Annotated in this window: 46 protein-coding genes and 1 tRNA gene (2 of these 47 cut by a window edge); 22 read left to right on the forward strand and 25 right to left on the reverse strand. The window is 74.1% G+C overall.

What is annotated here, in order from left to right:
* The 9 genes from Sru01_RS01170 to Sru01_RS01210 all read right to left on the reverse strand — a co-directional run.
* Window positions 1-766 carry the 5' portion of a GNAT family N-acetyltransferase gene (locus Sru01_RS01170; protein WP_239136699.1) on the reverse strand. Its footprint begins 107 nt before the window's first position, so only the first 766 of its 873 coding nucleotides appear in the window; the start codon lies at window positions 764-766; the stop codon falls past the left edge of the window.
* A gap of 32 nt (window positions 767-798) precedes the next feature.
* Window positions 799-1,929, reverse strand: a complete 1,131-nt coding sequence (locus Sru01_RS01175; protein ID WP_203981916.1) for a M20/M25/M40 family metallo-hydrolase — start codon at window positions 1,927-1,929, stop codon at window positions 799-801.
* Complete coding sequence (locus tag Sru01_RS01180) at window positions 1,926-5,231, reverse strand: serine hydrolase (protein WP_203981917.1); 3,306 nt, start codon at window positions 5,229-5,231, stop codon at window positions 1,926-1,928. The genes Sru01_RS01175 and Sru01_RS01180 overlap by 4 nt, the downstream gene beginning before the upstream one ends.
* The gene (locus tag Sru01_RS01185; protein WP_203981918.1) at window positions 5,228-5,974 is read right to left on the reverse strand and encodes an ABC transporter ATP-binding protein; all 747 of its coding nucleotides are present in this window, start codon (window positions 5,972-5,974) and stop codon (window positions 5,228-5,230) included. Before Sru01_RS01185 ends, Sru01_RS01180 begins: the two co-directional genes overlap by 4 nt.
* The gene (locus tag Sru01_RS01190) at window positions 5,971-7,914 is read right to left on the reverse strand and encodes a dipeptide/oligopeptide/nickel ABC transporter permease/ATP-binding protein (protein ID WP_203981919.1); all 1,944 of its coding nucleotides are present in this window, start codon (window positions 7,912-7,914) and stop codon (window positions 5,971-5,973) included. Before Sru01_RS01190 ends, Sru01_RS01185 begins: the two co-directional genes overlap by 4 nt.
* Window positions 7,915-7,917: 3 nt before the next feature.
* Entirely contained in the window at window positions 7,918-8,925 is a 1,008-nt protein-coding gene (locus tag Sru01_RS01195) for an ABC transporter permease (RefSeq protein ID WP_203981920.1), read from the reverse strand.
* A 17-nt stretch (window positions 8,926-8,942) separates the two neighbouring features.
* Window positions 8,943-10,547: an ABC transporter substrate-binding protein gene (locus Sru01_RS01200; RefSeq protein ID WP_203981921.1), complete on the reverse strand. Its 1,605-nt coding sequence runs from the start codon at window positions 10,545-10,547 to the stop codon at window positions 8,943-8,945.
* Window positions 10,548-10,591: 44 nt separating this feature from the next.
* Entirely contained in the window at window positions 10,592-11,980 is a 1,389-nt protein-coding gene (locus tag Sru01_RS01205; RefSeq protein WP_203981922.1) for a serine hydrolase domain-containing protein, read from the reverse strand.
* A 202-nt stretch (window positions 11,981-12,182) separates the two neighbouring features.
* Complete coding sequence (locus tag Sru01_RS01210; protein ID WP_203981923.1) at window positions 12,183-12,623, reverse strand: hypothetical protein; 441 nt, start codon at window positions 12,621-12,623, stop codon at window positions 12,183-12,185.
* Here Sru01_RS01210 and Sru01_RS01215 point away from each other — a divergent pair.
* Window positions 12,610-13,143 (forward strand): FG-GAP-like repeat-containing protein, encoded by a 534-nt coding sequence (locus tag Sru01_RS01215; RefSeq protein WP_203981924.1) that lies wholly within the window; start codon window positions 12,610-12,612, stop codon window positions 13,141-13,143. The genes Sru01_RS01210 and Sru01_RS01215 overlap by 14 nt on opposite strands.
* 179 nt (window positions 13,144-13,322) lie before the next feature.
* Here Sru01_RS01215 and Sru01_RS01220 read toward each other — a convergent pair.
* Together Sru01_RS01220 and Sru01_RS36095 are read right to left on the reverse strand one after the other, a co-directional pair.
* Window positions 13,323-13,394: transfer RNA gene (locus Sru01_RS01220), tRNA-Arg, on the reverse strand.
* A 195-nt stretch (window positions 13,395-13,589) separates the two neighbouring features.
* Window positions 13,590-14,543: a C40 family peptidase gene (locus Sru01_RS36095; protein ID WP_203981925.1), complete on the reverse strand. Its 954-nt coding sequence runs from the start codon at window positions 14,541-14,543 to the stop codon at window positions 13,590-13,592.
* A 410-nt stretch (window positions 14,544-14,953) separates the two neighbouring features.
* Between Sru01_RS36095 and Sru01_RS01230 the strand changes: the two genes are divergently transcribed.
* Together Sru01_RS01230 and Sru01_RS01235 are read left to right on the forward strand one after the other, a co-directional pair.
* Window positions 14,954-15,328 (forward strand): response regulator transcription factor, encoded by a 375-nt coding sequence (locus Sru01_RS01230; RefSeq protein WP_203982000.1) that lies wholly within the window; start codon window positions 14,954-14,956, stop codon window positions 15,326-15,328.
* Window positions 15,329-15,622: 294 nt separating this feature from the next.
* Window positions 15,623-16,249: a LysE family translocator gene (locus Sru01_RS01235; protein WP_203981926.1), complete on the forward strand. Its 627-nt coding sequence runs from the start codon at window positions 15,623-15,625 to the stop codon at window positions 16,247-16,249.
* Between the two features lie 158 nt (window positions 16,250-16,407).
* On the opposite strand, the gene Sru01_RS01240 is transcribed toward Sru01_RS01235, so the two are convergent.
* Entirely contained in the window at window positions 16,408-19,275 is a 2,868-nt protein-coding gene (locus Sru01_RS01240) for a glycosyl hydrolase (RefSeq protein ID WP_203981927.1), read from the reverse strand.
* Between the two features lie 446 nt (window positions 19,276-19,721).
* On the opposite strand from Sru01_RS01240, the gene Sru01_RS01245 reads away from it, so the two are divergent.
* The 5 genes from Sru01_RS01245 (at window position 19,722) to Sru01_RS01265 (ending at window position 25,437) form a co-directional block, all read left to right on the forward strand.
* Window positions 19,722-21,062, forward strand: coding sequence for an ABC transporter substrate-binding protein (locus Sru01_RS01245; RefSeq protein WP_239136703.1), 1,341 nt, complete (start codon window positions 19,722-19,724; stop codon window positions 21,060-21,062).
* Window positions 21,063-21,163: 101 nt separating this feature from the next.
* Window positions 21,164-22,210 (forward strand): carbohydrate ABC transporter permease, encoded by a 1,047-nt coding sequence (locus Sru01_RS01250; protein WP_203981928.1) that lies wholly within the window; start codon window positions 21,164-21,166, stop codon window positions 22,208-22,210.
* The gene (locus Sru01_RS01255) at window positions 22,207-23,046 is read left to right on the forward strand and encodes a carbohydrate ABC transporter permease (RefSeq protein ID WP_239136705.1); all 840 of its coding nucleotides are present in this window, start codon (window positions 22,207-22,209) and stop codon (window positions 23,044-23,046) included. The genes Sru01_RS01250 and Sru01_RS01255 overlap by 4 nt, the downstream gene beginning before the upstream one ends.
* Window positions 23,043-24,413 carry a GH1 family beta-glucosidase gene (locus tag Sru01_RS01260; RefSeq protein ID WP_203981929.1) on the forward strand — a complete coding sequence of 457 codons (1,371 nt, stop codon included), beginning with the start codon at window positions 23,043-23,045 and terminating at the stop codon, window positions 24,411-24,413. The genes Sru01_RS01255 and Sru01_RS01260 overlap by 4 nt, the downstream gene beginning before the upstream one ends.
* Before the next feature lie 28 nt (window positions 24,414-24,441).
* Window positions 24,442-25,437, forward strand: coding sequence for a LacI family DNA-binding transcriptional regulator (locus tag Sru01_RS01265; RefSeq protein ID WP_203981930.1), 996 nt, complete (start codon window positions 24,442-24,444; stop codon window positions 25,435-25,437).
* Here the strand turns inward: Sru01_RS01265 and Sru01_RS01270 are convergent.
* From Sru01_RS01270 to Sru01_RS01280, 3 genes are read right to left on the reverse strand one after another with little or no spacing between them, the layout of a single operon-like run.
* The gene (locus Sru01_RS01270; protein WP_203981931.1) at window positions 25,429-26,661 is read right to left on the reverse strand and encodes a hypothetical protein; all 1,233 of its coding nucleotides are present in this window, start codon (window positions 26,659-26,661) and stop codon (window positions 25,429-25,431) included. The genes Sru01_RS01265 and Sru01_RS01270 overlap by 9 nt on opposite strands.
* A 38-nt stretch (window positions 26,662-26,699) precedes the next feature.
* On the reverse strand, window positions 26,700-29,795 hold the full coding sequence (locus Sru01_RS36100; protein WP_203981932.1) for a DUF4153 domain-containing protein: 3,096 nt from the start codon (window positions 29,793-29,795) through the stop codon (window positions 26,700-26,702).
* Entirely contained in the window at window positions 29,792-30,475 is a 684-nt protein-coding gene (locus Sru01_RS01280) for a response regulator transcription factor (RefSeq protein WP_203981933.1), read from the reverse strand. The genes Sru01_RS36100 and Sru01_RS01280 overlap by 4 nt, the downstream gene beginning before the upstream one ends.
* 82 nt (window positions 30,476-30,557) lie before the next feature.
* Between Sru01_RS01280 and Sru01_RS01285 the strand changes: the two genes are divergently transcribed.
* Window positions 30,558-31,439: an arylamine N-acetyltransferase family protein gene (locus Sru01_RS01285; RefSeq protein WP_239136707.1), complete on the forward strand. Its 882-nt coding sequence runs from the start codon at window positions 30,558-30,560 to the stop codon at window positions 31,437-31,439.
* A 134-nt stretch (window positions 31,440-31,573) separates the two neighbouring features.
* Here Sru01_RS01285 and Sru01_RS36105 read toward each other — a convergent pair whose 3' ends face one another.
* The 3 genes from Sru01_RS36105 to Sru01_RS01300 form a co-directional block, all read right to left on the reverse strand.
* The gene (locus Sru01_RS36105; RefSeq protein WP_203981935.1) at window positions 31,574-32,827 is read right to left on the reverse strand and encodes a cellulose-binding domain-containing protein; all 1,254 of its coding nucleotides are present in this window, start codon (window positions 32,825-32,827) and stop codon (window positions 31,574-31,576) included.
* Between the two features lie 159 nt (window positions 32,828-32,986).
* Entirely contained in the window at window positions 32,987-34,666 is a 1,680-nt protein-coding gene (locus tag Sru01_RS01295; RefSeq protein WP_203981936.1) for a class I adenylate-forming enzyme family protein, read from the reverse strand.
* A gap of 53 nt (window positions 34,667-34,719) precedes the next feature.
* Window positions 34,720-35,673: a winged helix-turn-helix transcriptional regulator gene (locus Sru01_RS01300; protein WP_203981937.1), complete on the reverse strand. Its 954-nt coding sequence runs from the start codon at window positions 35,671-35,673 to the stop codon at window positions 34,720-34,722.
* A 119-nt stretch (window positions 35,674-35,792) separates the two neighbouring features.
* On the opposite strand from Sru01_RS01300, the gene Sru01_RS01305 reads away from it, so the two are divergent.
* The 3 genes from Sru01_RS01305 (at window position 35,793) to Sru01_RS01315 (ending at window position 38,533) form a co-directional block, all read left to right on the forward strand.
* The gene (locus Sru01_RS01305; protein WP_203981938.1) at window positions 35,793-37,262 is read left to right on the forward strand and encodes a carotenoid oxygenase family protein; all 1,470 of its coding nucleotides are present in this window, start codon (window positions 35,793-35,795) and stop codon (window positions 37,260-37,262) included.
* A 13-nt stretch (window positions 37,263-37,275) separates the two neighbouring features.
* A complete protein-coding gene (locus tag Sru01_RS01310; protein WP_203981939.1) occupies window positions 37,276-38,220 on the forward strand; it encodes an LLM class F420-dependent oxidoreductase in 945 nt (314 codons plus the stop codon).
* Between the two features lie 121 nt (window positions 38,221-38,341).
* Window positions 38,342-38,533 (forward strand): tail-anchor membrane protein, encoded by a 192-nt coding sequence (locus Sru01_RS01315; RefSeq protein WP_203981940.1) that lies wholly within the window; start codon window positions 38,342-38,344, stop codon window positions 38,531-38,533.
* Between the two features lie 18 nt (window positions 38,534-38,551).
* Here the strand turns inward: Sru01_RS01315 and Sru01_RS01320 are convergent, their stop codons facing one another.
* Window positions 38,552-38,887 carry a DUF3817 domain-containing protein gene (locus tag Sru01_RS01320; RefSeq protein WP_203981941.1) on the reverse strand — a complete coding sequence of 112 codons (336 nt, stop codon included), beginning with the start codon at window positions 38,885-38,887 and terminating at the stop codon, window positions 38,552-38,554.
* 58 nt (window positions 38,888-38,945) lie between these two features.
* Entirely contained in the window at window positions 38,946-39,746 is an 801-nt protein-coding gene (locus tag Sru01_RS01325) for an SURF1 family protein (RefSeq protein ID WP_239136708.1), read from the reverse strand.
* 167 nt (window positions 39,747-39,913) lie between these two features.
* Between Sru01_RS01325 and Sru01_RS01330 the strand changes: the two genes are divergently transcribed.
* Window positions 39,914-40,081 (forward strand): hypothetical protein, encoded by a 168-nt coding sequence (locus Sru01_RS01330; RefSeq protein WP_203981942.1) that lies wholly within the window; start codon window positions 39,914-39,916, stop codon window positions 40,079-40,081.
* 169 nt (window positions 40,082-40,250) lie between these two features.
* On the opposite strand, the gene ggt is transcribed toward Sru01_RS01330, so the two are convergent.
* On the reverse strand, window positions 40,251-42,077 hold the full coding sequence (gene ggt, locus Sru01_RS01335) for a gamma-glutamyltransferase (RefSeq protein ID WP_307811941.1): 1,827 nt from the start codon (window positions 42,075-42,077) through the stop codon (window positions 40,251-40,253).
* Between the two features lie 261 nt (window positions 42,078-42,338).
* Between ggt and Sru01_RS01340 the strand changes: the two genes are divergently transcribed.
* The 4 genes from Sru01_RS01340 to Sru01_RS01355 all read left to right on the forward strand — a co-directional run bounded on the left by Sru01_RS01340 (window position 42,339) and on the right by Sru01_RS01355 (window position 47,431).
* Window positions 42,339-43,550: a sensor histidine kinase gene (locus Sru01_RS01340; protein ID WP_239136710.1), complete on the forward strand. Its 1,212-nt coding sequence runs from the start codon at window positions 42,339-42,341 to the stop codon at window positions 43,548-43,550.
* Window positions 43,551-44,198, forward strand: a complete 648-nt coding sequence (locus Sru01_RS01345) for a response regulator (protein ID WP_203981945.1) — start codon at window positions 43,551-43,553, stop codon at window positions 44,196-44,198.
* Window positions 44,199-44,335: 137 nt separating this feature from the next.
* Window positions 44,336-45,805 carry a S8 family peptidase gene (locus Sru01_RS01350; protein WP_203981946.1) on the forward strand — a complete coding sequence of 490 codons (1,470 nt, stop codon included), beginning with the start codon at window positions 44,336-44,338 and terminating at the stop codon, window positions 45,803-45,805.
* A gap of 264 nt (window positions 45,806-46,069) precedes the next feature.
* Complete coding sequence (locus Sru01_RS01355) at window positions 46,070-47,431, forward strand: tetratricopeptide repeat protein (protein ID WP_239136741.1); 1,362 nt, start codon at window positions 46,070-46,072, stop codon at window positions 47,429-47,431.
* Window positions 47,432-47,539: 108 nt separating this feature from the next.
* Here Sru01_RS01355 and ald read toward each other — a convergent pair whose 3' ends face one another.
* Complete coding sequence (gene ald / locus Sru01_RS01360) at window positions 47,540-48,652, reverse strand: alanine dehydrogenase (RefSeq protein WP_203981948.1); 1,113 nt, start codon at window positions 48,650-48,652, stop codon at window positions 47,540-47,542.
* A gap of 79 nt (window positions 48,653-48,731) precedes the next feature.
* The gene (locus Sru01_RS01365; protein WP_203981949.1) at window positions 48,732-50,123 is read right to left on the reverse strand and encodes an aspartate aminotransferase family protein; all 1,392 of its coding nucleotides are present in this window, start codon (window positions 50,121-50,123) and stop codon (window positions 48,732-48,734) included.
* Between the two features lie 268 nt (window positions 50,124-50,391).
* Here Sru01_RS01365 and Sru01_RS01370 point away from each other — a divergent pair, with 268 nt between their 5' ends.
* Window positions 50,392-51,741 carry a M20/M25/M40 family metallo-hydrolase gene (locus Sru01_RS01370; RefSeq protein WP_203981950.1) on the forward strand — a complete coding sequence of 450 codons (1,350 nt, stop codon included), beginning with the start codon at window positions 50,392-50,394 and terminating at the stop codon, window positions 51,739-51,741.
* Window positions 51,742-51,850: 109 nt separating this feature from the next.
* Here the strand turns inward: Sru01_RS01370 and Sru01_RS01375 are convergent, their stop codons facing one another.
* Complete coding sequence (locus Sru01_RS01375) at window positions 51,851-52,795, reverse strand: pectate lyase family protein (RefSeq protein WP_239136712.1); 945 nt, start codon at window positions 52,793-52,795, stop codon at window positions 51,851-51,853.
* Window positions 52,796-53,283: 488 nt separating this feature from the next.
* Here Sru01_RS01375 and Sru01_RS01380 point away from each other — a divergent pair, with 488 nt between their 5' ends.
* The 3 genes from Sru01_RS01380 (at window position 53,284) to Sru01_RS01390 (ending at window position 54,929) form a co-directional block, all read left to right on the forward strand.
* Window positions 53,284-53,937, forward strand: a complete 654-nt coding sequence (locus Sru01_RS01380) for a TetR/AcrR family transcriptional regulator (protein ID WP_203981952.1) — start codon at window positions 53,284-53,286, stop codon at window positions 53,935-53,937.
* Window positions 53,925-54,266 (forward strand): DUF6204 family protein, encoded by a 342-nt coding sequence (locus tag Sru01_RS01385; RefSeq protein WP_203981953.1) that lies wholly within the window; start codon window positions 53,925-53,927, stop codon window positions 54,264-54,266. The genes Sru01_RS01380 and Sru01_RS01385 overlap by 13 nt, the downstream gene beginning before the upstream one ends.
* A 135-nt stretch (window positions 54,267-54,401) precedes the next feature.
* Complete coding sequence (locus Sru01_RS01390; RefSeq protein WP_203981954.1) at window positions 54,402-54,929, forward strand: DinB family protein; 528 nt, start codon at window positions 54,402-54,404, stop codon at window positions 54,927-54,929.
* Between the two features lie 223 nt (window positions 54,930-55,152).
* Here Sru01_RS01390 and Sru01_RS01395 read toward each other — a convergent pair whose 3' ends face one another.
* On the reverse strand, window positions 55,153-56,451 hold the full coding sequence (locus tag Sru01_RS01395; protein WP_239136714.1) for a pectate lyase: 1,299 nt from the start codon (window positions 56,449-56,451) through the stop codon (window positions 55,153-55,155).
* 329 nt (window positions 56,452-56,780) lie between these two features.
* Here Sru01_RS01395 and Sru01_RS01400 point away from each other — a divergent pair, with 329 nt between their 5' ends.
* On the forward strand, window positions 56,781-57,443 hold the 5' portion of the coding sequence (locus Sru01_RS01400; protein WP_203981955.1) for an ATP-binding cassette domain-containing protein. It continues 30 nt past the right edge of the window; the window shows 663 of its 693 coding nt (coding positions 1-663); its start codon is at window positions 56,781-56,783; its stop codon lies off the right edge, out of view.

Below are 57,443 nucleotides of genomic sequence, written 5' to 3' on the forward strand. Positions count from 1 at the left end.
GCCGGGCCAGCCCCGGGTCGGCGGTGCGCAGCGCCGCGATGTCCCGGGGCACCGCGACCAGCGAGGTGACGCCGTCCAGCCTGCCGGGGAGCGGGCCGCCGTCCTCGGCGATGCCCAGCGCGAGCACCGCGCCGGCCCGCCGCTCGTCTGCGGTGAGCCCGCCGGCGCCGCCGCCGAGGGCGGCGCGGCCCACCGCCTCGTCCCGCAGCCGCCAGCGCACCAGCAGCCGGTCGGACTCGGCGTCGCCGTTGATGGCGTCGGCCATCGGCCCGTAGAAGTCGGGCAGGTACTCGACCGGCCGGGCGGCGAGTTTCACCAGGTTGAAGTAGGCGTTCCGGGCCACCAGCGGGTCGAACGTCCAGTCGATCTCGCCGACGTCCCGCTGCAACGCCCACGCCCGCTGGTGCAGCTTGAGCGCGAACCCGACGCTGCGCCCGGCCGCGGCCGGGGCGACGCCGGCGATGTGGCTGTGCAGGGCGCCGCCCGCCGGGGCGAAGAAGCCCACGCACGCGCCGACCAGGCGGCCGCCGTCGAACGCGCCGGCCACGTAGTTGCCCGCCTTGGTGAAGGCACGCAGCAGCTCGACGGTCACCGGCGGGTTCGCCGCGCGGCCCCAGATGCCGGCGAACAGGCCGACCACACCGGTGAGCTCGGGAATGCCGGTGAGGTCGCGGACCGAGACGCCGGACGCCCGGGCGGCGGCCGCCGCGGCCCGCGCCGCGTGTTCCAGCACCGGTTCCGCGGGCGCCACGCTGATATCGGTCACGGCGTTCCTGCTCCTTGCCTCGTCCGGGGTGGTCACGGCCGGGTCCCGGCCGGTGTGGCGGGCGGGATCGGCGCGGCCGCGAGCAGTTCTTCGATCAGGGCGCGGGCCAGCGCGGTCCGCGCGGGCATCTCCTCGGCGAGCACGTGCTCGTCGGCGGCGTGCGCGCCGCCGCCGACCGCGCCGAGTCCGTCCAGGGTCGGGGTGCCGGCGCCGGCGGTGAGGTTGCCGTCGGAGGCGCCGCCGACCGCCGCCCGGGCCGGTCCGGCCAGGCCGCGGTCCGCGGCGATCCGGCACAGCGCCGCGTAGAGGGACGCCGAGGCGGCCGCCTCCAGCGGCGGCCGGCTCGGCCCGCCGATCGTCTCGACGCGCGCGCCGGGCAGCACGGGCCGCAGCGCGCGGATCGCCCGGTCGACCCGGTGCTGTTCCGCCACGGTCCAGGCCCGCACGTCGACGTCGAACGCCCCCGCGGCCGGCACGGTGTTGGCGGTGGTGCCGGCGCCGGCGGTGGTCGGGGTGACCGTGGTCCCGGCCCGCCGGTCGGCCAGCGCGGCGACGGCGAGCACCTGGTGGGCGAGCTCGGTGGTGGCGTTGACCCCGCGGTCGGGCTCCAGTCCGGCGTGCGCGGCCCGCCCGGTCACCCGGACCTCGTACCGCGCGGCGCCCTTGCGCTCGGTCTTCAGGGCGCCGCCGGGTGCCGACGCCTCGAACACCAGGGCGGCCGCCGCGGCCCGGGCCTCCCGCTCGATCAGTCCGGCGGAGCTGGGCGAGCCGATCTCCTCGTCCCCGGTCACCAGCAGGGTGACGCCGTCCAGGCCGGCGGCGGCGTGGAAGGCCATGACCAGGCCGGCCTTCATGTCGAAGCACCCGGGCCCGCGCAGCACCCCGTCCTCGACGGTGCACGGGTGGCTCGCCAGGGTGCCGAGCGGCCAGACGGTGTCGTGGTGGCCGACCAGCAGCACCCGGGACGGCGCGGTGCCGAGCCGCCAGCGCAGGTGGGTCCGGCCGTCCAGCACGATCTTCTCGGGTGCGGCGCCGAGCCGGGCGGCGCCGACCCGGGCCACGACCTTGGCCGAGCGGGCGACCGCGGCCAGGTCGGTGGACGGCGACTCGCACTCGATCAGGATCCGCGCGTCGGCGAGCAGGTCGCCGAGGGCCGGCGTCATCGGTCCACCTTCGGGGTGGCCCGCACACCGAAGTGCAGGTACCGCTCGCCGGCCGGCAGCTCGTAGAAGGTGACCGGCATCCAGGTCTCCGTCCCGGGCGGCCGGACGGCGAACACGCCCGGACCGGCCGCGACCAGCGGGTACTCGTCCACCGGGTCCGGGATCGCCGCGGCGATCGGGCCGGTCACGGTGGTGCGGAGCAGCGGTCCGGCCGGGCCGTCCTCGACCTCCATCCGCACCCCGGCCCGCTCGTAGCCGCCGGTGTAGGGCGTCACGTCGGCCGGCACCGGCTCGGCCGGCGGCGCGAAGGGCGGGGGCATCGTGACGCCGGCGACCTCGGCGAAGATCTCCCGGTACAGGTCCTGGTAGAGGTCGCGGGCGTGGCCGCCGTTGGTGAGCAGGGCGACGGCCAGGCCCTGCTCGGGGAGCACGCGCAGGAACGCCGACTGGCCGAGCGTGTTGCCGTCGTGGCCGATCAGGCGGTGCCCGTCCCAGCCGAACCGGATCCAGCCGAGCCCCCACGAGTCGCCGAGGACCTTGTCGTCGGGCAGGTCCGCCTGGTGGGCGGCCATGGCGGCGGCGCTCTCCTCGCCGAGAACCCGGGTGCCGCCGGCGGTGAGCCCGCCGGTCAGGTGCAGGCGCGCGAACGCCAGCACATCGGCGGCGGTCGAGGTGATCAGGCCGGCCGGGCCGATCGAGCGGGGCAGCGTCCAGGCGGACGCCGGCACCGGCTCGCCGTCGCGCAGGTCGTGGCCGACCGCGGCGGCGAACAGCAGGGCCTCCTCGGGCAGGGTCACCGTGTGCGTCAGCCCCAGCGGGACGCACAGCCGGTCGCGCAGCGCCTGGTCCCAGGTCTGCCCGGTGACCTTCTCGATCATGCGGCCGATCAGCGAGTACCCCGAGTTGCAGTAGGAGAAGGTGGCGCCCACCGGGTGGTTCTGGCCGGCCTCCCCCAGCAGCTCGACGTACTTCTCCAGGCAGTCGTCGCCGCGGCCGGTGTCGGTGAAGACGTCGCCGTCGATGCCGCTGGTGTGGTCGAGCAGGTGCCGGAGCGTGACCGACTTGGTGACCTCCGGACCGGCGAGCCGCAGCTCGGGCAGCACGTCCGCGACCGGGGCGTCCAGCGCGAGCAGTCCCTCGTCGACCAGGGCCATGGCCAGGGTCGCGGTCCAGACCTTGGTGATCGAGCCGATCTGGAACAGCGACCGGGTGCCGGCGGGCGCGCCGGTGCGCACGTTCAGGACGCCGTGCGCGGTCTCGACCAGCTCGTCGTCCAGGCCGCCGGCCCCGACACGCAGGATGCCGAGCTGCGCGCCGGGCACCTGGTGCCGCTCGGCGAGCCGGGCCAGCCGCCGCTGCCAGTGCGCGCCGTCGACGCGCGGCCGGCCGGCCCGGCGGGTGTGCTGTTCGAGCCAGTCCAGCACCCGGCGGTTGAAGTCGAGGCGCTCGGAGGGCCGGCCGAGCAGGATGAAGACGTGCGAGGCGCCGGGGTAGACCACCAGCCGGGCCGGCACGCCCCGCTCGCGCAGCGCGGTGTGCCACTGCTGGGCCTGCCCGAGCGGGCAGCGCAGGTCGGCGGCGCCGTGCAGCAGCAACGTCGGCGTCCGGACGCCGGCCACCCGGGTGAGCGGCGACATGGCGGCGTACCGCTCCGGCCGCTCCCACGGGGTGCCGCCGAGCTCGTAGCGGCTGAGGAAGTGGCAGTCGTCGCTGGAGCCGCCCATGCTGACCAGGTCGCTGACCGTGCCGCCCGCGACGGCCGCGGCGAACCGGTCGTCGTGCGCGGTCAGCCGGCAGGTCATGAAGCCGCCGTAGCTGTAGCCGGCCACCGCCAGCCGGCCGGGGTCGGCGAACCCCTCGGCTACCAGCCGGTCGAGCGGTTCGAGGAGGTCGGCGGTGTCCGCCACGCCCCAGGCGCCGCGTACGCCGTCGTAGAACGCCTCGCCGTACCCGTCGCTGCCGCGCGGATTCACCGTCAGCACCGCCCAGCCGCGCTCGACCAGTTCCTGGTGGTAGAGATGGATCTCGTCGGCGGCCGCGTTCCACGCGTTGTGCGGGCCGCCGTGCACGTCGAGCAGCACCGGCCGCGGCCCGCCGCCGCGCGCGGGATCGTGCATGAGCCAGGCCTGCACCTTCGTACCGTCGGAGATGGTGAACCAGCGCTCCTCGCGGGGGTACGGCTCCACCTCGGCGAGCGCAGCGCCATGATCGGTCAGCACCGTCTCGGCCCCGGTCGCCAGGTCCACCAGCGCGATCTCGCCGAACGACGTCGGGGTGGCCAGCGCGACCGCGGCACGGCCGGCACCGACCGACAGCCCGGAGACGACCCGGCCGGCCCCGGCCACCACCGGGCGCGGGTCGTCGCCGTCCGGGCCCACCGACCACAGGTGGGTGCAGCCGTGGTCACGCAGGCAGAACAGCACCCGGCCGGCGTGCTCGTGCGGCGGGCCGCCGGGATAGGCCGGCGCGCCGGGCATCACGTTGCGGTCGAGGGCGCCGGTGAGCTCGGTGACCTCGCCGTCGCCGGCGCCGACGCGGTACAGGCGGGTGTGCCCGACCGGGTCGCCGGACCAGCCGGTCACCAGCAGCGCCGATCCGCCGGCGGCCCAGTCCACGGTGGCGGCCACCCCGCCGGCGAAGGCGAGCACCCGCGGCCTGGCGTGCGGCGCGTCCACCTCCAGCAGGTGCACCGGAGTGCGGTGGCGCAGGTCGCCGTCCGGGCCGGCGCCGCGGGTGAAGGCGAGGACGGTGCCGTCCGGGGACCAGGCGGGAACACCGGCGCCGTGCGGCCCGTCGGTCAGCCGCCGCAGCCCGCGGCCGTCCAGGTCGAGGACGTGCAGTTGCGGACGCACCGAGCCGTGCATCCCCACCCCGTCGGCCTGGTAGTCGAGGCCGTCGGAGACCATCGGCCCCGGCGCGCCGCCCGCCGGATCGACCGGCGCGGTGAAGGCGAGCCGGCGGCCGTCCGGGCTCCAGCGCGGTGCCCCGGCGCCGAGCGGCAGATCGGTGACCCGCTCCGGCTCCCCGCCGCCGGCGTCGAGCACGGCGACCTGCCCGTCGCGCAGGAAGGCGAGACGGCGGCCGTCCGGCGACCAGGCGGGCGCGGTGTCGGCCGGGCCGGGGGTGAGGCGGCGGGGGGCGTCGCCGCCGGTGCCGGCCAGCCACAGCTCCTCGACGGCCCGGTCCCGGCCGGCGTCCATGGTCCGCAGCACGTAGGCGACCCGGCTCCCGTCCGGCGACAGCGCCGGTTGCGACGGCACCGCCAGGGCGGTCAGATCGTCGATGCGCGGTCGTCGGCTCATGGCCTGCTCCTTCGTGTCGTTCGCCCGGGTACGGCGGCGAGCAGTTCGCGGGTGTATTCGTGACCGGGTTCGGTGAGCACACGTGCGGCGGGTCCCTGCTCGACGAGCCGGCCGCGCCGCATGACCGCGACGTGCGAGGCGACGTAGCGGACGACCGCGAGGTTGTGCGAGATGAACAGCATCGACAGGCCCAGCTCGCGCTGGAGCTCGCGGACCAGGTTGAGCACCGCGCCCTGGACCGAGACGTCCAGCGCGGAGGTGATCTCGTCTGCGACGATCACCCGGGGGCGCGCCGCGAGCGCCCGCGCCAGCGCGACCCGCTGCCGCTGGCCGCCCGACAGCCGGGCCGGCACGGCGCCGGCACAGGCCGGGTTCAGGTGCACCAGCTCCAGCAGCCGCTCGACCTCGGCCCGCCGGTCGGCGCGGGACCCGCCCGGCGGCATCGCCTCGGCCACGCTCGCCCCGACCGTCATCCGCGGGTCCAGCGACGAATACGGGTCCTGGAAGACCATCTGCAGCGGGCGCGAGCGGCCCCGGGCCGGGACCGGCACGCCGCCGAGGGTGATCCGGCCGCCGGCGATCGGGGCCAGGCCGACGGCCGCCCGGGCCAGCGTGGACTTGCCCGAGCCGGACTCGCCGACCAGCCCGACCACCGCGCCCGGCGGCACCGCGAGGCTGACCCCGTCGACGGCGGCCGTCCGTCCGTAGCGGACCGTGACGTCGTCGAATCGCAGCTCGCTCATGGCGACTCCACCAGCTCGTCGTAGTCCCGGCCGGCCGGTGCCGGCAGCGGCTCGCCCGCGTGCCAGCACGCCACCCGGTGGCCTGGCGGACCGTCCGGCCCGGCCACCAGCGGCGGATCCTCGGCCCGGCAGCGGGCGCCGGCCAGCGGGCACCGATCGGCGTACGCGCAGCCGCGGGGCACGTCGGCCGGGTCGACCGGGCGCCCCGGGATCGTCGCGAGCGGCTCGGCCAGGTCGGTCGTCATGTCGGGCACCGCGTCGACCAGCGCCCGGGTGTAGGGGTGCCGGGCCGCGGTGACCAGGTCGGCGGCCGGCAGGTCCTCGACGATCCGGCCGGCGTACATCACCAGGATCCGGTCGCAGACCTCGCCGACCACCGTGACATCGTGGCTGATCAGGACGAGCGCGACGTCGTCGGCCCGGCGGATCGCGGTCAGCAGGTCCAGCACCTGCTGCTGCACGGTGACGTCCAGGGCGGTGGTCGGCTCGTCCGCGACGATCAGCGCCGGGGAGCCCATCAGGCCCATGCCGATCATCGCCCGCTGGCGCATCCCGCCGGAGAACTCGTGCGGGTACTGGCGTACCCGGGCGGGCGCGTCCGGGATCCGGACCGCGGCCAGCCGGTCGACCGCGCGGGCCGCCGCCGCCCGCCGGGTCATGCCCTGGTGATGGGTGGCGACCTCCGCGAGCTGCGCACCGATCCGGCGGGTCGGGTTGAAGGCGGTCATCGGGTCCTGGAAGACCATGGCCAGCGTGGTGCCCAGCGTCCGGCGCCGGACCGCGGTGTCCGGCGCGAGCAGGTCCTGCCCGAGGAACTCCAGGCGGGCGGCGTCGACGCGGCCGCGGCCGGCGAGCAGCCGGGTGATGGCCAGGGCGGTCATGGACTTGCCGGAGCCCGACTCGCCGACGATGCCGATCGCCTCGCCCCGGCGCACGTCGAAGGACACCCCGCGCACCGGCCGCACCGGCCCCGCCGGCCCGGGAACGGTGACCTCCAGGTCGCGGACGTCCAGCACCACGTCGGACGGCCGGTCCGCGGCCGCCGTACGCCCGGCCGGCGCCGGCGCGTCCACCGGCACCGCCCGGCGTCCGGGCACCACCGCGCCCAGGCCGATGCCGGCCGGGACGCCGAGCCCCTTGGCGACGGACTCGCCGAACAGGTTGAACGCCAGCCCGGCCAGCAGCACCGCCGCGCCGGGGACCAGCGCCGCGGCGGCGTTCACGTAGATCGTGGCGATGCCGTCGTAGAGCAGCCGGCCCCAGTCGTAGGAGGGCGACTGGACGCCGAGCCCGAGGAACGACAGCCCGGTGAAGGACAGCAGCGCGCTGCCGGCGCCGATGGTGGCGTTGACGACCAGCGGCTCGGCGATGTTGGGCAGCACGTGGCGGACCAAAATCCGCAGCCGGCCGATCCCCATCGCCTGCGCGGCCGCCACGTAGTCCCGGGCCACCACCCCGGCGACGAGCGTCTGGGTGAGGCGGGCGAACGCCGGCGCGCCCGCCAGCCCGATGGCCAGGACCGCGCCGGTGGCGCCGACGCCGAACACGACCGCGAAGAACAGCGCCAGCAGCAGCCCGGGGAACGCCACCGCGATGTTCACCCCCGCCGCCAGCAGCCGGCCGGACCGGCGGCCGAGCACGAACGGCGCCGAGCCGAGCACCAGCCCGCAGACCACCGCGATCGTGATGGCGAGCAGGGCGAGCACGATCGACAGCCGGGTCGCCACCAGCACCCGCAGCAGGATGTCCCGGCCGAGGTTGTCGGTTCCGGCCAGGTGCTCGGCCGACGGCGGGGCCAGGATGGCGTCGGTGTCGACGGCGCCGGCGCCCGATCCCCAGAGCACCGGGCCGAGGACGGCCAGCGCGACCACCGCCACCACGAGCACCGTCGCGGTGAGGCCCAGTGGCGTGCGGACGACCCGCGTCCAGCGTCCTTGCATCCGTCAGTCCTCCCGGATCTTCGAGCGCGGATCGAGCAGGGCGAGGGCGACGTCGACGGCCAGGTTGGTGATCAGCACGCCGACGCCGTACACCAGCACGATCGCCTGCACCACCGGGTAGTCCTTGGTGAGGATGGACCGCACGATCGTGCTGCCGAGGCCGGGCCAGGCGAAGACGTTCTCGACCAGCACGGTGCCGGCGACCAGCGCGCTCAGCAGCAACCCGCCGACCGTCAGCGCGGCGGTGACGGCGTTCGGCAGCGCGTGACCCGCGTAGATCGTGCGGGCGGGCAGCCGCTTGGCCCGCGCGGTGCGCACGAAGTCCGCCTCCAGCACGCCGACCATCTCGACCCGGATGATGCGGGCCAGGATCACCGCCGGGCCGATCGCCAGCGAGAAGACCGGCAGCACGTACGCCGGCGCGGTGTCGTTCCCGGCGACGGGCAGCCATCCGAGTTCGATCCCGAAGACGTAGACCAGCGCGACACCGAGCAGGAAGTCCGGAATGGTGGCCACGATGATGCTGGTCGTGGTGAAGGCGAGTTCGGTCCGCCGCCCGTGACCCCGCCGGGTCAGCACGCCGGTGACGACGCCCAGCGGGACGGCCACGGCCACGGCGACCAGGAAGGCGAGCACCGCCAGCACCAGGGTGGCCGGGAGCCGCTGGGCGACCACGTCGGCGACCGGCAGCCGCGAGACCAGGGACGTGCCGAGGTCTCCGGTGGCCAGGCCCTTCAGGTAGTGGAGGTACTGGACGACGATCGGGTCGTCCAGGCCCAGGGCGTGCCGCTGCGCCTCGACCAGTTCGGCCGGCGCGGTCGGGCCGAGCGCGCCCCGGACCGGATCCCCCGGGATGAGGTGGATCATCGCGAAGGACACCGTCACCAGCACCCACAGCGAGATCAGCAGCCGTCTCAGCCGCCGGACGGCGAACCGCGCCCAGGGACGGGAGCGCAACCGCGTACCCGCCGGGCCGGCGGGCGGGTTCGGCGCGATGAAGGTCGCCGACATGTCACCGCCGCCCTTCGCTACTTGGCCAGCATGCGGATGCTGGTCGGGACGAGCTGGCCAGGGGTCTGGAACTCGGCGCCCTTGCCGAACATGCGCACCTGGTTGGCGGCGAACGGCACGATGTCCGCGCCGGCGATCAGCTTGGACTCGGCGGCCAGCCAGTCACGGCACCCGGCCGCCCCCTGGGTGGCCATCGCCTTCTTCACCGCCGCCTCGTAGCCGGGGTTGGAGATCGCGGCGAAGTTGTTGCCGTCCGGGGCGGCCGGCCCGGACAGGAACGGCACCAGCTGGTCGGGCGTGCTGACGTTCACCGAGACCCAGGAGACGTCCCAGTCCCCGGCACCGAACAGGTTGTTGATCAACGTGGTCTCGTTCTGGCTGCGCGCGGTGGCCTCCACGCCGATCGCCTTCCACTGCTGGACCGCCAGCTCGGCCGCCGCGTCGCCGCCGCTGCCGACGTTGTTCTGGTAGAGGAGGGTCAGCTTCAGGGGTTTGCCGCCCTTGGCGCGCCTGCCGTCGGCGCCCTTGGTCCAGCCCGCCTCGTCGAGCAGGGCCCCCGCCGCCTGCGGATCGGTGGCCGGCAGCGCGCCGGAGGCCGAGTCACCGTGACAGGCGACCGGCTCGTTCGCGGCGAGCGTGGTCGCCGGGGTGCCGCGACCGGAGGTGAACACCTTCCGCAGCTGGCCCAGGTCGAGTGCCTGGGTCAGCGCCTTGCGCACCTTGGCGTCGGCGGTGGCCCGGCCGGCGCGCTGGTTGTACCACTGCTCCCCGACCAGGGCCGGGGTGGTGGCGGCGTACAGGCCGGTCTTCGCCAGCCGCTCCGCGTCGGGACCGGAGATGGCCGCGGCGTTCAGCCCGCCGGAGAGCAGCAGGTTCGCCGCGGTCGTCTCGTTCTCCACCACCTTGACGACGACGGTGGCCGGCAGCCCCTTGGTCGCGGTCGTCGCGCCGTTCGGGCCCCAGGTGTAGCCGTCGCGCCTGGCGTAGGTGTAGTGGTCGCCGGGCGCGGCCTCGACCAGCTTGTAGGGTCCGGTGCCGTCCGTCGCCGTCTTCAGCGCGGACCGGTCGGCCAGGCCCTTGGGGCAGACCATCGGCAACCCGGACAGGCCGTTGAGCACGAACGGCGCCGGCCGGGCCAGCGTGATCGTCACGACGCGGGTGGCGTCATCGCCTTCGGCCTTCGCGCCGGGCGGCAGGAAGGTCCCGAGGAACGGGCTCTTGTTCTTCGGATCGGCGACGAAGTTGATGTTGTCGGCGATGCCGGCGGCGGTGAGAGGCGTCCCGTCGGCACAGGTGATGCCGTCGCCGAGCGTCAGCGTGACCGTGGTGCCGTCGACCTGCCAGCTGTCGGCCAGCGCGGGCAGGATCTCGCCGGAGTCGCCGTCCACACCGACCAGCGGGTCGTAGGCGAACTGGGTGACGGTGAACAGGGAACTGCCCGCGCTCATCTGCGGGTCCAGGCTGCCCGGGTCGGAGGAGAGCCCGAGGGTGAAGGTGCCGCCCTCCACGACCTCGGCCTTCTGCGCCTGCCCGCCGCGGTCCGAGCCGCCCCCGCAGCCGGTGAGCGCGACGGCGGCCATGAGGAGGCAGAGGCCGTGACTGCCCAGAGTGGTCGGCTTCATGGCTGGTTTCCGTTCCTTACGTGGTCGGGGGCGTGGTTCGATGCTCAGGCGCCGGCGCGGCGGACCGCCCGGCCGAGGTGCAGGTACAGCGCGTGACCGGTGCCGTCGTCGCCCAGGAACGCGTGCGGCATGTGCATGCCGCGATCGGCGTCCAGCGGGATCAGCATGTCGTCGCGGTAGTGGACCAGCTCGGTACGCTCCACGCGGCCGCCCATCTCCGCGAAGGCGCCCTTGGGGATCTGCTCGATCCAGATCCGCCGATCGCCGTCCTGGCTGACGGTGAGGTCGAAGACCTGGGCCGAGTAGGTGCCGACGTACCGCTCTGCGTCGATCGGCCGGGGATCGGCCGGCGGGACGGGCAGGGCGGGCAGCCCGACGTCGGTGAGCTCGCCGAGGACGTGGCCCACCACGTCGTGGTAGAGCGAGAAGGCGTCGCCGCCGTTGGTCAGCAGCGCCACGGCCAGATCGGCCTCCGGGACCATCCGCAGGAAGGCGCCCTGCCCGATGGTGTTGCCATCGTGGCCGATGACCGTGCCGGCCGGCGTGTCGAACCGTTCGAAGCCGAGGCCCCACGACGTCCCCATCAGGCCGAGCTCGGGCAGGTCGACCTGCCGGTCGTGCATCCTGGCGGCGGTCCCCGGTGCGAGCACCCGGGTGCCGCCGGCGGCCCGGCCGTCCTGGAGATGCATGCGCGCGAAGATCAGCAGGTCCTGCGGCCGCATCGCGAGCATCGAGCCGGCGGGGGCGTTCGACCGGGCCATGGCCCACATCGGGGCCGGCTCGTACCCCGCGCCCGGCTCCTTCTCGATGTGGCCCATCGCGGCGCGGAACATGATCGCCTCGTATGGGCTCGTCGCGGTGTGGGTGAGCCCGAGCGGCGCGATGAGATGCTCGCGCAGGCAGACGTCGTAGGGCTTGCCGCGCAGCACCTCGACGAGCCGGCCGAGCACGCAGTAGCCGGCGTTGTTGTAGGAGAACTGCTCGCCGGGCGGGAACAGTTGCGGCACCTCGCCCAAGGTCGCGACGTACTTCTCCAGGCAGTCGTCGCCCACCCCGGTGTCGGTGAAGATGTCCCCCTCGAAGCCGGCGGTGTGGGCGAGCAGCTGCCGGACGGTGATCCGCTCGGCCGCGGCCTGGTCGGCGATGCGGAACTCCGGCAGGTAGCCGCGCACCGGCCGGTCGATGTCGACCATGCCCTCGTCGGCCAGCTGCATCACCAGCGTGGCGGTCCACAGCTTGGTGATCGACCCGATCTGGAAGAGCGAGTCGGGGGTCGCCGCCACCCCGGTCGCCTTGTTGAGCAGCCCCGCCGCGCCGCCCGCCACCTGGCCGCCCCGCACGACGGCCCACCCCGCGCCCGGCACCTCGTGCTTGTCGAGCAGCGAGGGAAGCCGCTCATCGAGCCAGGCCTGGATGTCATCAAGCTCACTCATGCATGCCGATGCTAGGCACGGTTCCACCAGAGAAGTTCGTCGAAACCGACGACTTCAGCAGTTCCCCTTTGTCGGATCCCACCGGAGACCCGACGATTCGACACCGGAGCCTTCCCGCGGCGGCGGGCCCGGGACCGACCGCCGGGCCGCGAGTGCGGATCCGCGGTTCATACGGCGACCGGCGGCGCGTGCACCGCGGTCCTCACCGGGGCGTCGCCGGTGCCGGAGACACCCCGCCGGGCGACTCGAACCGGCAGCGGGGCATGTTCGGCGGTGGATGGGCGGAGACCTCGAGCCGTTCGGCTCCGGCGAACCCCCACCCCTCCCAGCGCTCGCCGCCGGGCTCCGTGCGATCTCCCTGCGTGTAGTACCAAACCGGTGCCCTGCCGTCCTGGACGCGCCCGAGTTCCCAGCAGACGAACCAGCTTCTCCGCGTTTCCAAGGTCCCTACCCGCTCCGCGCCGTCCACGGTGAGGTAGAGCGGTGTCTCCGGCCGGTTCTCGCACATGAAGTCCTCGGTCCACGTGTAGCCGCCGTGCCTGGCGTCGCTGTGCCGGACTCCGCCGCGTTCGGTGCATGACTTCGCGCTCTCCGCATCGGCGCTGGACCGGTCGTCCAGGCGCCAGACCGTGAACGCGCACATGACCATGAACACCTCCAACGACCACCCGCACCTGCACTTCGAGCTCGGCTACGACGCCGACGGCGACGGCGAGGCCTCCTGGGGGTTCGCGGGCTCCGAACGGGTTAAGCCGATCTTCAACGGCGTCACCTACGGCGGATCCAACAACCAGACCTGGCGCAACGTCACCAGCGGCAACTGTGGAGGTGGAACGGGTTCGCCCGCCGCTCCGGCGATGATGCGCGGCGACGGGGACGGCACCATGACCATCTGGCGGTGGTCCTCCAACGGCTCGGCGTTCGCCCGCAGCACCGACTACCACTCCGGCTCCTTCAAGACCACCCAGGTCGGCAATCGGGTAGCCGCCGGCGACGTCGACGGCGACGGCCACGACGACATCGTCGCCGCCTACCAGAACACCGAAGGCACCTTCGGCTTCCACGTCTGGAACAACGGCGTCAACTACGCCGGCGTCTGGTACACCTCCGGCCCCTACGACCTCGCCTCCGTCGACGACCGCCTCGTCCTCGGCGGCTGGTAAGCCGTACTCCTAACGCGATGGGCGTCACCGCCCACCGCCTCCCTGTGCTCAGCCGCGTGATCCGCCGCACTGCCGGCACCGTCCGCAGAAGTGGCCGGACGACTCGGCAGCGCAAGCCGGGAGAATCGCCTGTTACAAAAAAGACCAGCTCACACGATGTGTGAGCTGGTCTTGCGCGGTGCCCCCTGCAGGATTCGAACCTGCGCACCCGGCTCCGGAGGCCGGTGCTCTATCCCCTGAGCTAAGGGGGCTCCAACGAGTGAAAAGGCTACCAGCATCTGGAGGTCCTTCGTCACCTGAAACCCCCTCCGTGATCAGATGGCCCCGCCATACCCGTCCGGCGCCGCTGCCGGTGCACCCGCCGGCAGCGGCCGGCAGGCGCGCCGGCGGGTAGATCGTCCGGTGGGCGCCGGGGCCGGCCCGATCAGGGGAGTTGGTGACTTTCGTCAGGCGGCGGGGCGGACGGCGCCTCGGTAGCGGGAGCGGTAGTAGGCGGACCGGGTGAAGTCGACCACCCGGACGACGTCACCGGACTTGGGAGCGTGCACCATCACGCCGTGCCCCAGGTAGACACCGACATGGCTCGGGTCGCCGGTGCCGCCGCCGAAGAAGACCAGATCACCGCGCCGGAGCCGGGATATCGGAACACGGGCCCCCTTGGTGAACTGGCTGCCGGTGTAGTGCGGCAGCCGGACACCGGCCCTGCCCCAGGCGTAGAGGGCCAGCCCAGAGCAGTCGAAGCCGCCGCCGGTCGCGCCGGCGCGCGACCCGCCGCCCCAGACGTACGGCGTGCCGATCTGCCGCACGGCCACCATCGCCGCGATCACCCCGGCGGACCGGCTCCGGTTCGTCTGCGGCCGCAGACGGGTCGCACCGCTTCGTGGCGTTCGCAGGACGCCGGCCGATCGGCTCCGGTGCCCGGCCGCCGCCATCGGCGCCGATGGGGCCGATGGGTCGGCGAGGGGCCGGCCGGCCGTGGCGCGGACGGGGCCGGGGCCGGCACCGGCGCGGGGACCGGCGGCGGGATCAGGGACATCGGCGGGGTCGGTACGGGTGCCGGTGGTGTCGCCGTCGGGGAGGCCGATCGGGCCGCGGGTACGGGCCGCCGGGTCGCCGGTGCCGGTGATGGCGGTGAACCGGGCGGACCCGGCGGCGCCCCGGGCGGGCCGGGCGATGCCCTGCGCGGGCCGGGTCGCGCCCCGGGCAGGCCGGGTCGCGCCCTGGGCAGGCCGGGTCGCGCCCTGCGTAGACCGGGTCGCGCCCTGCGGGGGGAGGATCTCGGTGGGCGAAGGGGGTGGCGGGGTGGGGTGCTCCTCGGCGTGACGGGCGTGCATCGTGGGGGAACCGGTGGACAGGGCCGTACCGGACAGCAGGACGGTGGTGACGAACAAGCTGATCACAGGTGCCCTCCTTGGGCTCGACGAGGATCGAGGCCCCAGGATCGGCGGCCCGGGCCTGGCCCCGGAGCACTGAACGAGATTCTGTGGACAACGCGCACTCCGATGAACTGATCATTGGCTGGCGACGTTCGGTGACCTGCGGCTATGTTCCGGCCGCGTCCCGGGCTGTGGATAACCCGCGGGATGTGACGGTCAGGTGAGTTAGTCCTGGCCGCGCGGCGAGGAAGCGGCTCGGCGCTCGATCACCGGCAGCGGTCGCGGATCGCGGTGGCGACGGGCTTCCCGGCGGACGAGGGCGCCCCGGTGAGGGCCGGCCTCCCCCGCCGGCCGGACGGTGAACTTCGGGAAACGGGGCGCGGAAGATTCTTTCAAGGGTTAGCCTCGCGCCCGTGGATGACGTACTGGGACGCGTGCTGGTCGTGGACGACGACGAGGTGATCCGGCAGCTCATCGCCGTCAACCTCAGCCTGGAGGGGTTCGAGGTCGAGACGGCGACCGACGGGCAGGACTGCCTGGACCGGGTGGCGTCGGTGCGGCCCGATGTCATCACCCTGGACGTGATGATGCCCCGGCTGGACGGCTGGATGACGGCCGCCCGGTTGCGCGGCGCCGCCGAGACCGGCCACATCAAGATCATGATGATCACGGCGCGCGCCCAGGAGGAGGACCGCAGGCGCGGGCTCGCCATCGGGGTGGACGCCTACCTGACCAAGCCGTTCGATCCGGCGGAACTGATCCAGGCGGTCCGCGAGCTCGCCCTGGCCGCCCGCGCTCCCGGCGGCTGAGCGGGTCGGCATTCGCCGGCCGGCTCCTGGCCCGGCAGCGCCGCACGAGCCGTCTCGGGCCGACCGGCTCCTGGAGCGCTCCGGGCATCCGTGGCCGCCGCCGGCCGGTGGAGAACAGAACACCGCCGGCGGCGGGGAGGCCAGGACGTCGCCAACCGGCCGGGCGGTGGTGGAAAGTCGATGACGTGGCCACCGAGGGAGGCGGGACCCAGGCCGGGTGGGGGCGGCATTGGACCGGAAACCAGGCGAGAAATGGCCCTCTGTCCCGGCCCGGGGACGGCCTAGGGTCGGACCATGATTCCCGCTGGGACGTTACTGGTGTTCCTGCCGGCCGCGCTGCTCCTCGTGGTGACGCCCGGGCCGAACAATCTCTACATCACCGCGCGGGGCATCGCCCAGGGCCGGGCGGCCGGGGTGGTGTCGGCCGTCGGGGTGGAGACCGGGACGCTGGTGCACATCGCCGCCGCGGCGGCCGGGCTGTCCTACCTGGTCGCCAGTTCTGCGGCCGCCTTCACCGCCGTGAAGTGGGCGGGTGCCGCCTACCTCGTCTACCTGGGGATCCGCACCCTGGCCGGTGGCGCCGGGGCGGGCGCGCGGGCCGTGGCGGAGCAGCCGCTGCGCCGGGTCTTCCTGGAGGGCCTGGTGGTCAACGTGCTGAACCCCAAGGTCATCCTGTTCTTCTTGGCGTTCCTGCCGCAGTTCGTGGACCCGGCGGCGGGTTCGCCGGCCCTGCAGATCGTGGTGCTCGGACTGACCTTGCTCTGCTGCGGGATCATCGCCGATCTGGTCTACGCCGTGGGGGCCGGCACGCTGGCCGCCGTGCTGCGCGGCCGGCAACGGGCGCTCACCCTGGCGAGCGGGTGCGTGTATCTGTGCCTCGGCGTCGCCACCGCGCTCACCGGCGCCGGCCGCACCCGCTGACCGGCGGACCGGGCGGCGCCGGTGGGCGGCCGCCGCCGGCGGGGACAGGCGCGGTGTGCCGGTACGGGGTCCCGCCTGGTGTCCGGTGCGGCGGTCAGGACCGGCCGCCGCCCGGGTCGTCCGAGCGGCGGCCGGCGGCCGGGGGGAAGGGATGGCGGTCAGGAGAAGGGGATGGTGACGGTGGAGCGGTCGCCGACGCCGAGCGACGTCGATCTGACGCCGATGGCGCTCCACACCTCGACGGTGACCCGCCCGTTCCGCAGGTCGCCGAGCGTGCCGGACGAGGAGAGCAGGCCGGCGGACTGCGTGTAGTGCTCCCACCCGGTGACCGGGTCGGTGGCGAAGTAGCGGTAGGTCTCCACCCGGTCGGCGGTGCCGTCGCCGGTCAGGTCATAGGTGACCCGGGCCTGGACGCCGTTGCCGACCGCGCTGCCCGCGTCCAGCACCAGGTCGAACGCGGTGGCGCCGCCCTGGTAGGCCATGGTGAGCCCGGTCGCGGTGTAGACGAGCGGGTCGTGCGGGGTGCCGTCGTGGTTGGCGCCGCCGGCCGCCGCGACCGGGTCGGCGCCGCCCGGCCCGGCGGTGCCGGGCAGGCCGCCACCGGACACCAGGTACCGGGTCGGCGCCCCCGGGGTCGGCGTGACCGTCGGCGTCGGCGTGGGGGTCGGAGTGGGAGTCACCGTCGGAGTGGGGGTCGGAGTAGGAGTCACCGTCGGAGTGGGCGTGGGAGTAGGGGTGGGGGTGCCGCCGGCGCTGGTCGCGGTGGTGCCGGCCGGCACCTGCAGGGTGCGCCCGTCGGAGAACCGCACCGTGCGGGCCGCGGTGCCGAAGTTGTGCGCCACGTAGGTGCGGGTGCCGTCCCGGGTGAACACCGCGGCGGTCGCGAGGTCGGCCGTCACGCCGGCGTCCACGGTGCCGAGCGCGGCCAGGTTGTAGATCCAGTGGTAGGTGTGCGCCTTGGACTCCCCATCTTCCGGCTGGTAGGAGCTCCAGCCGGCGTCCCAGTTCGCCTTGGCGGCGGCCGGGTCGCCGAGTGCGCGGTACTCCCAGATGACGTCCCGCCATTCGGTGGCCGGCCCGCCGTTGGCGGCCTCCATCTCGGCGAGCCCGGCCCGGACCTCGCCCGGGTACAGGCCGTGGTAGAGCGAGCCGCCGGTGATGGGCAGGTAGTTGATCCCGTGGATCTCCTCGGGGTTGGCGGTCCACCAGGTGGCGTACGCGGCGCCGTCGCCCCAGATCATGCCGGCGGTGCCGTGGGAGAAGCCGGCGGGGAACACCGCACGGTCGGCGTCGAACCAGTACTGGGCGATGGTCGCCGCCTGGGTGGTGTAGAGGTAGACGCCGAGGTCGCGCAGGCCGGTGTCGCCGGTGGCCGCGCCGAGCAGCACCGCGCCGGCCGCGAAGTTCATCGCCTCCGACGAGGACTCCTCGTTGTTGCCGGCCGCGAAGCCCTGGTGGCCGGAGGCCCAGCCGTTTCCGGCGTAGGCGTCGAAGTTGCGCAGGAAGGGGAAGCGGCCGTCGGTGCGGTCCCAGTTGTTGGCGTCCCGGGCCAGCAGCTTGGCCATGCCGCCCCACTGGCCGTCGGCGGCCCACGCCCGGTCGTAGCGGGCGACCGTCGCCGCGGCCATCAGGTAGTAGCCGTAGTGGAAGTGGTGGTCGTTGACCTCGGTGTCGCTGCCGTAGGAGGCCGGATAGCCGGTGAGCAGGCCCCAGGTGCCGTCGTAGTGGAACTGCTCGCCGCCGGTGGTGAACCAGCTCTGCAGCTCGGTCTTCAACAGGCCGAGCAGCTTGTCGCGGGAGGCGGTGTCGCCGAGCTGGTCGGCGATGGGCACCAGCTGGGCGAGCCGGCCGAGGGCCTTGCCGGTCCAGTAGGTGTCGGTCGCCGCCTTCCACGGGTCGGCGGCGTTCGCCTCCTGCCGGACCAGGTCGCCCAGGCGGGCGCGGTCGTAGCCGCCGAGGTCGGGGAGCGCGGGCAGCACGCCGTGGAAGGCCTGCCGGGTGCTGAAGGACGCGCCTTCGCGAAGCTTCATCGTGCCGCGCGGCGAGGCGTAGGTGTAGGCGGTGAGCGGATCGGTGGTGGCGAGCCACTGGTGCCGGTAGAGGGCGAGCAGCGTGCCGGTGGCCGTGCCCTCCTTGGCGGTGGTGGTCGCGGTGTAGGTGGTGGTCAGCCGGGCGGCGGCCTCGTCGTAGGACCAGTTCACCCGGGTGCCGGTGACGAACGAGAAGGCGTAGCGGGTGAACAGGTCGAGGGCGCCGCGGCCGGGCAGCAGGGCGAGGGAGAAGTAGTTCTTCTCGCCGAGGGCGGCGGTGGCGGTGGCGCCGGCCAGCGTCCAGTCGGTGCCGGTGGGCGCGAACAGGGCGTAGTCGTGCCCGTTGACGGTGGCGCCGAGCACGTTGCCGCGGTCGGCCCAGATGGTGGGCGCGGCGGCGAAGGACACCTGGGCCTGCCCGCCGGACGGGGTGGCGTAGACGAACGGCAGGCCGTGCCCGATGGTGGCGCGCAGCGTGCGGGCGCCGTCCGACCAGTACGGGGTGACGGTCCAGTCCGACCAGCCGTCGACCAGGGTGCGCGGCGCGGCCAGCCCGGTGACGCCCAGGGTGAGGTCGCGGACGTGCGGGTGGTCGTACTGGGTGGCGGAGATCGTCGGGGTGACCGGGTATCCGACCTCCAGGCCGCCGGACACGGCGTGGAAGGTCAGCGGGTGGGCGTACATGTTCTCGGAGTACGGGTTGCCCGCGTAGCGCTGGAAGGCCAGCGAGGACCACCAGTCGTTGGTGGGCACCTTGGCGGTCACCGCCGAGGTGACCTTGGGGGTTACCGGCGCGCCGTCGCTGCTCGCCGGGCCGGAGGTGCCGGGCGGCCGGTCGGTGGTGTAGCCGCCCGCGCCGACCGGGACGGTGGCGGCGGCGGCGGGCGTGGCGGGGGCGACGGCCAGCACCGCGGCGAGCGCGGCGGTCGCCGCGGCGGCGATCAGCCGGGTGAGCGGCGGGCGTGGTGGCTGGGACGGGGATTTCTCGGAGGCCATGTGCGGAGACCTTCGTCCTGGGTGGGGGGTGGACCGGCCGGCCGGGAAGGCACGCCCGGCGGCGCCCCGGGGCGCGGGCCGGCGGCCGTCCGGCACTCGCGCACCCGGGAGACCAGGTGCTTCGCCTCGACGTAACGTGCACGTAACACTCTCAGCGCCGCCGACGTTAAGTCGGGCCGTCGAGCGGTGTCAACAGCGGGAGAATGTTTCTCCAAGATCCTGAGAGCGCTCTCTGAACCAGCGGACTGCACACCCGGCGCGAGGTCGCGTCCGACCAGCGGTTACACCTACTAGCAGGCTGAAAGACCGGCACAGACTGCTGGTCACCGCTTAATAACAAATAAACTTTACGGTTAAGTGACGCCTTGACGTGACTCCAGAGCGACCCCACCCTGATGCGAGAGCGCTCTCTTCAAGATCATGCAATTCGGACCCAGGGAGTCCCCATGGGCATGCCGTCCTTCCTTCATCGCCTTCGTTCCCCCCGCTCCGCTCCGGCCCGGGCGGCCCGTACGGCCGCCCCGCTGCTCGGCGCCGCCGTCCTGTTGCTCGGCTCCGCCGCGTGCGGCGGCGGCACGGACGCCGGCCGGCCGGGCGCCGCGCCGGCGACCGAACCGGTGACGCTCACCGTCGGGCTCTTCGGCGACTTCGGCTTCAAGCCGCTGTACGAGGAGTTCCGCCGGACGCACCCGAACATCACCATCAAGGAGCGCCAGGCGGCCTTCGCCGACCACCACACCAACCTCGCCGCGCACATCGCGACCGGCGCCGGCGCGGCGGACGTCGAGGCCATCGAGGTCGGCTACATCAGCTCGTTCACCGCGCAGCCCGACCGGTTCCAGGACCTGCGCCAGTACGGCGCCGCCGCCCGGCAGGGCGAGTACCTGGACTGGAAGTGGCAGCAGGGCCTGGCCAAGGACGGCTCGTCGGTCATCGGCCTCGGCACCGACGTCGGCGGGCTGGCCATGTGCTACCGCACCGACCTGTTCCGCAAGGCGGGGCTGCCCGCCGAGCGGGAGAAGGTGTCCGCGCTCTGGCCCACTTGGCAGAAGTACATCGAGACCGGCCGTAGGTTCGCCGCCGCCGCACCGAAGGGCGCCAAGTTCGTGGACGGCCCCGGCGAGGTGATGCGCGCCATGATCGCGCAGAGCCCGGTCGGGGTGTACGACGCGAACGACGCGGTCGTGGTCGGCGGCAACCCCGCCGTCAAGCAGGCCTGGGACCTGTCGGTGCAGATCATCGAGGCCGGGCTGGACGCGAAGATCGGCGCGTTCACCCCCGAGTGGAACACCGGGTTCGCCAAGGGGTCGTTCGCCACGGTCATCTGCCCGGCCTGGATGACCGCCTACATCCAGGACCAGGCCAAGAACGCGGCCGGCAAGTGGGACATCGCCGCGGTTCCCGGCGGGGCCGGCAACAGCGGCGGCACCCACCTCACCGTGCCGAAGCAGGGCAAGCACCCCAAGGAGGCCGCGGAGCTGGTGCAGTTCCTGACCTCCAAGGAGAACCAGGCGAAGGTGTTCAAGGAGATCGGCAACTTCCCGTCGATCCCCGCGCTGTACGACCAGCCGGACGTGCGCGACTACCGCAAGCCCTTCTTCAACGACGCGCCCGTCGGCCAGATCTTCTCCGAGGCCGCCCGCAACCTGAAGCCGCAGCACCTCGGGCCGAAGGAGGGCGACGTGCGCACCGCGATCGGCAACGGCCTGACCCGGATCGAGCAGGGCGAGCAGACGCCCGACGAGGCGTGGCGGCAGGTCGTCAAGGACGCCGAGAAGGCCGGCTGACCCGCCGCGTTCCGCTCCGCCCGCGGGCCGGTGGCCGACCGCTCACCGGCCCGCGGGACGAACCGCGCGACCCCGCCCCCAAAGCAGAGAAAGCAGAGCAAATGCCCCCTTCGGTGCCGGCAGAGCACGCCGGCCGCGCGGGGACCGGCCGGCCCCTCCGCCCGCCCGTCCCCCTCGATCCCCGGCGCGATCCCCAGACCGGCCGGGCACCCGCCCACCGGGCCCGGCCCACCCCGCCACGGTGGCACCGGCTGGAGGCGAAACTGTCGCCGTACGCCTACATATCGCCGTTCTTCCTGCTGTTCGCGGCCTTCGGGCTGTTCCCGCTGGCCTACACCGCCTGGGTCTCCCTGCACGACTGGAACCTGCTGAAGTCCGAGCACGCCTTCGTCGGGATGGGCAACTTCCAGGAGCTGCTCGCGGACGGCTATTTCTGGAACGCGGCGGTCAACACGCTGTCCATCGGGGTGCTGTCGACGGTGCCGCAGCTGCTGTTCGCGCTGTGGCTGGCCCACCTGCTGAACCGCCCGCTGCGCTACCAGACCCTGTTCCGGGTCACCCTGCTGCTGCCCAACGTGACCAGCGTGGTCGCAGTCGTGGTGATCTTCAGCCAGCTCTTCGGCCGCGAGTTCGGCATGATCAACGCGGTGCTGACCGCCTTCGGGTTCGACCGGATCGACTGGCAGGCGGGCACCGCGACCAGCCACGCCGCGCTGGCCACCATGATCATGTGGCGGTGGACCGGCTACAACGCCCTCATCTACCTGGCCGCCATGCAGGCGGTGCCGCGCGAGCTGTACGAGGCGGCCACCATCGACGGCGCCTCGGCGTTCCGGCAGTTCCGCGGCATCACGGTGCCGATGATCAAGCCGACGATCGTCTTCACCGTCATCGTCTCGACCATCGGCTCCATGCAGATCATCGCCGAGCCGATGCTGTTCGGCGCGCAGGTGAGCGCCGCGGCCATGCCGACCGGCGGCGCCGACCGGCAGTTCCAGACCCTGGGGCTGTTCCTGTACGAGAAGGGCTTCCGCAATTTCGAGTTCGGGTACGCCTCCGCGGCGGCGTGGGTGATGTTCCTGCTGGTGGTGCTGGTGGTCGGCCTGAACTACATGCTGATCAGGCGGATGCGCGGAGGGCTGGCGTGAGCGCCCGGGCGCGGGCCGGCGCCGTGCGCCGCAACCCGCTGACCTACCTGACGCTGCTCGCCATCGCGTTCTTCTCGGCGTTCCCCATCTACTGGAGCGTGGTGGTCGCCTCGCACGACAACGCGGCGATGGCCGAGCTGCCGCCGCCGCTGCTGCCCGGCGGCAACCTGTTCGCCAACATCGCCCGGGTCTTCGACACCGCGCCGTTCGCGCTCGCGCTGGTCAACTCGGTGGTGGTCGCCGGGGCGATCACCGTGTCGGTGATGCTCTTCTCCACGCTGGCCGGGTTCGCGTTCGCCAAGCTGCGCTTCCGCGGCCGCAGCGCGCTCCTGATGATCACCGTCGGCACGATGATGGTGCCCGCCCAACTCGGCATCATCCCGCTGTACCTGTTGATGATCAAGCTGCAGTGGAACGGCACCATCGCCGCGGTCATCGTGCCGTCCCTGGTCAGCGCGTTCGGGGTCTTCTTCATGACCCAGTTCCTGTCCCGCGCCCTGCCGAGCGAGCTGCTGGAGGCCGGTCGGGTCGACGGGGCCTCCACCATCCGGCTGTTCTGGCACGTGGTACTGCCGGTGGCCCGCCCGGCGGCCGCGGTGCTCGGCATGCTCACGTTCATGACGGCCTGGAACGACTACTTCTGGCCGCTGGTCGTCCTCACCCCGGACGACCCCACCGTCCAGGTGGCGCTGTCCTCGCTGGCCAGCGGCTACGTCCAGGACTTCACGCTCGCGCTGGCCGGCACCGCGGTGGCGACGCTGCCGCTGGTCACCGTCTTCGTCCTGCTCGGCAGGCAGATCATCGGAGGGATCATGCAGGGAGCGGTGAAGGGATGACCATCACCCGTCCGGACACCCGGCAGCGGGAGCTGCGCTTCCCCGACGGCTTCGTCTGGGGCGCGGCCACCGCCGCCTACCAGGTCGAGGGGGCCGCCGCCCAGGACGGCCGCGGGCCGTCCATCTGGGACGCCTTCTCCCACACCCCCGGCAACGTGGCCAACGGCGATACCGGGGACGTGGCCTGCGACCACTACCATCGGTACGCCGACGACGTGCGGCTGATGGCCGGCCTGGGGCTGCGCGCCTACCGGTTCTCCGTCTCCTGGCCCCGGGTGATGCCGGCCGGCCGCGGGCCGGTCAACGCCGCCGGGCTGGACTTCTACGACCGGCTGGTGGACGAGCTGCTCGGGGCCGGCATCGCGCCGTACGCCACCCTGTACCACTGGGACCTGCCGCTCGCCCTGGAGCGGACCGGCGGCTGGGCGGCCCGGGACACCGCGGCGCGGTTCGCCGAGTACGCGGCGATCGTGCACGACCGGCTCGGCGACCGGGTCGCCATGTGGACCACGCTCAACGAGCCGTGGCTGATCGCCTTCCTCGGCTACGCCTGGGGCATCCACGCGCCGGGCCGCACCGAGCCGGCGGCCGCGTTCCGCGCCGCACACCACCTGCTGCTCGGGCACGGCCTGGCCACCACCGCGCTGCGCGCGGGCGGCGCCCGCCAGGTGTCGCTGACGTTCAACCTCTCCCCCATCGAGGGCCCGGAGGAGGCGGCCCGGCCGGTGGACGGGCTGATGAACCGCCAGTTCCTGGAACCCGCGCTGCGCGGCCGCTACCCCGCCGACGTGCTGGCCATCGCCGAGCGGCACGGCGGCCTCGGCCACATCCGGGACGGCGACCTGGCGCTGATCGACCAGCCGATCGACGTCATCGGCATCAACTACTACAACCCCTCCACCGTCTCGCTGCGGCCCGGAGCGCCGGCGAACCCGGCGTTCCCCGGCACCGAGGGCGTCCACTTCGAAGCGGCCACCGGGCCGACCACCGCCATGGGCTGGCCCATCGTCCCCGAGGCGCTGACCGCGCTGCTGCTGCGCCTGTCGCGGGAGTACCCGGAGGCCGGGCTGCTGGTCACCGAGAACGGCGCGGCCTTCGAGGACACGCCGCGCGAAGGCGCGGTGCCCGACCCCGACCGGGTGGCCTACCTCGACGGCCACCTTCGGGCCGCGCACGCCGCCATCGAGGCAGGGGCCGACCTGCGCGGCTACCTCGTCTGGTCGCTGCTGGACAACTTCGAGTGGCACGATGGGTACCGCCGGAGGTTCGGGATCGTGTACGTCGACTTCGAGACCCAGCGGCGGCTGCCCAAGGACAGCGCGCTGTGGTATCGGGACGTCATCCGGCGCAACGGCCTGCCCCGGTGACCTGCCGGCCGAACAAGACAGGGAGCACATGAAGCGTCCCACCCTCGAGGCGGTCGCCGCGCGCGCGGGCGTCTCCCGGGCCACCGTGTCGCGGGTCGTCAACGGCCGCTCGACGGTCACCCCCGAGATCCGCGAGGTGGTGCTGCGCGCCGTGGACGAGCTGGGGTACGTCCCCAACTCGGCGGCGCGCAGCCTGGTGACCCAGCGCACCGACTCGATCGCGCTGGTCATCTCCGAGCCGGCGACCCGGGTGTTCTCCGACGACCGGCTGTTCTCGATGGTGATCCGCACGGTGGGCGCCGAGCTGGAGACGGTGGACAAGCAGATCGTGCTGATGCTGGCCGGCACGCCGGGCGGGCACGCGCGGGTCGAGCGCTACATCTCCGGCGGCCACGTCGACGGGGTGCTGCTGCTGTCCATGCACGGCGGCGATCCGCTGCCCGCCGCGCTCACCAGGATGAGCGTGCCGGTCGTCTCCTACGGCCGGCCCGCGGTGGCGGTGCGGATGCCGTACGTGGACAACGACAACGTGGGCGGCGCCGCGGCGGCGGTGCGGCACCTGCTGGCGACCGGCCGGCGACGGATCGCCACGATCGCCGGACCGCAGGACATGATCGGCGGCCAGGATCGCCTCACCGGTTACCGGGACGCGCTGCGCGGCTCGGACCGCCGCTCGATCGTCGCGGTCGGCGACTTCACCCGGGCCTCCGGGGCCGCGGCGATGCGGCAGCTGCTGGAGGACGACCCGGGGCTGGACGCGGTGTTCGCGGCGAACGACGCGATGGCGATCGGCGCGCTGCAGGTGCTGCGCCGGGCGGGGCGCCAGGTGCCGGCCGACGTGGCGCTGGTCGGGTTCGACGACATCGAGGCCGCCCGGTACACCGATCCGCCGCTCACCACGGTGCGGCACCCGATCGTCGAGATGGCCACCGCGATGGTGCGGCTGCTGCTCACCCCGCCCGCCGAGCGGGCACGCGACCACATCATCCTGCCGAGCCGGCTGGTCGTCCGCGAGTCAGGCTGAGCCGGGCCGGCCCGGGCGGCCGAGCGCGGCGGGGATGCGGTCCAGCACCCGGTAGGGCAGTAGCCCGTAGGCGTGGAAGTCGACCCGGTCGCCGCCGGCCGCCCGGGCGGCGCGCACCTTGGCGGCCAGCCGGTCGGCGGAGTCGGTGTCGGGCGGGCCGGGGCGCAGCACGACGCGCAGCTCGCGGTCCGGGCCGACCGAACGGCGGTAGGCGGCCACGTCGTCGGCGACCCGGGCCGGGTCGCGGGCGTAGGCCGGTACCCCGAAGGACGGCACCAGGTCGCCGAGCGCGACCAGGTCGACGCCGAGCTGCCAGGCGTCGTGCGCGGCCAGCCCGGCCGGCGGCAGCCCGTCGGCGTGCCCCTTGTGGTGCCCGGTGCCGTCCAGGAAGGTCAGCGTGGCCCCCTCGGCGCCGACCGCGGCGGCCACCTCGCTGACCAGCGACGTCACCGTCTCGGACCGGGCGCGGGCGTAGGCCACCACGTCCGGGCCGGCGTAGGCGGTGAGCGCGGCCCGGGTCACCTCGCCCTGCGCGGGCGGGTCACCGTCCAGCACGGCGCCGACGATGCGGGTGCACTCCTCGCGGGCGACCTCCGCCTTGACGCCGAGGTCGGTGGCCCGCCGCATGCACCACGCGCAGAAGCAGAGGCCGAACAGGTACTCGTCCATCGGGCCGAGCGGGACGAAGCACCGCTCCTGCCGGTAGCCCTGGGCGAACCCCCCGAAGTGCAGCGACTCGGCCACCACGCCGGCGACGCCCTGCCGGGCCACCGCGCGGGCGAGCGCGACGGCGTAGCGGCGCACGTCCGGGTGGGCCGGGCACAGGCCGGCCGGGTGGCCGCGCCCGCCGAAGCAGTCGCGCACCGTGACCTCCGGGTCGGCCCGGCCGAGGGTGACGTTGCGCAGGAAGACCGCCCAGCCGTGCACGGTCATGCCCCGCTCGCCGGCCGCGGCGACGATCTCGGCCAGCGGCCGCCCGGCGGCGCCCGGCTGCACCGGCGGCACCAGCCGCAGCCCGTCGAACAGCCCGGCGGGCGGCGGGAAGTGCACGCCGTCGGCCCGCAGCGTCACCCGGGACGCCCCGTGCGGGGTGACGTCCCGCGACGCCTGGCCGGCGGCGCCGACGGTGACCTGGCGCAGGCCGTATCCGGCGACCCGGTCGAGCACCCGGCCGGCGCCCTCGTCCCGCACGTCCTCGACATAGACGTAGAGCGAACCGTCCACCGCAGCCGCGCCTTTCCACCGAGCCCGCCGGGAATGTCCTATGTCCCCGCCGACCCTATCTCGCAGCGGAGGTACCGCGGATCCAGCGGCGGGCGGGCCCGCAGCAGCTCGCGGGCGCGGCCCCGGGGGAGGTTCCAGCCTGCCCACCCCTCGTCCCGCGGCGCGGCCGCGGCCATCCGGTACAGCAGGCAGCTGCGCGCCGGCTCGGGGAGCCGGTCCACCACCGGCACCGCGTCAGCGCCGAGGTCGGCCAGGTACCGCACGTCCAGCCGGTCCACCCCGCGGGCCTGGATCTGGGTCTCGGCGATCCGCTGTTCGGGGTTCCAGCCGGCGAACGCGAGGAAGGTCACCGCGGTGACCAGCACCACCGCCCGGGGCAACCGGGCCGGCGACCGCCCGGCGAGCCGCAGCACCCCGGCCGCGAGCACCATGACGAAGATGGCGCCCAGCCACCAGATGGTCGCCCCCACCGAGGCGCGCAGCCGGGTCAGGCCGTAGGCGTCGGTGTACAGGCCGAGCCGGTGCCAGGCGGAGACCAGGACGACCAGGGTGAGCACGCACAGCGGCCCGAGCGTGGCGGCCAGGACCCGGCGTTCCTCGCCGGCGAGCAACCCGGCGATCGCCACGATGCCGAGCACCAGCACGCTCACCGTCATCAACTGGAAGAAGCCGGACCGGGCGTATTCGGCGTAGGTGAGGCCGGCCGTGCGCAGGACCTGGCGGTTGCCGCCGAACAGGGTGGTGAGCTGCAGCGCGACGAACGCGGCGAACAGCAGGTCCACCGCCACCAGCGGCGGCAGCCACACGCCGCGGGCGACCGGCCGGCGCGGCCGGGGCACGGCCGGCTCGGCCACCGGGCGCAGCGCGACGAGCGTCGCGGCGCCCACCAGCGCGGCGAACCCGGCGAACATCACCAGCCGGACCGGCACCGAGGTCGCCCACTCGGGCGTGGTCACCAGGCGTTCCACCAGGGCGGAGAACACCGGGTCGGCCGAGGCGAACAGCAGCCCGAACACCGCGGTCAGCAGCGCGGCCAGGCCCAGGCCGGCCGCGAGCGGCCGGAGCCGCCACCGGCCGGCCGTGCGCTTCAGCGGCGCGGCGAGGAACCACGGGACCGGCACCGCGGCGAACGCCACCGACACCCCGCCGAGCAGCACGCCGAGCCACCCGCGACCGCCGCCCGCGACCGCGAGCGAGGCCAGGCCGAACCCGCCGAGCAACGCCGGCCCGGCCAGCCACCCGCCGTCCCGGAGCAGGACGACGGCCACCACTCCGTAGGCCAGCACGCCGCAGGCCGCCGTCCACGGGGTGACCCGGTGCCGGGCGGCCGGCAGCACCGCCGCCCCGGCGGCGACGGCCACCAGGAAGGTGCCCACCCCGGCCGGCGCCTCCGGCAGGACGACCGCGGCGAGCAGGCCGACCGCCGCGGCCAGCGGCAGGGTGGCCGGCGGCGTCTCGGGCAGCAGCGGGCGCGGCAGCAGCGGCGGCGGCACGTACCCGGACGGGCCGCCGCCGCTTGGCGGGCGTCCGCCCGGCGTGCCGCGGCCTTCGGCGGCGCCGAGCGCGGTGCCCAGCACTCCGCCGCCGGCGGAGAAGACGATCAGCACCACGATGCCGGGGAAGGCGCCGACCAGCAGGTCGACGAAGAGTGCCACGCACACCCCGACGACGAACCCGCAGGCCAGGCCGAGGGAGCCCCCGGCCAGCGCCCGCTCCCGGGCCGCGTCCTGCCCCAGGCCGGTGGCCCCGCCGGCCACCGGCCCGCCCGCCCCGGCGGCCACCGGCCGGTCCGCACGAGCGGCCACCAGCCGGTCCGCCCAAGCGGCCGGCGACCGGCCCGCACCGGGTGCCGGCGGCCCGTCCGCACCCGGGACCGGCGACCGGCCCACATCGGGTGCCGCCGGCGGGTCCATGCCGGGGGCGGGCGGCCGGTCCGTGGCGGAGGGCCGTCCCGCCGCACCCGGGGCGGCGGGCGGTTCCGCGGCCACCGGCCCGGCGACCCCGGCGGGCGCGGGCGGACCGCCGGCCGGCTCCCCCGGCTCGCCCGCGAGCCGGGCCGGGACCTCCCTCCCGGCCGCGGTCGGGGCCGGGAGCCCGCGCGCGACCGGCGGGGGCTCGGCCGCCGTCCCAGCGTCCATGTCCATGATCCTTCCGGGCAGGTCGACGGCCATGTGGCAGCCGGCGCGGGATTCGGCGACCCCGATCGAGCCGCCGTGCAGTTCGACGATCTCCTTGACGATGGCCAGGCCGAGCCCGGCGCCACCCCGGTCCGCGCCGCGCGCGGTGTCCAGCCGGGAGAAGCGCTCGAACACCCGGGCGCGCTCGGCGACGGGGATGCCCGGCCCCCGGTCGGCCACGGCCAGCCGTACGCCGGAGCCGGCCGGGCGGCCGGTGAGGCGCACCACGCCGCCGTGCGGGCTGTGCCGCACGGCGTTGTCCAGCAGGTTGGCGAGCACCTGGGCGAGCAGGGCCGGATCGGCGCGGGTGGCCAGCCCGGCGGTGACCTCGACGGACACCGTCACCTCCTCGCGGGCCAGCCGGGCCTCCCGGGCGGCCTGCTCGCACAGCGCGCCGAGGTCCACCGGCTCGGCCTCGATGGTGCGGGCGCCGGAGTCCAGCCGGGACAGGTCCAGCAGCTGGGCGACCAGCCGGCCGAGCCGCTCGGTCTGGGCCAGCGCGGTGCTCAGCGTGGCGGGCCGCGGCTCCGACACCCCGTCGACGAGGTTCTCCAGCACCGCCTGCAGGCCGGCGATGGGCGTGCGCAGCTCGTGGCTCACGTTGGCCACCAGCTCACGCCGCTGCCGGTCCACCTCGCCGAGGTCGGCCGCCATCGCGTTGAACGCGCGGGCCAGCTCGCCGACCTCGTCGCGGGAGGTGGCCCGGACCCGCATGCCGTACCGGCCCTTGGCGATGGTCTGGGCGGCCGCCGCCATCTCGCGCAGCGGCCGGGTCATCCCCCAGGCCAGTACCTGCACCATGACCAGGCTGAGCAGCGCGGCCAGCCCCATCCGCAGCGGGCCGGCCACCCCGGCCGCCCGGCCGTACTCGTTGACGGCGAACGCGGTGGCCACCGCGAGCAGGATGAGCAGGCCGAGCTTGGCCTTGATCCGGCCGAGGAAGTCGAGCGGTCTCACGGCCGGACCAGCGCGTAGCCAACGCCGTGCACGGTGCGCACGACACCGGAGCCGAGCTTGCGGCGCAGCGCGCGCACGTGGCTGTCCACGGTGCGGGTCGCCGCCGCCTCGGAGAACCCCCAGATGTCGGCGAGCAGCCGCTCGCGCTCGAAGACCTGCCCGGGGCGCTCGGCCAGCCGGCGGAGCAGGTCGAACTCGGTGCGGGTGAGCCGGACTTCGGCGCCGCGCACGAACACCCGCCGTTCGGCGGTGCTGATCTCGACGTCGCCGGCCCTGATCACCGCGTCCTCGCCGGCCAGCTGCCCGGCCCGCTCGACCCGGCGCAGCAGCGCGTGGATGCGGGCCACCAGCTCGCGCATGCTGAACGGCTTGGTCAGGTAGTCGTCGGCGCCCACTCCCAGCCCCACCAGCACGTCGGTCTCCTCGGCGAGCGCGGTGAGCATCAGCACCGGCACCGGCCGGGCGGCCTGCACCCGGCGGCACACCTCCAGGCCGTCCATGCCGGGCAGCAGCCGGTCCAGCACCACCAGGTCCGGCTCGAACGCCGCGTACGCCGCGAGCGCCTGCCCGCCGTCGCCGGCGACGCGCACGTCGAACCCCTCGGCCGCCAGGCGGTTGCGCACCGCCGACGCTATGGTCTCGTCGTCCTCGATGACCAGGACCCGTCGCTGCTCTGCCACGCCGGCAAGCCTAGGTCGCTCTCGTGCAGACCTCCCTGGGCGAGATGTGCAGATCTCATGCAATCTTGGTTTGCTTGATCCTGTGACATATCTGGATGTTTCCGGCTACCTTCGCCGGCTGCGGCTGCCGGTCCCGGACGGGCCGCCGAGCGCCGCCGCGCTGCGGCGGCTGCATGCCGCCCACGTGGAGACCGTGCCCTACGAGACCATCCACATCTGGCTGGACCACGCCACCACCATCGACCCTCATGACTCGGCCGCCCGGGTGCTGCGCGGCCGGGGCGGCTACTGCTTCCACCTCAACGGCGCCTTCTCGCTGCTGCTGGCCGCCCTCGGCTACCAGGTCACCCGGCACCTGGGCGGCGTCCAGGGCTCGGCGGACGACCCGGCGGGCGCCGCGGGGAACCATCTGGCGCTGACGGTGTCCGGGCTGCCGTCGCCCGAGTGCCCGGACGGCGTCTGGCTGGTGGACGTGGGCCTCGGCGACGCGGTGCACGAGCCGCTGCCGCTGGTCGAGGGCGAGTACCGGCAGGGGCCGTTCACCTACCGGTTGCGGCGCTCGACGGCCGAGCCGGGCGGCTGGCGCTTCGACCACGATCCGCGCGGCGCCTTCTTCGGCATGGACTTCCGCCCGGAACCGGTGGACATGTCGGCGTTCCAGGCCAAGCACCACTTCCTGTCCACCTCGCCGGAGTCCGGGTTCCGCACGGCGCTCGCGGTGCAACGACGGGACGCCACCGGGGCGGACGTGCTGCGCGGGTTGCGGCTGACCCGGCTGGGCTCCGGAGAAGGCGCGAGCACCGTGGGCTCCGCCCGCGACTACTTCGAGGTGCTGGCCGACGTCTTCGGCCTGACGCTCGCGGACGTCACGCCGGCCGAGAAGGACGCGCTGTGGCGGCGGCTCGGCGCGGCGCACGAGAAGTGGCTCGCCGCCGCCGGGGCGACCGGCCCGGCGGAGGGGTGACCGGGTGACCGGTGCTCCCGGCGGCGGGAGCGCGCCGGCCGGTCACCCGGCCGGGAACGCGGCGCCCGGACCGGCGCGGTGGTCCGGGCGCCGCGGGCTCCGCCGATCGGCGAGCTCCGCGGGGGGCGGCGGGCTCAGCAGCCGATCGGCGAGGAGCCGAAGGCCACGTCGTCGTACCAGATCGTGTCGCTGTCGGACCCGTAGGCCTCCCAGCCCAGGCGCAGGGTGGCCGGGCGCGGCGCCGTGGTCCGGCTCAGCCACTGGGAGTCGATGTCCCGGGTGGGGGTCTGGTCCAGGTGCAGGCCGGCCACCTCCTGGTCGTCGAGGTAGGTGCTCATCGCCTGCTTGGTGGTGTCGATCTGGTACCGCAGGCACACCCACCGGTTGGTGGGCAGCGGCGTGCTGAGGGCGACGCCCGTCGGGCTCTGCTCGGGGAGGGTGGCGTCGTCGGACTCGCGGTTCCACTGCAGGGCCGCGTTCTGGCCGCCGATGCGCAGGTCCTTGTTCCCGTTCGCCGCGTCGGCCATGGTGATCATGGTGACGTGCGAGGTGGGCAGCGCCGTGGTGTGCCGGACCCACATCCGGGCGTAGACCACCGGGCCCACCCGGGAGACGTCCTTGGTGGTGCCGACGAACATGTGGTTGCAATAGTTGCCGCCGCCGGCGACCTTCAGCGACCGGCCGCCGCCGTGCGCCACCGAGGTGTCGATGGTCGCGGTACCGGTGCCCGAGCAGTTCGGCGTGACGACCTGCCAGTCACCGCTCGGCGTGCCGCCGGTCTGGTCCTCGAAGCCGGAGCAGACGACCGCGCCGGAGCAGCCGGCGGGCGTGCTGGGCGTCGGCGTCGGGGTCGGCGTGGGGCTGGGGGTGATCGTGGGGGTGGGAGTGGGCGTCGGCGTGGCGGTGGGCGTGACCGTGGGCGTCGGGGTGGGAGTCGGGGGCGGGGTGGGCGTCGGCAGGCCCGACCCGTCGCAGCGCACGCCGTTCAGCGCGAAGTCGGCGGGCGTCGGGTTGGATCCGGTCCAGGTGCCCTGGAAGCCGAAGTCGGCGGCGCCGCCGGTGGGCAGCGAGCCGTTCCAGGCGACGTTGGCCGCGGTGACGGCGGTGCCGGACTGGGTGACGGTGGCGTTCCACGCCGAGGTGACCCGCTGCCCAGCGGCGAAGGTCCAGCTCAGCCGCCACGAGCCGACGGCGGCACCGAGGTTGGTCAGCCGGACCTGGGCGGTGAAGCCGCCGGTCCACTGGTTGGGCGTGTAGTCCACCTTGCACACCGGGTCGGCCGCCGCGGCGGGCGGGACGAGCACGGCGCCCAGCGCCGCGAGCAGTGACAGCACCGCGACGAACCAGGCCGGCCGGGACAGGCCCGGCGGGGGCGCGGGAACACGCATGGAGGTCTCCCTTTCACTAATGGGAGCGCTCCCACACGCCGGGCCGGGACCGCTCGCCGCACTCGACCGCCGATGGTCGCCGCCGGACCGGCCGGGTGTCAACGCCCTGGCGGGCGGCGGCCCGGTGACCTCGCGCTGCGCGCCGCCGGGCTGAATCTTTCAGCCCGGACCGGCCGGCTCCGCCGGGCCGCGCCCGGCCCGCAGCTCCCGCTTGAGCACCTTGCCCAGCGGGTTGCGCGGCAGCGCCTCGACGATCTCCAGGCGCTCGGGAAGCTTGTAGGAGGCGATGCCCTTCTCCCGCAGGAACGCGACCACCGAGGCCAGGTCGATCTCGTCCCGGGGCACCACGACCGCGCACACCCGCTCGCCGAGCACCTCGTCCGGGTAGCCGACCACGGCCACCTCCACGATCGCGGGATGGCCGTCCAGCAGCGCCTCCAGCTCGGCGGCCGAGATGTTCGTCCCGCCCCGGATGACCAGGTCTGCGGTACGGTCCACGTACCGCAGGTAGTCGCCGCGCGGACCGGCGAACTCGAAGACGTCCCCGGTGACCAGGTAACCGTCCGCGTCGAACGGGTCGGCGCCGGCGGTGCCCGGCAGGTAGCCGGCGAAGACCGTCGGCCCCGCCAGCCGCAGCTCCCCCGGCCGTCCCGGTTCGGTGATCTCCGCGCCGGTGACCGGGTCCACCAGCCGGACCCGGGTGGCGGCCAGGGTGCCCGGCCAGTCGCGGCCCGGCACGCCCGGCCGCGGGAAGAAGCGGGCGCGCTCCTCGGGATCGGGCATCGCGGCCGGATCGGACAGCAGCGCGATGCCCTCGTTGGAGCCGAAGAAGTTGATGATCGCGACGCCGTGCCGCTCCTGCCAACCCTTCACCATCGACGGCGGCAGCGGCGCCGAGCCGGAGCCGATCCGAGTCAGGGACGAAAGGTCGTATCGCTCCGTCATCTCCGGCCGGTGCAGCAGCATGGTGAGCAGCGCCGGCGGGGCCAGCGTGTAGGTGACGCGCTCGGCGGCGATCTGGCCGAGGAAGATGTTCAGGTCGAACGGGTGGTGCTGCACCAGCCGGAATCCGGTGCGCAGCCAGGGCAGCAGGATGCCGCCGATGCCGGCCATGTTGACCATGGGGAAGGGGTTGAGCACCACGTCGTCGCCGGTCAGCCCGGGGGCGGCGGTGGTGGTGGCCTCGACGGCGAACCAGTCGTAGTGGCAGCGGGGCACGCCCTTCGGCGTCGCCTCGGTGCCGGAGGTCCAGCAGATCGTCACCGGGTCGTTGGGATCGGTGACCAGGCCCTTCAGGTGGGCCCGCAGCGCCGCCGCGTCACCGGTCGCGGTGGCCAGGTCGCCCGCCGGGTCGCCGAAGGCCAGCACCGCCGGAGGGTCCGGCACCTCCAACCGGCGGACGATCTCGGCGTTCTGCCGGTCGCCGAGGCGCTCGCCGGTGACCAGGACCCGCACGCCGGCCGCGGTGACCACCTGGGCCAGCTCGTGCTCGCGGTACTGCACCGGCAGCGGGGTGACCACCGCGCCGATCCGGGCCACCGCCAGGAAGGCCGCCACCAGCTCCACCCCGTTGGGCAGCTGCACCGCGACCACGTCGCCCTGGCCGGCGCCGGCCGCCAGCAGCACCGCGGCCAGCCGGTCGACCTCCGCGTCCAGCTCGGCCCAGGTGAGCCGCCGGGCGGCGCCGTCCAGCAGGCCGGGCCGGTTCGGCGGGTCGGCCACCGCGACGTCCGCCGGGCGCTCGGCCACCCGGTCCCGAAGCAGCCGGTCGACGGTGTCGTCCCGCCACCATCCGGCCGAGGTGTACCGCTCGACGCGCTCGGCGGGGTGTAAACCCATCGCCACTCCCCTCCACGGATGATCGCGAGACTAGGGAAACCGGGCGCCGGGGGTCAATGGGCGGGCGGCGGCCCGCCCAGGTCGAAGTGGATCTCCCGGCGGGCCAGCGTCCCGTGGCAGAACCGGCACACCAGCACCGGGCGCAGCGGCGTCCCGCACGGCCGGTGGGTGATCGCCAGGTCCGACCCGGCCGGCCCGGGCAGCTCGCGCTGCGCCCAGTCGGTGAGGAAGGCCAGCACCTCGAAGAAGGCCAGCCCCTGGTCGGTGAGCCGGTAGGCGCCCTCGGTGTCGGTCCGGAGCACGCCGAGCTCGGTGAACCGTTTCAGCCGGTCGGTCAGCACCGAGGGCGCGATGCCGATCTCCTGCTGGAAGTCGACGAAGCGCCGGATGCCGAGGAACGCGGCGGCCAGCACCGACGTGCTGCGCCGGTCGCCGAGGATCTCCATGGAGTGCGGGCAGTAGCCGATGTAGTCCTCCCGGCCGCTCCCGGCCCGGACGGTGCGCCGGTGGTGCCGCGGCAGGCCCACCCGGTCGAACGTCGCGAGCGGTCCTCGGACGGTGCGGGTGTCGCGGGCGGTCATCGGCTTGCCGCACCCGCCGCAGCCCAGGTACGGGCGGGCGTCGGCGCCGCAGGAGTCGTGCACCAGGGTGAGCAGGCCGGGCCGGTCGGCCCAGTCGCGCTCCCAGCTGTGGATGGCCACCAGGAACGACCACAGCCGCAGGCCCGGCCCGGTCAGGCGGTACTCGCTGCGGGTGCGGCCGTCGCGGTAGGGCGTCCGCTCGAAGATGCCGTGCGCGACCAGCTCCTTGAGCCGGACCGCGAGCACCGACTCGGAGATGCCGAGCTCGTCGCGCCAGCCGGCGAACGTGCGGATCCGCAGCAGGAAGGCACGTTGCAGGATCAACAGGACCCACCGGTCGGCCAGGATGCCGAGCGCGCGGCCGAGCGCGCTGCGGCCGTCGGCGGCACCGGCCGCCGGCGCGACCGGCGGATTCGTCGTCTCCACCGCGCCACTCTAGACGCGCCACTCTGGACGGCGGGTCCGATCCGGGTGCCCGGTTCGGCAGGGTGAGGTAACCCGGCGGCGCGTTGACGGGCTGACTTCTTTTTACGTAGTTTGCCGGAGTGACGGAACGCCTCGCGGCGGTCGCCGCGGTCCTGGACGAGCCGGGTCAGGCCAACCCCTACCTGCTCGGCGTGTACGCCCCGGTCCACGAGGAGACCACCGCGGAGAACCTCAAGGTGATCGGCGAGATCCCGCGCGACCTCAACGGCGTCCACCTGCGCAACGGCCCCAACCCGCGCCACCCGGTGCACGGCCGCTACCACTGGTTCGACGGCGACGGCATGGTGCACGCCGTCCACTTCGAGAACGGCCGGGCCCGATATCGCAACCGGTACGTCCGCACCGCCGCCTTCGCCGCCGAGTCCGCCGCCGGCCGGGCCCTGTGGTCGGGGGTCATGGAGGATCCGTCGGGCAACCCGCCCGGCAACACCCACGGGATCGCGCTGAAGGACTCGGCCAACACCGACGTCATCTTCCACCGCGGCCGGGTGCTGGCCACCTGGTATCTGTGCGGCACCCCCTACTCGCTGGACCCGCTGTCGCTGGAGACGCTCGGCGCCGAGACGTTCCTGGACACCCTCGCCGGCGACATGATGGCCCACCCCAAGGTGGACGAGCGCACCGGCGAGCTGTTCTGGTTCGACTACGGGCCGCGCCCGCCGTTCCTGCGCTACGGGGTGGTCGGCCCGGCGGGCCGGGTCGAGCACTGCGTGGAGCTGGACCTGCCGGGCGCCCGGCTGCCGCACGACATGGCCATCACCGAGCGGTACGCCATCTTGATGGACCTGCCGCTCTTCCAGGACCAGGCGGCCGCCCGCCAGGGCAGGTACAAGCTGACCTTCGACCGCGCCCTGCCCGCCCGCTTCGGGGTCATCCCGCGCCGCGGCTCGGCGGCGGAGATCCGCTGGTTCGAGGCGAACCCCTGCTACATCTACCACGTGGTCAACGCCTGGGAGGAGGGCGAGGAGATCATCCTGGACGTCTGCCGGGTGTCCCGGCCGGCCCCGCGCGGCTCGGGCGGCCCGCTGGCGCGGATGCTCTCCTATCTCAAGCTCGACGCGCGGATGTACCGCTACCGGTTCGACCTGCGCACCGGGCGGACCACCGAGGGACACACCGACCCCGAGCGCAACACCGAGTTCCCCTCGATCGACGCCCGGCGCACCGGGGCGCCCACCCGGTACGCCTACAACGTGTCGGTCAAGGACGCCGAGACCAACCTGTTCGACGGCCTGGTCCGCTACGACAACGTGACCGGCGAGCGGCAGGAGCACCGCTTCGGCCCGCACCGCTACGGCAGCGAGGCGTCCTTCGCGCCGCGCGACGGCGGCACCGGCGAGGACGACGGCTACCTGGTCACCTTCGTCACCGACGAGCGGGAGGGCGCCTCGGAGGTGCAGGTGCTGGACGCCGCCGACCTGGCCGCCGGGCCGGTCGCCCGCGTCCTGCTCCCCACCCGGGTCCCGCTGGGCTTCCACGCCACCTGGGTGCGGGCCGACCAGCTTCGGACCGCGGGCGAGCGCGGGTGAGCGGGCGGCGCCGGTGAGGATCGGGGTCTCCCTGGGCCTGTGGCAGGACCGCCCGCCGGAGGAGGCGCTGCGCACCGCGCGGATCGCCGACGAGCTCGGCTACCCGGAGCTGTGGATCGGCGAGATGGCCACCTACGACGCGTTCGCGCTGGCCACCGCGGTCGGCGCCGCCACCTCCCGGATCGGCCTGACCGTCGGGCCGCTCGCGGTGACGGTCCGCGACCCGATGATGATCGCGATGGGCGCCGCCTCGGTGGCCGGCCTGTCCGGGCGGCGGGTCGGCGTCGCGGTCGGCACCTCCAGCCCCACGGTGGTGCGCGACTGGCACGGCCGGCCCACCGCCGGCTCGGCCACCGCGCTGCACGAGACGGTGCGTGCCCTGCGCCCGCTGCTGGCCGGCGAGCGGTCGGACTTCGCCGGAGAGCGGGTGCGCAGCCGCGGGTACCGGCTGCGGCTGCCCGCGCCGCGCTCGGAGCTGACCGTCGCGGCGTTCGGCCCGCGGGCGGTGCGCGCCGCGGCGCTGGCCGACCGGATGGTGCTCAACCTGGTCACCCCGGCCGGCGCCGCCGGACCGGTCGCCGCGCTGCGGCGGCTGGCGCCGGACGTGCGGGTCGCCGCCTGGGTGGTGGCGGCCGTCGACCCGGGTCCGGCGGCGGTGGCCCAGGTCCGGCGGGGCGTGGTGCCCTACCTGGCCGCCCCCGGGTACGGCGAGATGTTCGCCGAGGCCGGCTTCGGCGAACTGGTGGCGTTCGCGCGGACCCGGCCGCACCCGCGCGAGCTGCTGGCCGCGGTGCCGGACGCCCTGCTGTCGTCGGTGGCGCTGCTCGGCGATCGCGCCGAGGTGAGCGGCCGGCTGGCCGCGTACGCCGCGGCGGGGGTCGGCGAGATCGCGGTGGTGCCGGCCTGCACCGACGACGACCCGGCCGGCGCGGCGACGCTCGAGGCGCTGGCCGGTTGACGTGGCCGGTCGACGTGGCCGGTCGACGGCGGCGGAACTCCGCCGGGCGCGCCGCTCGTTCACCTGGGGACGGATGACCGCGGGAGGGGGACCCCTGCCGCGACGGACGGAAAGGCCGACCATGTCGCCACTCGGGAAGTACTACGTCGGCGCGGCGATCGCGGCCGTGCTCGCCCTGCTCCTGTTCGACGGCCTGCTGGCCGGGCTGATCGTCGTCGCGGTGCTGGCCGCGCCGGCGGTGGCCTACTTCATGCTGGACGAGTCGCAGCGCGCCCGGCTGCGCCGGATCCGCCGCCGCCAGATCGGCCGCTGAGGCGGCGCGGCCGGCCGGTCAGGCCTGCGGGCCGGCCGGCGCGGCCGGGGCGGCGGCCTCGACGCGCTCGCGCACCCGCCGGGTCACCCCGCGCTCGACCACGAACGACAGGAACGGCACCGTGCCGGCCAGCAGCACGCCGAGGGTGTACGGCCACGACCAGCGGGCCTTGAGGCCGAGGTTGAGCGCGGCCAGCAGGTAGACGGGGTAGAGGAAGCCGTGTATCGGGCCGGCGACGGCGACGGGCGCCGAATTGCCGAAGCCGTACTTGGCGACCATGGCGGCGGCCAGCACCAGCAGCATGGTGCCGACGACATAGGCCATCACCCGGAAGGGCTTGAGCGCGGATTCCACGACGGTAACTGCCTCACAGCTAGAGCGGTCAACACACGATATCGAGGATGCGGGCCGGTCAGGCCTGCGGGGACGCGCCGAGCGCCGGGGACGCCGCCTCGGCGCCGTCGTCGGACCGCGCGCCCCGGGCGGCCCGGACGGCGTCGCGCACGTAGTGGAACCAGATGAACACCGCGAACCCGGCGAAGATCCACCACTGCGCGGCGTAGGCGAGGTTGCGCCAGCTGAACGAGCCCGCCACCGTCGGCGGCGGCGCGGCCACCGCCCGCACGCCGCCGGGCACCGGCGCGCCGGTCACCACGAAGCCGTCGCGCACCCGGGCCCCCGGCCACACGTTGATCAGTTCGGCGGTGGAGACCGTCGCCAGCTGCCCGGCGGGCAGCGGCGCGGCGCGCGGCCGGGCGAAGTCGCTCGGCTCGGAGGGCTGCCACCGCCCGCTGACGGTGACCGGCCCGGACGGCGCCGCGGCGGCCGGGTCGCCGGGGGCGGGCACCCAGCCGCGGACCACGGGCACCAGGGTGCCGTCCGCCAGCCGCAGCGGGGTGAGCAGCCAGTAGCCGGTGCCCGATCCGCCGCCCGCCTCGACATCGGGGGCGCGGTCGGCGACCAGCAGCTGCCGGGCGGTGTCGAAGGTGCCCTGGGCGGTCACCCGGTGGTTGGCGGCGCGCGGTGGCACGCGCTCGCCCGGCGCGGCCAGCGAGGTGATCGCGACCGGCGCCGGATCGGTGGCCGCGTGCGGCCGGCCGGACTCCTGGAACACGCCGAGCTGCCACCGCCCGAGGATCGTGAACGCGACGAGCACTCCGATCGCCAGCAGGTGCATGCCCAGCAGGCGGGGCGAGAACAACGTCCGGAGCATGCCCCCACGCTATCCGTCCCGCCCGGCGCCCCCGCCGCTGGGATTCCGCGGGCGCTTTCCGCGACCGGCCGGGACATCCACTGGTGGCCGCCCGCTTTACTCCGCACACCAGGCCGAAGCGGCATAAGGGCCACCAATTGTCGGCGCAGATCGCTAAAGTCGGTCCCATGTCCGAACCTCAGATCGACCCGGCCGGCAACACCCAGCAGTTCAAGGCCTTCGCCCAGCGCCAGGAGCCGGAGCCCGCGCCGGCGCGCCGTTCCTACGTCCTGCCCGTGGCGATCGCCGTCGTGGTGGTCGTGGTCGCGGTGGTCGCCTACCTGATCCTGTCCTGACGTCCCGCCGGCGGGCGTGGTCGCGTCCCGCCCGGCACCGAGCGCCGCCGGCCATCGGCCGCCTGCGCCGCTGAGGCATGCCCGCGGGCCGGTCTCCCGGCCCGCCCCGCCGGTGCCCGGGCGGCGGGCCCGGGCACCGGCGGTGTCAGTGCCGGGAGTCCCGGCGGTGTCAGTGCCGGGAGCCGGAGACGACCAGCGCGCTGCCCCCGCCCCGGCGGGACGGCTCGGCGACCGCCTGCACCTTGCCGCGGCCGAGGAACTCCAGGCCGGTGGCCGCGCCGATCTCGGCCGGCGAGCCCGGCGCGAGCTGCAGCGTGTGGCCGCGGGCGGCGAGCTCGGCGCCGTAGCGGTCGATGAAGGCCTGCTCGGCCTGGGTCGCCGCGGCGTTGCGCTGGCTGGCCCGCGGCGCCGCGAGCGCCTCCGGCAGCGACATGCCGAACTCGAAGCGGTTGACCAGGATCTGCAGCACCGTGGTGATGATGGTCGCGCCGCCCGGCGAGCCGACGGCGAGCAGGGGCTTGCCGTCCTTCAGCACGATGGTCGGCGCCATGGACGAGCGGGGCCGCTTGCCCGGGGCCGGCAGGTTCGGGTCGCCGGGCGCCGGGCCGAAGGTGAAGTCGGTCAGCTCGTTGTTGAGCAGGATGCCGCGCCCGGGCACCACGATGCCGCTGCCGCCGGTCTGCTCGATGGTGATGTTGTAGGCGGCGACGTTGCCCCAGCGGTCGGTGACCGTCAGGTGCGTGGTCTCCGGCCCTTCCGGCTGCTCCTTGCCGGCGCTCGCGCCGGGGGCCGGCGTGCCCGCCGGGCAGGGGTCGTAGGAGCCGTCCGGCGAGCCGGGCGCCGCCGGGTGCGGCATCGCCCGCTCGCCGATCAGGCAGGCGCGCTCCTTGGCGAACCCGTCCGACAGCAGCGCGGCGAGCGGCACGTCCACGTGGTCGGGGTCGCCCACGTACTTGTTGCGGTCGGCGAAGGCCAGCCGGGACGCCTCCAGGTACTCGTGCAGGCCGACCTCGGGCAGCGCCTCCAGGATGTTCAGCCCTTCGCCGACGGTCGAGCCGCCGGAGGAGGGCGGCGCCATGCCGTACACCTCCATGGTCTTGAAGCCGACCTTGGCCGGGGCGCGCTCCAGCGCCCGGTAGGCGCGCAGGTCCGACAGCTCCATCAGCCCCGGCCGCGCCACCCGCGAGGACCCCGGCCGCAGCGGCGGCCGCTTGACGGTGGCGACGACCTCCTGGCCGAGCCGCCCGCCGTACAGCCAGGAGCCGCCGCGCCGGCCGAGCTCGCGGTAGGTGGCCGCCAGGTCGGGGTTGCGGAAGGTGGAGCCGACCGGCGGCGGCGCGCCGCCCGGCAGGTAGAGCGCGGCGGTGGAGGTGAAGTCGGCGAACCGGGCGGCGTTCTGCGCGGTCTGGTCGAAGAAGGTCTGGTCGACGGTGAAGCCGCGCTCGGCGACCTCGGTGGCCGGCCGGAGCGCCTCCTTCAGCGAGAGGGTGCCGTAGCGGCGCAGCGCCAGCTCCCACTGCGCCACGCTGCCCGGGACGCCGACCGAGAGCCCGCTGGTCACCGCGGCGTCGAACGGGATCGGCGCCCCGTTCTCCTGCAGCGACGTCTCGGTCATCGCCTTGGGCGCCTCCTCGCGGCCGTCGATGGTGACGACCCGCCCGCGCCTGGCGTCGTAGTAGACGATGAACCCGCCGCCGGCCAGGCCCGCGGAGTAGGGCTCGGTGACGCCGAGGGTGGCCGCCGCGGCGACCGCGGCGTCCATGGCGTTGCCGCCCTTCTTGAGCACCTGCAGCGCCGCCTTGCTGGCGTCGAGGTCGACGGTGGCCACCGCCCCGCCGTACCCCTCGGCGACCGGCACCTTGGCCGGGCGCTGCCCGTGCCGGTCCGGCGCGGCCACCCCGGCGTCCCCGGGGTCACGGGCGGGGACGGCGGCCTGGGCGGCGGGAGGAAGGACAAGTGTCAGCGACGCGGCGACCCCGGCGAGGGGTACGGTCACGCGGCGAATGCTCATGGAGCACCTCAATCCCTAGATCGCATTGAACATCTATTCACAGGTCCGCGACCGAGGTCAATGATCGTTAAAGTCCACCGCCCTGCATACGGTACGTTATCGTATATATACTGTCTGTAGCCATATGTCGTGTTGATCCGGGCGGTGCGGCACCCGCCGCCGGGCGGCGGCTACCGACGGGGCCGTATCGGGCACTGCGCCGGACGGACGATGCGGCCGGCGGGCGCACCGGCGTACGGTGCAGGCGTGGCCACGTCCCGATACCGCCGGTCCGACCTCGCGCTGCCGCTCGTCGTGCTGCTCTTCCAGGTCTGGGCGACGCTCGGCGCGCAGACCTGGCAGGTGAACAACGGCGTGGACTCCCGGGTGCCGCTGGACCCGCTCGGGTTCGGGCTGCTGGCGGCCGGCCCGCTCGCCCTGACCGCCCGCCGCGCCCATCCGGTGGCCGTGCTGTGGATCACCTCCGCCGTCACCTGCCTGTACATCTGGCTCGGCTTCGCCTACGGCCCGGTCTTCGCCGCGCTGGGCATCGCGGTCGCCAACGCGATCCTCACCGGCCACCGCCGGCACGGCTGGGGCGCCGGGGCGGCGCTGTTCGCCTTCTTCACCGCCTACACCGGCTGGACGCTGGGCAGACCGCAGGACTGGTTCCACCACGGCGCGGTGGCGGCGGTCATCCTGGTGGTGCTGACCGCGGCCGAACTGATCCGCGCCCGGCGCGACCAGCGCCTGGAGCGCGAGCGGGTGCAGCTGGAGGAGTCACGGCGCCAGGCCAGCGAGGAGCGGCTGTCCATGGCCCAGGAGCTGCACGACGTGCTGGGGCACAGCATCTCGCTGATCCACGTGCAGGCCTCCACCGCGCTGCACCTCATCGACGAGCATCCCGAGCAGGCGCGCACCGCGCTGAGCACGATCAAGCACGCCAGCAAGGACGTGCTCACCGAGATGCGCTCGGTCCTCGGCGTGCTGCGCGACGGCGCGCCGCGCACGCCCACCGCGCACCTGGCCCAGCTGGACGAGCTGATCGCACTGGTCGAGCGGAGCGGGACGCCGGTCACCCGCCGGACCACCGGCGTCCCCCGGCCGCTGCCGCCCGGCATCGAGCGCGCCGCCTACCGCATCGTCCAGGAGTCGCTCACCAACGTCACCCGGCACGCCCCCGGCGCCCGCACGGTGGTGACGCTCGACTACGGGCCGCGGGAGCTGCTGGTCGGCGTCGACGACGACGGCGGCACGGCGACGCCCGGCGCGCTGGCGGCCGAGGGCGGCGGGAACGGCATCCCCGGCATGCGGGAACGCGCCGCCGCGCTGGGCGGCTCGCTGGCCGCCGGGCCGCACCGGTCCGGATTCCGGGTCGAGGCCCGCCTTCCCCTGCCGCCCGCCCCGGGCGCCGACCCCGTCGAGGACACCGAGGACACCGAGGACACCGAGGACACCGAGGACACCGAGGGACACTGAATGATCAGGATTCTGCTGGCGGACGACCAGGCCCTGGTGCGGGCCGGCTTCCGTGCCCTGCTGGACGCCCAGGACGGCATGGAGGTGGTCGCCGAGGCCGCCGACGGCGCCGAGGCGGTCCGGCTGGCCGAACGCCACCGGCCGGACGTGGTGCTGATGGACATCCGCATGCCCGGCACCGACGGGCTGACCGCGACCCGCCGGATGCCGGTCGGGGTGCGGGTGATCATCCTGACCACCTTCGAGCTGGACGAGTACGTCTTCGAGGCGCTGCGCGGCGGGGCCAGCGGGTTCCTGGTGAAGGACACCGAGCCGCCCGAGCTCATCCAGGCGGTGCGGGTGGTGGCGGCGGGTGAGGCGCTGCTGTCGCCGAGCGTCACCCGGCGGCTGATCTCCGAGTACGCCTCGCGCGCCAAGGAGCCGCACCGGGCACCCGGGCTGGACCAGCTCACCGAGCGGGAGCGCGAGGTGCTGGCGCTGGTCGCGACCGGCCTGACCAACGACGAGATCGCCGGCCGGCTCTACATGGCCCCGGCGACGGCCAAAACCCATGTGAGCCGCGCGATGACCAAGCTGCACGCCCGCGACCGGGCACAGTTGGTCGTCATCGCCTACGAGTCCGGGCTGGTGCGCCCGGGCTGGCGCTGAGCGGCCGGTACGTGGCCGAACTGGACCGATCTTGACTCGGCCACCGGAGATCACAGCGGGCACCTTGGGTAGCTGATCACTACGTACAGTGATCAGCGGCCGCCCGGCGGCCGCGGAGCCGATCAAGGGTAGGCCCGATGAGAATCCGTCCCACTGGCCAGTTCGACCCGAGCCGGGCGCGGCGCCGGCTCTCGGCGCCGGCGCTCCTGCTCGGCGTCCTGCTGGCGATGTCCTCGGTCGCGCACGCCGCCGCCCCGGCGTCCCGCCACGATCCGGTCGAGGTCACGATGGCCCCGCCGCCGGTCGGCATCCCCGGCCAGTACATCGTGCGGCTGAACCCCGGCTACTCCGTCGCCGACGTGGTCGTCCCGCTCGACGTGCAGCCCAAGTACGTCTACACCACCGTGGTCAACGGCTTCACCGCGAAGCTGACCCCGGCCCAGGTCGTGGAGGTGCGCAGCCATCCGGCGGTGCACGCCATCGAGCAGGACGCCCGGGTTCGCCCGCTGGACGGGCCCGGTGCCGGCGACCCGCCGGGACCGGCCGCGGACGCCACGCCCACCACCGCCCCACGCCCGATGGTCCGCCCCACCGTCCGCCCCACCCCCACCGTGCGGCCGACCGTCCGCCCGGCCCCGCACCCGACCGTCCGTCCCACCGTGCGGCCGACGCCGACCGCGCTGGCCACGCCGACCCCGACACCGACCGTGCGCCCGACCGTGCGCCCGGCGGTGCCGCCCGGCCCGCCCGCCGCCATCATGCCCGGCGCGCTTCCCCCGGTGGCCACCACCTCCTGGGGCCTGGACCGGATCGACCAGCGCCGGCTGCCGCTGGACGGCCTGTACAGCGGCCGGCACGACGGCACCGGGGTGACCGCCTACATCATCGACAGCGGCATCGACCTGCGGAACACCCAGTTCACCGGCCGGCTGGTCCGCGGCTACGACGCGGTCGGTGACGGGTACAACACCCAGGACTGCCTCGGGCACGGCACCATGGTCGCCGGCATCGTCGGCGGCACCACCTGGGGCGTGGCGCGCAAGGTGAAGCTGTCCCCGGTGCGGGTGCTCGGCTGCGACGGTTCGGGGTCCTTCTCCGGCATCATCGCCGGCTTCGACTGGGTGGCGCGCAACGCCGTCAAGCCGGCGGTGGCCAACGCCTCGCTCGGCGGGCCGAAGTCGGCGGCGGCCAACGCCGCGGCCAACGGGCTCGCCGCCGCGGGGATCTTCATGGCGGTGGCGGCCGGCAACAACTCCGGCGACGCCTGCGACATCTCGCCGGCCAGCGCGCCGGGGCCGCTGACCCTCGGCGCCTCCGGCCGCACCGACGTCTTCGCCTACTTCAGCAACTACGGCGCCTGCGTCGACGTCATCGGGCCCGGCGTCTCGATCACCTCGGCCAAGCTCGGCGGCGGCAGCACCTCGGGCAGCGGCACCTCGTTCGCCTCGCCGTTCGCGGCGGGCATGGGAGCCCTGTTCAAGCAGGCCTACGGCGACTACTCCTCGGCCATCGTGCACGACTGGATCAGCCGCGCCGCCACGACCGGGGTCATCAGCGGCATCCCGGGCGGCACGCGCAACCGGATGCTCTGGCTCGCCAATCTGTGATCGGGCCGCCGGCCCCGGGCACCCCACGGGTGCGCCGGGGCCGGCGCAGCCGCTGTGTGCAAGATGTCGGATTTATCAACATAACCGGTAGGCGTCGCGTCACCCGAGACACCGGTACGGGCCCGCTGCCGGGTCAAACGCGGATCCCCGGACGGCAAGAAGCCGTCGATTGTGTTCCATAGCTTTGGATCACGTGCGACTCTGTCCCCCATGACGTGGTGGCATGGTCAACCAGAGTCGGCGGTCACCGGACCCGCCGTGCCGATGCCCCGCACGCCCGAGCCGGGCCCCGAGCCCGGCGAGGGCGACCTGCTGGGCGCGGCCCGGGCGGGCGATCCCGGCGCCGCGCACCGGCTGGGCCGCCGGTACGCCCAGCGCGGCGACCGGTCCGCCGCCCGCCACTGGTGGGAGCGCGCCGCCGGGGCCGGCAACATCGACAGCGCCTACAACCTCGGTCTCTGGCACGAGAAGCACGGCACCGTCGACGAGGCGGTCACCTGGTACGAGGTGGCCGCCGGGGCGGGCGACGCGGAGGCCGCGGTCAACCTCGCGACGCTGCTGCTGGAACAGCGCGGCGACGTCCGCGGCGCACGGCAGTGGTTCGAGAGCGCCGCCGCGTCCGGGTCCCGGCCGGCCGCCCGCCGGCTGGCCCTGCTGTGCGAGGACATCGGCGAGGCCGCCGCCGCCCGGGAGTGGCACCACCGCGCGGCGGTGGCGGGCGACCTCGCCTGCGCCAACGACCTGGCCTTCCTCAGTTACACCGGCGGCGACGAGCCCCAGGCGCACGCCTGGTGGGAGTACGCGGCCCGCGGCGGGCACGCCGGCGCGGCCTACCATCTGGGCCGGCTGCTGCACGCGGGCGGCGACGCCCACGGCGCCGAGACGCTGTACCGGCTGGCCGCCCGGGACGACCACCCGGGCGCCGCCGCCCAGCTCGGCCGGCTGGCCCTGGACCGTCGCGACCTGCGAGCCGCCCGGGCCTGGCTGGAGCGGGCCGCGCACGCCGGGCGGGTGGAGGACCAGCGGATGGCCGGGATCGTCTGCGTCGAGCTGGCCGACTCGGCGGGGGCCTGCCACTGGTTCGGCCGGGCCGCGGCCGGCGGCGACCCCGAGTCGGCCTACCACTTCGGGCTGCTGCTGATCACCGAGCACGACGACCCGGGCGGCGGACGGCACTGGCTGCGCCAGGCCGCCGCCCGGGGTCACCATGGCGCGGCGCTGGAGCTGGCCGCGCTCGCGGGCGCGCCCGGCGTCCCCGCGCCGGGCGGCGGCGCGCCCGGGGACCGGCCGCCGCTGTGGGACCGGCCGGTGGCGCCGGAGCTCGCCGCCCGCGCCGAGCTGGCCGTGGCCGCGGCGGGCCGGCGCGACGGCAGCGCGCTCCGGCCGGCCGACCTGACCGAGATCCTCGGCACCTGGGACCTGCTCGCCCGCCGGCTGCGCGAGCCGATCGACGCGATCGCCTGGCTGACCGAGCACAGCGGGCTGCCCGGTTCGGCGGTCGAGCACCTGCGCGCGGTGTGCGCCACCCTGCTGGTGCCCGGCACCGCGCCGTGGCCGACGCCCGCCGAGGTCGAGCACGTGCTGGCCACCGCGCGCGTGCTGCGGGCCCGGCTCGGCCTGTCCTGACCGCACTGGCCGCCCGAAGACAGGCCGGCCCGGCACAGGCCGGGCCCGCTCAAGACAGGCCCGCCCAGGACAGGCCCGCCAGGACAGGCCCGCTCAGGACGGGCCCGCTCAGCCGAGCACGCCGGCGAGCGGCGCGCAGGGCAGGCCGTGGGCGTCGGCGACCGGGCGGTAGGTCACCTGGCCGGCGTGGGTGTTCAGCCCGAGCGCCAGCGCCGGGTCGGCGCGCAGCGCCTCCCGCCAGCCGAGCCCGGCCAGCCGGACGGCGTACGGCAGCGTGGCGTTGGTCAGCGCGTAGGTGGAGGTGTTGGCCACCGAGCCGGGCATGTTGGCCACGCAGTAGAAGACCGAGCCGTGCACCCGGTAGGTGGGGTCGGCGTGCGTGGTCGGCCGCGAGTCCTCGAAGCAGCCACCCTGGTCGATGGCGATGTCCACCAGCACCGAGCCGGGCCGCATCCGGGACACCAGCTCGTTGGACACCAGCGTCGGCGCCTTGGCGCCCGGGATGAGCACCGCGCCGATCACCAGGTCGGCGCGCAGGACCGCCTGCTCGACCGCGTAGGCGGTGGACACGACGGTCTTCAGCCGGCCCTGGTGCACGGCGTCGATCCGGCGCAGCCGGTCGATGTCCACGTCCAGGATGGTCACGTCGGCGCCCATGCCCACCGCGATCTGCGCGGCGTTGAGCCCGGACACCCCGCCGCCGATGACCACGACCGAGGCCGGCGCCACGCCGGGCACCCCGCCGGGCAGCACCCCCCGCCCGCCGTTGAAGCGCATCAGGTTGTACGCGCCGACCTGCGGCGCCAGCCGGCCGGCCACCTCCGACATCGGGGCGAGCAGCGGCAGCGCGCCGCCCGCCTGCACGGTCTCGTAGGCGATGCCGGTGACCCCCCGGGAGAGCAGCGCGTCGGTGCACGCGCGCGACGCGGCCAGGTGCAGGTAGGTGAACAGCACCTGCCCCTCGCGCATCCGGTGGTACTCCTCGGCGATCGGTTCCTTGACCTTGAGGATCATCTCGGCCTCGGCCCACACCGCGTCCGGGCCGTCGAGGATCTTCGCTCCGGCGGCGAGGTACTCCTCGTCGGGGATCTGCGAGCCGAGTCCCGCGTCGCGCTGGACGTACACCTCGTGGCCGTGCCGGGTCAGCTCGTGCACGCCGGCCGGGGTGGCGGCGACACGGTACTCGTGGTTCTTGACCTCGGCGGGCACGCCGATCTTCATCTCTGGTGCTTTCCTTCCGGACGGGCGGTGATGGTGGTACGCGGCCCGTCCCCGGCGGCGGCCGGGCGGGCCACGGGTCTCAAAGGCGGCGCCAGGCCTCGGTGAGGACGGCCCGCAGGATCGACTCGATCTCGTCGAACTCGCGCGGACCGCAGATCAGCGGCGGGGCCAGCTGCACCACCGGGTCACCGCGGTCGTCGGCGCGGCAGTAGAGCCCGGCGTCGAACAGGGCCTGGGACAGGAAGCCGCGCAGCAGCCGCTCGGACTCCTCGTCACTGAAGGTCTCCTTGGTGGCCTTGTCCTTGACCAGCTCGATGCCGTAGAAGTAGCCGGCGCCGCGCACGTCGCCGACGATCGGCAGGTCGCGCAGCCGCTCCAGCGTGGCGCGGAACACCGGCTCATTGGCGCGCACGTGGCCCAGGACGTCCTCGCGGTCGAACAGGTCGAGGTTGGCGAGCGCCACCGCGGCGGAGACCGGGTGCCCGCCGAAGGTGTAGCCGTGGGCGAACATCGCGGGGTTCTCCCGGAACGGCGCGAACAGCCGCTCACTGGCGATCATCGCGCCGATCGGCGAGTAGCCGCTGGTCATGCCTTTGGCGCAGGTGATGATGTCCGGGACGTAGCCGAACCGCTCCCCGGCGAACATCGTGCCGAGCCGGCCGAAGGCGCAGATCACCTCGTCGGAGACCAGCAGCACGTCGTACCGGTCGCAGATCTCCCGCAGCCGCGGGAAGTAGCCGGGCGGCGGCGGGAGGCAGCCGCCGGCGTTCTGCACCGGCTCGACGAAGACGGCGGCCACCGTGTCCGGGCCCTCCATCTCGATCGCCCGGGCCACCTGGTCGGCGGCCCACCGGCCGAACCGCTCGGGGCTCATGCCGGGCACGCCGGTGATGTCGTCGGCCCGGTAGTGGTTGGTGTTCGGCACCCGTACCGAGCCGGGCACCAGCGGCTCGAAGTACTGCTTGAACGCCGGGATGCCGGTGATGGCCAGCGCGCCCTGCGGGGTGCCGTGATAGGCGACGGCCCGGCTGATGACCTTGTGCTTGAGCGGCCGGCCGGTCATCTTGAAGTACTGCTTGGCGAGTTTCCACGCCGACTCGACGGCCTCGCCGCCGCCGGTGGTGAAGAAGACCCGGTTCAGGTCGCCCGGGGTGAGGCCGGCCAGCCGGGCGGCCAGCTCGGCGGCCTTGGGGTGCGCGTAGGACCACAGCGGGAAGAACGCCAGCTCCTGCGCCTGCTTGGCGGCGGCCTCGGCCAGCTCGGTGCGGCCGTGGCCGAGCTGCACCACGAACAGGCCGGACAGGCCGTCCAGGTAGCGCCTGCCATGTACGTCGTAGACGTAGGCGCCGTCGCCGCGCACGATCGTCGGCACCTCGGCGCCGGAGTGGGCGCCGTGCCGGGTGAAGTGCAGCCACAGATTGTCCCGCGCCGCCGCGAGGATCGCGGCGGTGTCGGTCTCAGCTCGCGCCATGGCTTGCCACCCCAGTGATCTCGGCTCGCCCCCAGTCTGCCGGGCGGTCCGGCGAAAGACAACTGGTTGCGTGGCGACACAATGCAAGAACCTCGGAATCCGCTATTTCGCTGTGTAACAACAACGAAATCCGTCTGACATGTCGGCTGCGAGCCCGCCGGGGGCACCGGGTCCGGCGGGTGGCCGGACCGCCGCCCTGGTACGGGCGGCACCGCGGCTGTGATGCAATGTGTCGGATCCGACCAGCGAAAACGCAGGGAAAGACACCGTGACTCCTGAGGAAACCGAGAAGCTCGAGAACGCCGTCGCCACCGGGATGCCGCAAGCCGTCGAGGAGCTGAAGCGCCTGGTCGCCATCCCCTCGGTCGCCTTCCCCGGCCATCCGGAGGAGCCGGTCCTCGCCGCCGCGGCGCTCACCGAGGAACTGTTGCGCTCCACCGGGCTGCCGCACGTCCGGCAGATCCCCATCGAGGGCAGCTACCCGGCGATCTTCGCCGAGGCCCCCGCGCCGCCCGGCGCCCCCACCGTCCTGCTGTACGCGCACTACGACGTGCAGCCGCCCGGCGATCCGGCCCTGTGGCGCACGCCGCCGTTCGAGCCGACGCTGCGGGACGGCGAGCTGTACGGGCGCGGCGCCGCCGACGACAAGTCCGGCGTGCTGGCGCACGTGCTGGCGCTGCGCGCCTTCGAGGGCCGCTTCCCGGTGGGCATCAAGGTCATCATCGAGGGCCAGGAGGAGTACGCGGGCGAGCGGCTGGAGGAGTTCGTCGAGAAGCACCCCGACCTGGTGCGCGCGGACGCCATCGTGGTCGCCGACGTCGGCAACCCGGCGGTCGGCGACCCGGCGGTGACCACGTCGCTGCGCGGGCTGGCCGCGTTCACCGTCGAGGTGCGCACGCTGCGCGAGGCGGTGCACAGCGGGCAGTTCGGCGGGGCGGCCCCGGACGCGCTGGCCACGCTGATCCGCATGCTCTCCGCGCTGCACGACGAGAACGGCGACGTCCAGGTGCCCGGGTTGCCGCGCGGGGTGTTCCTCGGCGAGGCCCCGGCGGAGGAGACGTTCCGCGAGTTCGCCGGCGTGCTGGACGGGGTCGCGCTGCCCGGCTCGGGGTCGGTGGCCGACCGCGTGTGGGCCTCGTACTCCATCACGGTGACCGGCCTGGACGTGCCCACGGTGCGCGAGGCGGTGAACGCGGTGCACGCGGTGGCCCGCGCCCGGGTGACCGTGCGCGTCCCGCCGGGCGGCGACCCGGTGACCGCCGGCGACGACGTGGTGGAGCACCTGCAGCGGGCCGCGCCGTGGGGGGCCCAGGTGTCGGTGACCGACCGGGTGCACGGCACCGGGTTCCTGTCCGACACCGGCGGCCGGGCCAGGGCCGCGCTCAACGCGGCCATGACGCGGGCGTTCGGCCGCGAGCCGCGCGACATCGGCTCCGGCGGCTCGATCCCGCTGGTGGCGACCCTGGTCCGGCAGTTCCCGGCGGCCGAGATCCTGCTGTTCGGCGCCGAGGACGACGGCTCGGCGGTGCACGCGCCGAACGAGCGGTTGAACGTCGAGGAGCTGCGCCGGGTCGCCACCGCCGAGGCGCTGTTCCTGGCCGGTTACGGCACGGCCTGACGTTCGCGATCGGGGCCGATCGGACGCGTAGAAGCCCCCGTGCGGTTCTCGCACGGGGGCTTCGTGGTCCCGCGGACGGGGTGTCCCGCCGCCGGACGCGACCGGTGGCCTAGTGGGCGCCGGCGCCGGAGCTGACGATGGACTTGACGCTGGACGCGCTGTCCATGCTGTAGCCGTAGGGGATGCCGGCGACGCTGCCGCCCTGGCTTCCGGCGCCGGAGTTGGCGAAGTAGTTGTTGCGTGCCACCAGGTTGCCGGCCGGGGAGTCGCCCTCACCGCGGTGGAACGGGTCCTTGGTGTTCTCGAAGTAGTTGCCCTCGACCAGGACGCCGGCCTCCATGGTCGAGGCGACACCATAGCTGGTGACGCCGGCGAAGTAGTTGTTGTAGACGTGCACCGGGTTGCCGAACCGCACCCGGGGGTGGCGCTGGGTGGTGCCCTGGAAGTAGTTGTGGTGGTAGGTCACCCGCAGGTGGCCGCGGTCCTCGCCGCCGTTGCCGTCGTCGTGGCCGAGCAGCATGACCTTGTTGTGGCTGGCGACCTTGTTCCACGACACGGTCACGTAGTCGCTGGCGCGCTTGATGTCGACGGCGCCGTCATAGCCGTTGCTGAACGAGTTGTGGTCGATCCACACCCGGGTGGAGTACTGGACGTTGATCGCGTCGTCGTTCCAGTTCCGGAAGCTGATGTTCTGGATGATCACGTTCGAGGCCTTGTTCACATTGAACCCGCAGCCCTGGATCACGGCACCGGAGTTGCCGACGATCGTCTTGTTGGACGTGACCTTCAACATGCCCGAGCAGGAGATGGTGCCGGAGATCCGGACGACCGCCGCGCTGCTGGAGGAGACCGCGCTGGTCAGCGCCGAGGCGCTGGTCACCGTCACCGGCGGGGCGCCGCCGCCGCCGGTGACGCTGCCGCCGTAGGTGGCCCAGCCGTCCGGCCCGGCCGCCGCGTGCGCGGTGGAGCCGGTGGCGACGCTTCCCGCCACCGCGACGAGCGCCGCCGCCGCCAGGCCGAGCATCCGGCCGGCTCGCGTACCGTTCTTCGTCATGTTCACGCTCCTGGTCTCGCGGAATAACGATTCCGCATGTTCATGTATGTGAATGACATACATGTAAGCGAACGAGCGTCAAAGTAAGAAGCGTCGCGACACGCTGTCAATGGCCTCGGTCGGACTCCGTCGCGAGCGGCCCCACCGGTTCCCGGCACGACCGCCCCGGCCTGGGCTTTTGCCTGCCTGCCGCCCGGTCGCGCGTTTCACGCATGTGAACGGCGTGCAACTTTCACGTCACAGATCTTGACCGGCCGGCTCCTGGTCGTGCCGCGCCACCGCGCCGGCTTCCCCCGCGCCCGTCCGCCCGCCCGTCCAGCGGGAAGATCCCTGCCACGGAGGAGTGCCCGATCTCAATCGTGAACCACATACATGTATCTGAACCGGCCAACCCCGTGACGGCCGCGGCATGATCCCGTCCCGCTCGCAGGACTATGCAGTCGTATCCAAAATTGGAGTCCACTTAAACAAAGCCCTACACTGCCGCCATGGCGGAGGGACTACGAGAGCGCAAGAAGCGGCAGACCCGGCGGCGGGTCGCCGACGCGGCCGTCCGGCTGTTCGTGGCCCGCGGCTTCGACGACGTCACCATCGCGGAGGTCGCGGCGGCCGCCGAGGTGTCGGTGAACACCGTCTACAACTACTTCGCGGTCAAGGAGGACCTCGTGCTGCCGCCGGAGGAGACGTCCGCGCGGCGGCTGGCCGACATCGTGCTCGCGCGGCCGCCCGGATGCTCGGCGGCCCGGGCGGTGCTCGCGCGGCTGCGCGAAGAGGTCGCCGGCCGTGAGCCGCACATCGGGCTGGGCCCGGACTTCGGGCGGATGCTGGAGATGATGCGAGCCGCACCGACCCTGGCGGCCCGGCTGGAGAGCCTCGCCCGCCAGATGACCGACCTGCTGGCCGCCGTCCTGGCCCAGGAGACCGCAGCCGCCGCCGACGACCCGCTGCCGCGCGCTGTCGCCTGGCAGATCGGCGGCGTGCACGCCCTGGTGCTCAGCGAGATCGGCCGGCGGACCACCGTGGGCGAGGATCCCGACACGATCGCGGCGGCGGTGCTGGACCTGCTGGACGTGGTGGAGGGTCTGCTCGGCGAGCGGATCCTCGGCTACGCCGTACGAGAGGAACGACCATGTTCAGAGTGACCATCCGCGGCAGGTTCGCCGGCCTCGACGACGCCGGCCGGGCGGCCGTGCGGGCGGCGAGCGGCCTCGCCTACACCGAAGAGGGGATGTTCACCCACGACCCGGGCGTGACCGCCTTCACCTTCCGCTGCCAGGTGCCGGTCACCGGCGAGGACGACAGGCCAGATGACGGGCCGGACGACGGAGAGGACGACGCGGCACTGCGGGCGATGGCCGCCCTGGACGCGTACGCGGTCCCGCACGAGATCATCCACATCGCGGTGACGGACCTGCGCTCCGTCAAGGTCCGCCGCAAGGGGCACCCACCGGCCCGGCCGGCCGGCCGCTGAGCCGCGCACGCACCGGCCCCTATCCGCCGCGGCGCTCGCGAGACGTACCGGCCGATCTCTTCGGGTAGGCGCACCGCTCGGCCGGTCCGCCGGCGGCGACATCCCGGGGGCCGGTCATCAAGAAAGGATCTACCGATGCGTCCATCTCGATGCGACCTGCTTCGCTGGCAGTTCGATTTGGCCTGGGCACTGTTCGATCACCACCTGCAGAAGCTGGCGCCGGAGGACTTCCGGTGGGAGCCGGCTCCCCTCTGCTGGACGATCCGTGCCACCACCGGCGGGACATGGGTGCCGGACTGGGCGGACGTCGAGCCCGATCCGGTCCCGATTCCCACGATCGGCTGGGTGAGCTGGCACATCGGCTGGTGGTGGAGCGTGACCATCGATCACGCCCAGGGACGGTCTCCGCGAGAGAGGACCGAGATCACCTGGCCGGGTGACGGCGCGGTCGCCATCGGATGGCTGCGCGACCTGCGCGCGGAATGGCTGGCGGTCCTCGACCACCTCACCGACGCGGATCTGGATGCCACAGCCCCGTTCCCCTGGCCGGAAGGGTCCGGGTACACCGTCGCGCACATGCTCGCCTGGGTGAACTCCGAGTTGATGAAGAACGCCGCCGAGATCGGCCAGCTGCGACTGTTGCGCGCCGCCTCCTCCGCCTGACGGGGACGGTCCGGTCCGGACCAAGGGCGGCGGCGCTCCCTTCGACGGACGGCGCTCCGGCAGCGGCGCATGGCGAAAATCCGGCACCGCCGGGCCTGCGACCCGCCATCGGACCGGCGGTGGGCGATCGCCGGTGCCTGGCGATCGCCCGGGTTCTCAGGATCGTGGACGGAATGCGGCCGACCCCGGCGAGCCGCCGCCTGGGCGGCCCGCCGGGTGCCGGTCACTGGTAGTGGATGTCGGAGGTGCTGTACAGGCAGTTGGTGCCGTCCGGCCCCTCACCGATCTTGGTGGGCTCGCTGCCCTTGGGGGCGCCCTTGTACTTCTCGCAGATCACGATCTTCTTGCTCGCGTCGTTCTTGATGGTGATGTTGGAGAACCGGGCGGTGTCCCCCCAGTTGGTGTTGATCCCGACCAGGGCCTTGCCCGGCGAGGTGGCGGTCACGTTGGACAGCACCACGTCGCGCTTGTAGGAGTTGGTGCAGTTGCCGCAGGCGCGGTAGAGCTTGCCGAAGTCGTTGACCTGGAAGTTCTTGATGTAGAACGTGCCGGGCCCGTTGTGCTGGAAGACCTTGTCCGTCGCCTTGCGGGCGCCGCCGCCGTCCACGGTCATCGATTGGGACGCCGAGGTGCCGAGGAAGGTCGCGGCGTCCTCGCCCACGTCCTCCCACCAGACGTTCTGCAGGGTGCAGGTGCCCAGGCAGTGCACGCCGTCGGCCGCCGGGGCGCCGAGGATCACGTTCTTCAGCGTGGCGCCGTTGGACAGCTCGAAGATCGGTCCCTGGTCCTCGTCCTGGCCGCCGGTGCCGAGGTCACCGGTGCCGTAGTAGCGCTTCAGGCCGCCGTCCAGGGTGCCGGACACCTTGATCGTGCTGCCCACCGCCTGCGTGCCGTTCGCCGTCGGCCAGCCCGAGGTGGGCGGCGGGCTCGTCGGGGTCGGCGTGGGGCTGGGGTTGCCGGTCGGGGTGACGGTCGGCGTGGGGTTGGGGTTGGAGCCGGCCGGCGCGAGCGTCCACTGCTTGCTGGTCACCGAGTCGCAGGAGTTCTGCTGGATCAGCGCGCCGGCGCTGGTCGAGCTGTCCTTCACGTTCAGGCACTTGCCGCCGTTGGCGTTCACCACGCGGTAATAAGAGCCGGACGCGGTCAGCTGCCAGGTCTGCGAGGAGGCGCCGCTACAGCCCTCCTGCTGCACGGCCTTGCCCGCGGAGGTGCTGGCGTCCTTGACGCCCGCGCACTTGCCGCTGTGCGCCGCCTTGAGGGTGACGCCGCCGCTGACCGAGGTGACGGTCCAGCTCTGGCCGGCACCGCCGTTGCAGCCGGACTGGACGAGCTGCACGCCGTCCGAGCCGCTGGCACCGGGGACGTCCAGGCACAGGTTGCTGCCGGCGTTGACCAGGGTGTAGGTGCCGGAGGTCGGGGCCGCCGCCGCGGATCCCGCGCCGGCGATGGTGCCGGCCAGGGCGAGGCCGGCTGCCGCCACCAAGCCGAGCACCATGCTCGACTTCCTTCTTCTGAAGCTCACGTTCACGCTCCTCGTTCGCGAGGCCGGATCACGCTGTACACATATGTGGATGATGTACATGTGGCCGGACAGCGGTAAACGTAAGAACGCCATCGGCGCGTGTCAACGGCCGGGCGGACCGCCGGCCGGCCCGGCCACCGGCCCGCGTGCCCGGCGACCCGTGCGAGCTGGCACGTCACCGCTTCCGGGTGGCCGGATGCACTTCAGGTATGTGAACACCATGAAACGTTCAGCCCGCCCGCTCCGGTGGCCCGGACGGGCGACGGGCACGCCCTCTGCCCGGCGGTGCTAGATTTGTACTGACCAGTCAGTACAAAAGAGGTGACCGCATGTCGCAGCACGACGGCCCGCCACCGGCCATCCGCGCGGCCGGCCTGTCCCTGCGCGGCGGGCACGGCTGGGTCTACCGGGACGTCACGCTGGACGTCCCGGCGGGCGGCCTGACCACGATCGTCGGCGCGGGCGGCAGCGGCCGCACCGGCCTGCTGCTCACCCTCGGCGGGCGGATGCGCCCGGCCGCGGGCACCCTCGCCGTGCACGGCCATACCCGGCCGGAGCGGATCCGCCGGCTGGCCGCGCTCGGCCTGGTCGGCGGGGTCAACGACCTGGACGACGCCCTTTCGGTGCGCGACCACCTGCACGAGCGGCTACGCCCGGGCATCTCCCGCCTCCGCCGGCGCCGCTCCCCCGCCGGCCCGGGCCCGGCCGCCACCGCGCTGCGCCAGGCCGGGCTCGAGGTCACCGTCCTGCCGGACGGCGACCGCACCCTGGTCCGCCACCTCGGCCGCGAGCAGCGGCTCCGGCTCGGCATCGCCCTCGCGCTGGTCGACGAGCCGCGCGTGCTGCTACTCGACGACGTGGACGCCGGCCTGGCCGCCGACCGGCGTGCCGCGCTCGCCGCGACCCTGCGGGCGCTGACCGGCGACGGCCGCACCGTGGTGGCCACCGCCGCCGCCCCCCTGGCCGGCCCGCGCGCCGGCACCACCGTCGAG

The organism is Sphaerisporangium rufum (assembly GCF_016863395.1).
Lineage (GTDB): Bacteria > Actinomycetota > Actinomycetes > Streptosporangiales > Streptosporangiaceae > Sphaerisporangium > Sphaerisporangium rufum.

What these genes read in the sequence shown, in the direction of transcription:
- Sru01_RS01185 (WP_203981918.1), bottom strand. Translation starts at nt 5,974, where the DNA reads ATGAGCGAGCTGCGATTCGACGACGTCACGGTCCGCTACGGACGGACG.
- Sru01_RS01325 (WP_239136708.1), bottom strand. Translation starts at nt 39,746, where the DNA reads ATGCTCCGGACGTTGTTCTCGCCCCGCCTGCTGGGCATGCACCTGCTG.
- Sru01_RS01205 (WP_203981922.1), bottom strand. Translation starts at nt 11,980, where the DNA reads ATGAGTGAGCTTGATGACATCCAGGCCTGGCTCGATGAGCGGCTTCCC.
- Sru01_RS01190 (WP_203981919.1), bottom strand. Translation starts at nt 7,914, where the DNA reads ATGCAAGGACGCTGGACGCGGGTCGTCCGCACGCCACTGGGCCTCACC.
- Sru01_RS01390 (WP_203981954.1), top strand. Translation starts at nt 54,402, where the DNA reads ATGCGTCCATCTCGATGCGACCTGCTTCGCTGGCAGTTCGATTTGGCC.
- Sru01_RS01175 (WP_203981916.1), bottom strand. Translation starts at nt 1,929, where the DNA reads ATGACGCCGGCCCTCGGCGACCTGCTCGCCGACGCGCGGATCCTGATC.
- Sru01_RS01350 (WP_203981946.1), top strand. Translation starts at nt 44,336, where the DNA reads ATGAGAATCCGTCCCACTGGCCAGTTCGACCCGAGCCGGGCGCGGCGC.
- Sru01_RS01195 (WP_203981920.1), bottom strand. Translation starts at nt 8,925, where the DNA reads ATGTCGGCGACCTTCATCGCGCCGAACCCGCCCGCCGGCCCGGCGGGT.
- Sru01_RS01380 (WP_203981952.1), top strand. Translation starts at nt 53,284, where the DNA reads ATGGCGGAGGGACTACGAGAGCGCAAGAAGCGGCAGACCCGGCGGCGG.
- Sru01_RS01315 (WP_203981940.1), top strand. Translation starts at nt 38,342, where the DNA reads ATGTCGCCACTCGGGAAGTACTACGTCGGCGCGGCGATCGCGGCCGTG.
- Sru01_RS01240 (WP_203981927.1), bottom strand. Translation starts at nt 19,275, where the DNA reads ATGGCCTCCGAGAAATCCCCGTCCCAGCCACCACGCCCGCCGCTCACC.
- Sru01_RS01385 (WP_203981953.1), top strand. Translation starts at nt 53,925, where the DNA reads ATGTTCAGAGTGACCATCCGCGGCAGGTTCGCCGGCCTCGACGACGCC.
- Sru01_RS01250 (WP_203981928.1), top strand. Translation starts at nt 21,164, where the DNA reads ATGCCCCCTTCGGTGCCGGCAGAGCACGCCGGCCGCGCGGGGACCGGC.
- Sru01_RS01345 (WP_203981945.1), top strand. Translation starts at nt 43,551, where the DNA reads ATGATCAGGATTCTGCTGGCGGACGACCAGGCCCTGGTGCGGGCCGGC.
- Sru01_RS01260 (WP_203981929.1), top strand. Translation starts at nt 23,043, where the DNA reads ATGACCATCACCCGTCCGGACACCCGGCAGCGGGAGCTGCGCTTCCCC.
- Sru01_RS01245 (WP_239136703.1), top strand. Translation starts at nt 19,722, where the DNA reads ATGGGCATGCCGTCCTTCCTTCATCGCCTTCGTTCCCCCCGCTCCGCT.
- Sru01_RS01265 (WP_203981930.1), top strand. Translation starts at nt 24,442, where the DNA reads ATGAAGCGTCCCACCCTCGAGGCGGTCGCCGCGCGCGCGGGCGTCTCC.
- ald (WP_203981948.1), bottom strand. Translation starts at nt 48,652, where the DNA reads ATGAAGATCGGCGTGCCCGCCGAGGTCAAGAACCACGAGTACCGTGTC.
- Sru01_RS01375 (WP_239136712.1), bottom strand. Translation starts at nt 52,795, where the DNA reads ATGACGAAGAACGGTACGCGAGCCGGCCGGATGCTCGGCCTGGCGGCG.
- Sru01_RS01295 (WP_203981936.1), bottom strand. Translation starts at nt 34,666, where the DNA reads ATGGGTTTACACCCCGCCGAGCGCGTCGAGCGGTACACCTCGGCCGGA.
- Sru01_RS01200 (WP_203981921.1), bottom strand. Translation starts at nt 10,547, where the DNA reads ATGAAGCCGACCACTCTGGGCAGTCACGGCCTCTGCCTCCTCATGGCC.
- Sru01_RS01355 (WP_239136741.1), top strand. Translation starts at nt 46,070, where the DNA reads ATGCCCCGCACGCCCGAGCCGGGCCCCGAGCCCGGCGAGGGCGACCTG.
- Sru01_RS01210 (WP_203981923.1), bottom strand. Translation starts at nt 12,623, where the DNA reads ATGTGCGCGTTCACGGTCTGGCGCCTGGACGACCGGTCCAGCGCCGAT.
- Sru01_RS01235 (WP_203981926.1), top strand. Translation starts at nt 15,623, where the DNA reads ATGATTCCCGCTGGGACGTTACTGGTGTTCCTGCCGGCCGCGCTGCTC.
- Sru01_RS01180 (WP_203981917.1), bottom strand. Translation starts at nt 5,231, where the DNA reads ATGAGCCGACGACCGCGCATCGACGATCTGACCGCCCTGGCGGTGCCG.
- Sru01_RS36105 (WP_203981935.1), bottom strand. Translation starts at nt 32,827, where the DNA reads ATGCGTGTTCCCGCGCCCCCGCCGGGCCTGTCCCGGCCGGCCTGGTTC.
- Sru01_RS01365 (WP_203981949.1), bottom strand. Translation starts at nt 50,123, where the DNA reads ATGGCGCGAGCTGAGACCGACACCGCCGCGATCCTCGCGGCGGCGCGG.
- Sru01_RS01330 (WP_203981942.1), top strand. Translation starts at nt 39,914, where the DNA reads ATGTCCGAACCTCAGATCGACCCGGCCGGCAACACCCAGCAGTTCAAG.